Origin of the sequence: Paraburkholderia sp. Ac-20340, assembly GCF_017104965.1 — a bacterium.
Lineage (GTDB): Bacteria > Pseudomonadota > Gammaproteobacteria > Burkholderiales > Burkholderiaceae > Paraburkholderia.
Map to the genome: position 1 here is coordinate 1 of NZ_JAAGPR010000043.1, position 57,045 is coordinate 57,045.

The 57,045-nt window shown below is 66.2% G+C and carries 53 protein-coding genes, 1 pseudogene and 1 riboswitch (1 of these 55 only partly in view); of the genes and pseudogenes, 35 read left to right on the forward strand and 19 right to left on the reverse strand.

Annotated features, from left to right (window positions below):
• The 10 genes and pseudogenes from G3N59_RS32970 to G3N59_RS33015 all read left to right on the forward strand — a co-directional run.
• On the forward strand, positions 1 to 694 hold a 694-nt coding region (locus G3N59_RS32970; RefSeq protein WP_277397962.1), incomplete at its 5' end, for a chemotaxis protein CheB.
• A gap of 164 nt (positions 695 to 858) precedes the next feature.
• Complete coding sequence (gene cheY / locus G3N59_RS32975; RefSeq protein ID WP_205987025.1) at positions 859 to 1,254, forward strand: chemotaxis response regulator CheY; 396 nt, start codon at positions 859 to 861, stop codon at positions 1,252 to 1,254.
• 1 nt (position 1,255) lies between these two features.
• Positions 1,256 to 1,981 carry a protein phosphatase CheZ gene (cheZ, locus tag G3N59_RS32980; protein ID WP_205987026.1) on the forward strand — a complete coding sequence of 242 codons (726 nt, stop codon included), beginning with the start codon at positions 1,256 to 1,258 and terminating at the stop codon, positions 1,979 to 1,981.
• Positions 1,982 to 2,481: 500 nt separating this feature from the next.
• On the forward strand, positions 2,482 to 3,000 hold the full coding sequence (locus tag G3N59_RS32985) for a DUF2844 domain-containing protein (protein WP_241024664.1): 519 nt from the start codon (positions 2,482 to 2,484) through the stop codon (positions 2,998 to 3,000).
• 92 nt (positions 3,001 to 3,092) lie between these two features.
• Complete coding sequence (locus G3N59_RS32990) at positions 3,093 to 4,331, forward strand: DUF3443 domain-containing protein (protein WP_205987073.1); 1,239 nt, start codon at positions 3,093 to 3,095, stop codon at positions 4,329 to 4,331.
• Positions 4,332 to 4,581: 250 nt separating this feature from the next.
• Positions 4,582 to 5,865, forward strand: a complete 1,284-nt coding sequence (flhB, locus tag G3N59_RS32995) for a flagellar biosynthesis protein FlhB (RefSeq protein ID WP_205987028.1) — start codon at positions 4,582 to 4,584, stop codon at positions 5,863 to 5,865.
• Positions 5,865 to 7,964: a flagellar biosynthesis protein FlhA gene (flhA, locus tag G3N59_RS33000; RefSeq protein ID WP_205987029.1), complete on the forward strand. Its 2,100-nt coding sequence runs from the start codon at positions 5,865 to 5,867 to the stop codon at positions 7,962 to 7,964. The genes flhB and flhA overlap by 1 nt, the downstream gene beginning before the upstream one ends.
• 288 nt (positions 7,965 to 8,252) lie before the next feature.
• Entirely contained in the window at positions 8,253 to 10,328 is a 2,076-nt protein-coding gene (flhF, locus tag G3N59_RS33005; protein WP_205987030.1) for a flagellar biosynthesis protein FlhF, read from the forward strand.
• Positions 10,321 to 11,103 (forward strand): annotated as a pseudogene (locus G3N59_RS33010) (MinD/ParA family protein); the annotation flags it as partial. The gene flhF and the pseudogene G3N59_RS33010, both read left to right, overlap by 8 nt.
• A 389-nt stretch (positions 11,104 to 11,492) precedes the next feature.
• Complete coding sequence (locus G3N59_RS33015; RefSeq protein ID WP_205987031.1) at positions 11,493 to 12,224, forward strand: RNA polymerase sigma factor FliA; 732 nt, start codon at positions 11,493 to 11,495, stop codon at positions 12,222 to 12,224.
• 202 nt (positions 12,225 to 12,426) lie between these two features.
• Here the strand turns inward: G3N59_RS33015 and G3N59_RS33020 are convergent, their stop codons facing one another.
• From G3N59_RS33020 to flgA, 3 genes are all read right to left on the reverse strand, one after another.
• Positions 12,427 to 12,873, reverse strand: coding sequence for a flagellar protein FlgN (locus tag G3N59_RS33020; protein ID WP_205987032.1), 447 nt, complete (start codon positions 12,871 to 12,873; stop codon positions 12,427 to 12,429).
• Positions 12,874 to 12,932: 59 nt separating this feature from the next.
• Entirely contained in the window at positions 12,933 to 13,280 is a 348-nt protein-coding gene (flgM, locus tag G3N59_RS33025; RefSeq protein WP_205987033.1) for a flagellar biosynthesis anti-sigma factor FlgM, read from the reverse strand.
• Positions 13,281 to 13,463: 183 nt separating this feature from the next.
• The gene (flgA, locus tag G3N59_RS33030; protein WP_205987034.1) at positions 13,464 to 14,804 is read right to left on the reverse strand and encodes a flagellar basal body P-ring formation chaperone FlgA; all 1,341 of its coding nucleotides are present in this window, start codon (positions 14,802 to 14,804) and stop codon (positions 13,464 to 13,466) included.
• A 227-nt stretch (positions 14,805 to 15,031) separates the two neighbouring features.
• On the opposite strand from flgA, the gene G3N59_RS33035 reads away from it, so the two are divergent.
• The 12 genes from G3N59_RS33035 (at position 15,032) to flgL (ending at position 27,394) form a co-directional block, all read left to right on the forward strand.
• A complete protein-coding gene (locus G3N59_RS33035) occupies positions 15,032 to 15,550 on the forward strand; it encodes a flagellar basal body protein (protein ID WP_205987035.1) in 519 nt (172 codons plus the stop codon).
• A 72-nt stretch (positions 15,551 to 15,622) separates the two neighbouring features.
• Positions 15,623 to 16,048, forward strand: coding sequence for a flagellar basal body rod protein FlgC (gene flgC, locus G3N59_RS33040; protein ID WP_205987036.1), 426 nt, complete (start codon positions 15,623 to 15,625; stop codon positions 16,046 to 16,048).
• A gap of 139 nt (positions 16,049 to 16,187) precedes the next feature.
• Positions 16,188 to 16,841: a flagellar hook assembly protein FlgD gene (locus G3N59_RS33045; RefSeq protein WP_205987074.1), complete on the forward strand. Its 654-nt coding sequence runs from the start codon at positions 16,188 to 16,190 to the stop codon at positions 16,839 to 16,841.
• Positions 16,842 to 16,873: 32 nt separating this feature from the next.
• Complete coding sequence (gene flgE, locus G3N59_RS33050) at positions 16,874 to 18,115, forward strand: flagellar hook protein FlgE (protein ID WP_205987037.1); 1,242 nt, start codon at positions 16,874 to 16,876, stop codon at positions 18,113 to 18,115.
• A 32-nt stretch (positions 18,116 to 18,147) separates the two neighbouring features.
• Entirely contained in the window at positions 18,148 to 18,906 is a 759-nt protein-coding gene (gene flgF, locus G3N59_RS33055) for a flagellar basal-body rod protein FlgF (protein WP_205987038.1), read from the forward strand.
• A 64-nt stretch (positions 18,907 to 18,970) separates the two neighbouring features.
• Positions 18,971 to 19,759: a flagellar basal-body rod protein FlgG gene (gene flgG / locus G3N59_RS33060; protein ID WP_205987039.1), complete on the forward strand. Its 789-nt coding sequence runs from the start codon at positions 18,971 to 18,973 to the stop codon at positions 19,757 to 19,759.
• Positions 19,760 to 19,890: 131 nt separating this feature from the next.
• Positions 19,891 to 20,562, forward strand: a complete 672-nt coding sequence (gene flgH / locus G3N59_RS33065) for a flagellar basal body L-ring protein FlgH (RefSeq protein ID WP_241024689.1) — start codon at positions 19,891 to 19,893, stop codon at positions 20,560 to 20,562.
• Positions 20,556 to 21,755 (forward strand): flagellar basal body P-ring protein FlgI, encoded by a 1,200-nt coding sequence (locus G3N59_RS33070; protein ID WP_205987041.1) that lies wholly within the window; start codon positions 20,556 to 20,558, stop codon positions 21,753 to 21,755. The genes flgH and G3N59_RS33070 overlap by 7 nt, the downstream gene beginning before the upstream one ends.
• Positions 21,756 to 21,766: 11 nt before the next feature.
• Positions 21,767 to 22,765 (forward strand): flagellar assembly peptidoglycan hydrolase FlgJ, encoded by a 999-nt coding sequence (gene flgJ, locus G3N59_RS33075; protein WP_205987042.1) that lies wholly within the window; start codon positions 21,767 to 21,769, stop codon positions 22,763 to 22,765.
• A gap of 326 nt (positions 22,766 to 23,091) precedes the next feature.
• Positions 23,092 to 23,847: a flagellar brake protein gene (locus tag G3N59_RS33080; protein WP_205987043.1), complete on the forward strand. Its 756-nt coding sequence runs from the start codon at positions 23,092 to 23,094 to the stop codon at positions 23,845 to 23,847.
• Positions 23,848 to 24,119: 272 nt separating this feature from the next.
• The gene (gene flgK / locus G3N59_RS33085; RefSeq protein ID WP_205987044.1) at positions 24,120 to 26,138 is read left to right on the forward strand and encodes a flagellar hook-associated protein FlgK; all 2,019 of its coding nucleotides are present in this window, start codon (positions 24,120 to 24,122) and stop codon (positions 26,136 to 26,138) included.
• Between the two features lie 14 nt (positions 26,139 to 26,152).
• Positions 26,153 to 27,394, forward strand: a complete 1,242-nt coding sequence (gene flgL / locus G3N59_RS33090; protein WP_205987045.1) for a flagellar hook-associated protein FlgL — start codon at positions 26,153 to 26,155, stop codon at positions 27,392 to 27,394.
• Between the two features lie 190 nt (positions 27,395 to 27,584).
• Here flgL and fliR read toward each other — a convergent pair whose 3' ends face one another.
• The 13 genes from fliR to fliF form a co-directional block, all read right to left on the reverse strand.
• Positions 27,585 to 28,376 carry a flagellar biosynthetic protein FliR gene (fliR, locus tag G3N59_RS33095; RefSeq protein ID WP_205987046.1) on the reverse strand — a complete coding sequence of 264 codons (792 nt, stop codon included), beginning with the start codon at positions 28,374 to 28,376 and terminating at the stop codon, positions 27,585 to 27,587.
• 37 nt (positions 28,377 to 28,413) lie between these two features.
• Positions 28,414 to 28,683: a flagellar biosynthesis protein FliQ gene (gene fliQ, locus G3N59_RS33100; protein ID WP_205987047.1), complete on the reverse strand. Its 270-nt coding sequence runs from the start codon at positions 28,681 to 28,683 to the stop codon at positions 28,414 to 28,416.
• 11 nt (positions 28,684 to 28,694) lie between these two features.
• The gene (fliP, locus tag G3N59_RS33105; RefSeq protein ID WP_277397963.1) at positions 28,695 to 29,582 is read right to left on the reverse strand and encodes a flagellar type III secretion system pore protein FliP; all 888 of its coding nucleotides are present in this window, start codon (positions 29,580 to 29,582) and stop codon (positions 28,695 to 28,697) included.
• Positions 29,583 to 30,182 (reverse strand): flagellar biosynthetic protein FliO, encoded by a 600-nt coding sequence (gene fliO / locus G3N59_RS33110; protein ID WP_205987048.1) that lies wholly within the window; start codon positions 30,180 to 30,182, stop codon positions 29,583 to 29,585. It lies immediately after the preceding gene.
• On the reverse strand, positions 30,179 to 30,601 hold the full coding sequence (fliN, locus tag G3N59_RS33115) for a flagellar motor switch protein FliN (protein ID WP_241024699.1): 423 nt from the start codon (positions 30,599 to 30,601) through the stop codon (positions 30,179 to 30,181). Before fliN ends, fliO begins: the two co-directional genes overlap by 4 nt.
• A gap of 73 nt (positions 30,602 to 30,674) precedes the next feature.
• Positions 30,675 to 31,673, reverse strand: coding sequence for a flagellar motor switch protein FliM (gene fliM / locus G3N59_RS33120; protein WP_205987076.1), 999 nt, complete (start codon positions 31,671 to 31,673; stop codon positions 30,675 to 30,677).
• A gap of 45 nt (positions 31,674 to 31,718) precedes the next feature.
• Entirely contained in the window at positions 31,719 to 32,222 is a 504-nt protein-coding gene (fliL, locus tag G3N59_RS33125) for a flagellar basal body-associated protein FliL (protein WP_205987050.1), read from the reverse strand.
• Between the two features lie 422 nt (positions 32,223 to 32,644).
• Complete coding sequence (locus G3N59_RS33130; RefSeq protein WP_205987051.1) at positions 32,645 to 34,156, reverse strand: flagellar hook-length control protein FliK; 1,512 nt, start codon at positions 34,154 to 34,156, stop codon at positions 32,645 to 32,647.
• Positions 34,157 to 34,245: 89 nt separating this feature from the next.
• On the reverse strand, positions 34,246 to 34,695 hold the full coding sequence (gene fliJ / locus G3N59_RS33135; RefSeq protein WP_205987052.1) for a flagellar export protein FliJ: 450 nt from the start codon (positions 34,693 to 34,695) through the stop codon (positions 34,246 to 34,248).
• Between the two features lie 33 nt (positions 34,696 to 34,728).
• Positions 34,729 to 36,360, reverse strand: a complete 1,632-nt coding sequence (gene fliI / locus G3N59_RS33140) for a flagellar protein export ATPase FliI (RefSeq protein ID WP_205987053.1) — start codon at positions 36,358 to 36,360, stop codon at positions 34,729 to 34,731.
• The gene (gene fliH / locus G3N59_RS33145; RefSeq protein WP_205987054.1) at positions 36,354 to 37,037 is read right to left on the reverse strand and encodes a flagellar assembly protein FliH; all 684 of its coding nucleotides are present in this window, start codon (positions 37,035 to 37,037) and stop codon (positions 36,354 to 36,356) included. Before fliH ends, fliI begins: the two co-directional genes overlap by 7 nt.
• A complete protein-coding gene (gene fliG, locus G3N59_RS33150) occupies positions 37,030 to 38,025 on the reverse strand; it encodes a flagellar motor switch protein FliG (RefSeq protein ID WP_205987055.1) in 996 nt (331 codons plus the stop codon). Before fliG ends, fliH begins: the two co-directional genes overlap by 8 nt.
• Positions 38,015 to 39,811, reverse strand: a complete 1,797-nt coding sequence (fliF, locus tag G3N59_RS33155) for a flagellar basal-body MS-ring/collar protein FliF (RefSeq protein ID WP_205987056.1) — start codon at positions 39,809 to 39,811, stop codon at positions 38,015 to 38,017. The genes fliG and fliF overlap by 11 nt, the downstream gene beginning before the upstream one ends.
• A gap of 322 nt (positions 39,812 to 40,133) precedes the next feature.
• On the opposite strand from fliF, the gene fliE reads away from it, so the two are divergent.
• The 5 genes from fliE (at position 40,134) to G3N59_RS33180 (ending at position 43,379) form a co-directional block, all read left to right on the forward strand.
• Positions 40,134 to 40,475, forward strand: a complete 342-nt coding sequence (fliE, locus tag G3N59_RS33160; protein WP_205987057.1) for a flagellar hook-basal body complex protein FliE — start codon at positions 40,134 to 40,136, stop codon at positions 40,473 to 40,475.
• A gap of 147 nt (positions 40,476 to 40,622) precedes the next feature.
• Positions 40,623 to 41,069, forward strand: coding sequence for a flagellar export chaperone FliS (fliS, locus tag G3N59_RS33165; protein WP_205987058.1), 447 nt, complete (start codon positions 40,623 to 40,625; stop codon positions 41,067 to 41,069).
• Positions 41,066 to 41,398: a flagellar protein FliT gene (locus tag G3N59_RS33170; protein ID WP_205987059.1), complete on the forward strand. Its 333-nt coding sequence runs from the start codon at positions 41,066 to 41,068 to the stop codon at positions 41,396 to 41,398. Before fliS ends, G3N59_RS33170 begins: the two co-directional genes overlap by 4 nt.
• Before the next feature lie 107 nt (positions 41,399 to 41,505).
• Complete coding sequence (locus tag G3N59_RS33175; RefSeq protein WP_205987060.1) at positions 41,506 to 42,993, forward strand: flagellar hook-length control protein FliK; 1,488 nt, start codon at positions 41,506 to 41,508, stop codon at positions 42,991 to 42,993.
• The gene (locus G3N59_RS33180; RefSeq protein ID WP_205987061.1) at positions 42,990 to 43,379 is read left to right on the forward strand and encodes an EscU/YscU/HrcU family type III secretion system export apparatus switch protein; all 390 of its coding nucleotides are present in this window, start codon (positions 42,990 to 42,992) and stop codon (positions 43,377 to 43,379) included. The genes G3N59_RS33175 and G3N59_RS33180 overlap by 4 nt, the downstream gene beginning before the upstream one ends.
• Before the next feature lie 21 nt (positions 43,380 to 43,400).
• Here G3N59_RS33180 and G3N59_RS33185 read toward each other — a convergent pair whose 3' ends face one another.
• Together G3N59_RS33185 and G3N59_RS33190 are read right to left on the reverse strand one after the other, a co-directional pair.
• Complete coding sequence (locus G3N59_RS33185) at positions 43,401 to 44,849, reverse strand: coniferyl aldehyde dehydrogenase (RefSeq protein ID WP_205987062.1); 1,449 nt, start codon at positions 44,847 to 44,849, stop codon at positions 43,401 to 43,403.
• Between the two features lie 33 nt (positions 44,850 to 44,882).
• Positions 44,883 to 46,643, reverse strand: a complete 1,761-nt coding sequence (locus tag G3N59_RS33190; RefSeq protein WP_241024678.1) for an isovaleryl-CoA dehydrogenase — start codon at positions 46,641 to 46,643, stop codon at positions 44,883 to 44,885.
• A 419-nt stretch (positions 46,644 to 47,062) separates the two neighbouring features.
• On the opposite strand from G3N59_RS33190, the gene G3N59_RS33195 reads away from it, so the two are divergent.
• Positions 47,063 to 48,694, forward strand: coding sequence for a GMC family oxidoreductase N-terminal domain-containing protein (locus G3N59_RS33195; RefSeq protein ID WP_205987063.1), 1,632 nt, complete (start codon positions 47,063 to 47,065; stop codon positions 48,692 to 48,694).
• A gap of 252 nt (positions 48,695 to 48,946) precedes the next feature.
• Positions 48,947 to 50,731, forward strand: coding sequence for an OmpA family protein (locus G3N59_RS33200; RefSeq protein WP_205987064.1), 1,785 nt, complete (start codon positions 48,947 to 48,949; stop codon positions 50,729 to 50,731).
• Positions 50,732 to 50,800: 69 nt separating this feature from the next.
• Here G3N59_RS33200 and G3N59_RS33205 read toward each other — a convergent pair whose 3' ends face one another.
• Positions 50,801 to 51,742 carry a LysR family transcriptional regulator gene (locus tag G3N59_RS33205; RefSeq protein ID WP_205987065.1) on the reverse strand — a complete coding sequence of 314 codons (942 nt, stop codon included), beginning with the start codon at positions 51,740 to 51,742 and terminating at the stop codon, positions 50,801 to 50,803.
• A gap of 153 nt (positions 51,743 to 51,895) precedes the next feature.
• Between G3N59_RS33205 and G3N59_RS33210 the strand changes: the two genes are divergently transcribed.
• From G3N59_RS33210 to metF, 6 genes are all read left to right on the forward strand, one after another.
• Complete coding sequence (locus tag G3N59_RS33210; protein ID WP_205987066.1) at positions 51,896 to 52,357, forward strand: CidA/LrgA family protein; 462 nt, start codon at positions 51,896 to 51,898, stop codon at positions 52,355 to 52,357.
• A 67-nt stretch (positions 52,358 to 52,424) separates the two neighbouring features.
• Positions 52,425 to 53,147 carry an LrgB family protein gene (locus tag G3N59_RS33215; RefSeq protein ID WP_205987067.1) on the forward strand — a complete coding sequence of 241 codons (723 nt, stop codon included), beginning with the start codon at positions 52,425 to 52,427 and terminating at the stop codon, positions 53,145 to 53,147.
• Positions 53,148 to 53,332: 185 nt separating this feature from the next.
• Positions 53,333 to 54,097 (forward strand): glycosyltransferase family A protein, encoded by a 765-nt coding sequence (locus tag G3N59_RS33220; RefSeq protein ID WP_205987068.1) that lies wholly within the window; start codon positions 53,333 to 53,335, stop codon positions 54,095 to 54,097.
• A gap of 100 nt (positions 54,098 to 54,197) precedes the next feature.
• Positions 54,198 to 54,317, forward strand: a riboswitch (S-adenosyl-L-homocysteine riboswitch).
• 33 nt (positions 54,318 to 54,350) lie between these two features.
• A complete protein-coding gene (gene ahcY, locus G3N59_RS33225) occupies positions 54,351 to 55,769 on the forward strand; it encodes an adenosylhomocysteinase (protein ID WP_205987069.1) in 1,419 nt (472 codons plus the stop codon).
• Between the two features lie 165 nt (positions 55,770 to 55,934).
• A complete protein-coding gene (locus G3N59_RS33230) occupies positions 55,935 to 56,288 on the forward strand; it encodes a phage holin family protein (RefSeq protein WP_205987070.1) in 354 nt (117 codons plus the stop codon).
• A gap of 51 nt (positions 56,289 to 56,339) precedes the next feature.
• Positions 56,340 to 57,045 carry the 5' portion of a methylenetetrahydrofolate reductase [NAD(P)H] gene (metF, locus tag G3N59_RS33235; protein WP_205987071.1) on the forward strand. It continues 125 nt past the right edge of the window, so only the first 706 of its 831 coding nucleotides appear in the window; it begins with the start codon at positions 56,340 to 56,342; its stop codon lies beyond the right edge, outside the window.

The following is a 57,045-nucleotide window of genomic DNA, read 5'->3' on the forward strand; positions in this document are numbered from 1 at the left end:
TGCTGCCGGTGCCTCGGCGCATGCGCCTGCGCACGCCGCGCATGCCCACGCGCACGCACCGGTCGCCGCCGCGCCGATGATCAACAACCCGCTGCTGTCGACCGAAAAGCTGATCATCGTCGGCGCCTCGACGGGCGGCACCGAAGCGATCCGCGAAGTGCTGCAGCCGCTGCCGCCCGACGCGCCCGCGGTGCTGATCGCGCAGCATATGCCGCCCGGTTTCACGAAGTCGTTCGCGCAGCGCCTGAACGGCCTGTGCCGCATTACCGTGAAGGAAGCGGAGCACGGCGAACGCGTGCTGCCCGGCCATGCCTACATCGCGCCGGGTCACGCTCACCTGTTGCTCGCGCGTAGCGGCGCGAACTACATCGCCCATTTGTCCGACGACCCGCCGGTGAACCGGCATCGTCCGTCGGTGGACGTGCTGTTCCGCTCGGCGGCGCAGCACGCGGGCAAGAACGCCATCGGCGTGATTCTGACGGGCATGGGCCGCGACGGTGCGGCTGGCCTGCTGGAAATGCGCAAGGCCGGTGCGTTTACGCTCGCGCAGGACGAAGCAAGCTGCATCGTGTTCGGCATGCCGCGCGAAGCGATTGCGCTCGGCGCCGCCGACGAGATCGCCTCGCTGTCGGACATGAGCCGCCGCGTGATGACGCGTCTGGCTTCGATGGGCGACCGCGTCCAGCGCGTCTGACGGAGCTGGCGCGCGCATTGCTCGTCAAGGCGCTGGCAGTCAATATTTCGAGAGATCGCACGATTCTGTAAGGACTGTGCGATCGATCACGATTAATTTATCTGGATAGGCATGGCGCTTGTCTGGATAATTGCCCGGGTTTTAGCCTGGAGAATGGAACCGAGATGGATAAGGGAATGAAGATTCTGGTGGTGGACGATTTTCCGACGATGCGCCGGATTGTCCGCAACCTGCTCAAGGAACTGGGCTACTCGAACGTCGACGAAGCCGAAGACGGCGCTGCGGGCCTCGCACGCCTGCGCGGCGGCAACTACGACTTCGTGATTTCGGACTGGAACATGCCGAACCTCGACGGCCTCGCGATGCTCAAGGAAATTCGCGCCGACGCCACGCTCACGCACCTGCCGGTGCTGATGGTGACCGCCGAGTCGAAGAAGGAAAACATCATCGCCGCCGCTCAGGCGGGCGCGAGCGGCTACGTCGTGAAGCCTTTCACGGCGGCCACGCTCGACGAGAAGCTCAACAAGATTCTCGAAAAGATGGCGAAGACCGGGAGCTGACGTGAACGAGCCCATTGATGCGTCCGCGGCGTTGCCCGCCGGGCAGCATGACGACGCCGATTCGGGCGAGTTCGCGACGGACCGTATCCTCGCGCGCATCGGCCAGTTGACGCGCACGCTGCGCGATTCGATGCGCGAGCTGGGTCTGGACAAGCACGTCGAGCGCGCCGCCGAAGCGGTGCCCGACGCGCGCGACCGCCTGCGCTACGTCGCCGACATGACGGAGCAGGCCGCCGTGCGCGTGCTGACCGCCATCGAACTCGCCAAGCCGATGCAGGAAAAGCTCGAAGCCGACGCCAAGGTGCTGTCGGCGCGCTGGGAGACCTGGTACGACGCACCGATCGGGCGCGAGGAAGTGCGCTCGCTGATGGACGACACGCGCCAGTTCCTCGACGTGGTGCCGCAAACCACCGCGGCGACGAACCAGCATCTGCTCGAAATCATGCTCGCGCAGGATTTCCAGGATCTGACCGGCCAGGTGATCAAGAAGATCATGGACGTGGTCTATCTGATCGAGCAGCAATTGCTGACCGTGCTGGTCGAGAACATCGCACCGGAGCGGCGCGAACAGTTCGCGGCCACGGCGGCAGCGCTCGCGGAAGTCCACGCGAGCACGGGCAGCCCCGAAGGTCTGCTCAACGGGCCGCAGATCAACCCGGAAGGCAAGGCCGACGTGGTGCAGGATCAGGCACAGGTCGACGACCTGCTGGCCAGCCTCGGTTTCTGAGGCGGCGGGAACGGCCGGGCGGGCTGTCTGGCGTTGCGCGATGCGCGGCGCCCGGCGACCTTCCTGGCGACCCGCGCGGGGTGCCGGTTTGGGCCCGACGGCGTGCTGTCGCATGTCATGCGGGACAGGCATACTAGTGGGCGTTCGCTCACTGCTGCAGGGCACACGCAATCGCGCGTGCAGCTGCTGCGGCGCAACGAAGCGAAGCCAGCCGTTCCCCGTCGAGCCGACGTCCGCTTTCTGCTGTCGCCCAAGGCGTTACGAGCCGTGCGGTGGAGCGCGCCACCGAGAGAGGGAGGGCCGCCTTGAATCCGCACGTTTCGACCTTTGGGTCTGCTGCTGGGTCTGCCGTTTTTTCCAGCTCAGCTTTTAGCTCAGTTTCCCCCGCAGTATCTTCCGCATCCTGCAGCGCCGTTTCACCTGGCGCGATGGACTGCGCGTCGGTTGTCTCCACTTCGTTTTTCCGTCGTAGCGCGCCTGTGATGTCGCGCGGCGCCGCCATGCGTCTCGCTGCAGCGTTGTTATGCGCGATGGGTATGCTGGGCGTCGTGCAGCCGGCCAGCGCTGCGCTCGGCGGCGCGCCCATGACCACGCCGTCCGGCGCCAGCGTCAATACCACCTCCGGGAGCGCCGCGTCGACAGTCGCGCGTCAGGCGGCCCAGAGCACCAGTTCCAGCACGTCCTCGACCAGCAGCACCAGCAGCGCCACCTACACGGTGCGCGAGACCACGCTCGTCAACGGCACCGCCGTGCGCGAATACCTCAGCTCGGCGGGCACGGTGTTCGCCGTGGCGTGGAGCGGGCCGCAGATGCCTGATCTATCCGCGCTGCTCGGCACGTATTTCCCGCAGTACGTGGCGGGCGTGCAGGCCAGCCGGGCCAACGGCGTGCGCGGTCCCGGCGCGGTCGAGAGCAGCGCGCTCGTGGTGCATTCGGGCGGCCATATGGGCGCGTTCTCGGGGCAGGCGTGGTTGCCCTCGGCGCTGCCGTCGGGCTTCAGTACGTCCGACATCCAATAACGAACGGGAGGCGACGCGTGTTCAACTACGGAATTCTCAACGCCTTCACTCGCCAGCCGCGCGAGTCCCGTCAATCTGCCCGCGCTGTCGCGCTGGGCGCCCTTTTCGCGCTCGCCACCGTTCTGGCGGCCTGCGGCGGCGGTGGCGGCTCCTCGGGGTCGAGCAGCGCCAGCAGCGCGAGCGGCGATACATCCGGGCTGCCCGCCGGCCCGACCCAGCAGCCGATCGCCGCCACCTCCGCGAATACCGTCGCCGTCACGGTCAACAGCGGCGTCACCAACACGATGCCGAATATCCCCACCGTCAGCGTGACGGTGTGCGCGGCGGGCAGCAGCACCTGTCAGACCGTCGACAATATTCAGGTAGATACCGGCTCGTACGGCCTGCGCGTGCTGAATTCGGCGTTCACCAGCACGATGCGCAGCGCGCTTTCCACGATCGCGACCAGCAGCGGCACGCTGGCCGAATGCACGGCGTTCGCGGACGGCTACACCTGGGGCACCGTGCGTAGCGCCGACGTCAAGATCGGCGGCGAGACGGCCAGCGCCATCCCGATCCAGGTGATCGGCGACCTGGCGACCTCTTCGGTGCCGACCATCTGCTCGAACATCGGCGCCGCGCAGAACACGACCTCGGCGCTGGGCGCGAACGGTATCCTGGGCATTGGCGTCGCGCCCTGGGATTGCGGCTCGACCTGCGTGACGGCCACCTCGAGCAACTACTTCGCCTGTCCGAACGGCACCAGTTGCACCCAGACGGGCGTGGCGCTCACGCAGCAGGTGGCCAACCCGGTGGCGCACTTCACCACCGACAACAACGGCGTGATCCTGCAGATGCCGCCCGTTTCCAACAACGGCCAGGCTTCGGCCACGGGCACGCTGGTGTTCGGCATCGGCACGCAGTCGAACAACACCATGGCGGCCTCGCAGCGCTTCACCACGACCGCCTGGGGCGACCTGACGACGACCTTCAACAGCCGCTCGCTGACCGCCTTCCTCGACTCGGGTTCGAACGGCATTTTCTTCGCCGATAGCGCCATCACGCAATGCGGCGGCAGTCTGGGCGCGTTCTACTGCCCGTCCACGGCGCTCACCTTCACCACCACGCTGGTCGACCAGAACAAGGACTCCGGCACGATCAGCTTCAACGTGGTGAATGCGTCGGCGCTGCTCGGCAACAGCAGCTATTTCGCGTTCAACGACCTCGCGGGGCAGTTCGGTTCCAATTCGAGCCTCGATCTCGGCCTGCCGTTCTTCTACGGCCGCTACGTCTATTACGGCATCGACAAGACCGCGACCGGCGGCACACAGACGCCTTACGTGGCGTTCTGATCGCATCCGGGCAGACCCGCGCGCCCGCCGCCGCATCGCGGGCGGCGGGCCGCTTTCCCCGCACTGTTCGATCCCCGATTCCCGCCCGCCGGCGCCGCACGCGCGCCCATCCGGTGAAATACCCGGGTTTCCCTGCCTTACTCCGCCGATCGTCGCTTGCCCCGCAAGGCAATAATCGCTCTCACTGAAAAAGGGCGTGCGCCGTCACCACCAGGGTGGCGGGCAGCGTGCGCCGCCGACCGGAGCATCTGTGGCAGAGGACAGCGACCTCGAAAAAACCGAATCAGCCACTCCCAAGCGCCTTGAGAAGGCGCGCGAGGAGGGGCAGATTGCGCGTTCGCGGGAGCTTTCCACGTTCGCCTTGCTGTCGGCGGGTTGCTTCGGCACATGGCTGCTGTCGGACACCATCGGCCTGCATCTGCAGGCGATGCTGCGCGGCGCGCTGACCTTCAATCACGCGGGCGCGTTCGAGACCAAACGCATGCTGATTGGCGCCGGCACGGCCGCCCGCGAAGGCCTGCTCGCCGTGCTGCCGGTGCTGGCGCTGACCGGCGCGGCCGCGCTGCTCGCGCCGATGGCGCTGGGCGGCTGGCTGTTTTCATCGAAATCGATCGGCGTGAAGTTCGATCGCCTGAACCCGATGACGGGCCTCGGCCGTATCTTCTCGATGAACGGGCCGGTCCAGCTCGGCATGTCGACGGTGAAGACGATCGTGGTGGGCGCGATCGGCGGCTCGGCGCTCTGGAACCATCGCGAAGAGATTCTGGGTCTGGGCATGCAGCCCGCGCCGCGCGCGTTCGCCGATGCCTTCCATCTGATCGTGGTGTGCTGCGGCATGACGGTGGGCGGCATGTTCCTGCTGGCCGCCATCGACGTGCCGTATCAGCTCTGGTCGTATCACCGCAAGCTGCGCATGACCAAGGAAGAAGTGAAGCGCGAGCACCGCGAAAGCGAAGGCGATCCGCACGTGAAGGGCCGGATTCGCCAGCAGCAGCGTGCGATGGCGCGCCGCCGCATGATGACGCAGGTGCCCAAGGCCGACGTGGTCGTGACCAACCCGACGCACTTCGCCGTGGCCCTGCAGTACACCGACGGCGACATGCGCGCACCGAAGGTGGTCGCCAAGGGCGTGAACCTGGTGGCCGCGCGCATCCGCGAAATCGCCACCGAGAACAACGTGCCGCTGCTCGAAGCGCCGCCGCTCGCGCGGGCGCTGTATCACAACGTCGACCTGAATCGCGAAATTCCCGGCCAGCTTTACGGCGCGGTCGCGCAGGTGCTGGCGTGGGTCTATCAGCTCAAGCGTTTTCGCGAACATGGCGGCGATGTGCCGATGGCGCCGACCGATCTCGACGTGCCGCCCGAATTCGACAAGGGCGGCGTGAGCGACGAAGACGCCGCCGAAGAAGCCGACGACACGCTGTCACCCGAGGCGGGCGCAGCAAGCAACGCCGCGAAAGCCGCACCGAATCAAGCATCAAGCACCGCAGGTCGCGCCGATACCGCGCGCGACGGCAATGAAGGAGCAACGTAATGAACGCCCGCACCGGTTTCCTCGCGCGGCGCCCAGAAGTGCTGCAAAGCACGAATCTGCGCGCACTCGCCGGGCCGATCCTGATCTGCATGATCCTCGGCATGATGATCCTGCCGTTGCCGCCGTTCCTGCTGGATCTGCTGTTCACCTTCAACATCGCGCTTTCGGTGATGGTGCTGCTCGTCAGCATGTACACCATGAAGCCGCTCGACTTCGCGGCGTTCCCGAGCGTGCTGCTGTTCTCCACGCTGCTGCGCCTGTCGCTGAACGTGGCGTCCACGCGTATCGTGCTGCTCGAAGGCCACACCGGCCCCGACGCTGCGGGCAAGGTGATCGAATCGTTCGGCCACTTCCTCGTGGGCGGCAACTTCGCCGTGGGTATCGTGGTGTTCGTGATCCTGATGGTCATCAACTTCATGGTGATCACCAAGGGCGCGGGGCGTATCGCGGAAGTGTCCGCGCGCTTCACGCTCGACGCGATGCCCGGCAAGCAGATGGCGATCGACGCCGACCTCAACGCGGGCCTCATCAACGAAGAAGCCGCCCGCAAGCGCCGCACGGAAATCGCCCAGGAAGCCGAGTTCTACGGTTCGATGGACGGTGCCAGCAAGTTCGTGCGCGGCGATGCGATCGCCGGTCTGCTGATCATGGCGATCAACATCATCGGCGGGCTGATCGTGGGCGTGGTGCAGCACGGCATGGCCTTTGGCGCGGCGGGCGAGACCTACACGCTGCTGACCATCGGTGACGGCCTGGTTGCGCAGATTCCTTCGCTGGTGATCTCGACGGCGGCCGGTGTGATCGTGTCGCGCGTGGCGACCAACGAAGACATCGGCACGCAGCTGACGGGCCAGTTGTTCACCAACCCGCGCGTGCTGATGATCACGGGTTCGATCATCCTCATGATGGGGCTGATTCCGGGCATGCCGCACTTCGCGTTTCTGCTGCTGGGCGGCGGGGCGATCCAGCTTGGCCGCGTCATGAAGAAGAGCGCCGAGGCGAAGAAGGCGAGCGCCGTGCTGGCGGACGTCCTGCCGGCCGCGGCCGCGCCGGTCGAGAACACCGAAGCGAGCTGGGACGACGTGGCGCTGATCGACACGCTCGGCCTCGAAGTGGGCTACCGCATCATCCCGCTGGTCGACAAGAACACCGACGGCGAACTGCTCAAGCGCATCAAGAGCATCCGCAAGAAGTTCGCGCAGGAAATCGGCTTCCTGCCGCCGGTGATTCATATCCGCGACAACCTCGAACTGCGCCCCAACGCTTACCGCATCACGCTCAAGGGCGTGGAAGTGGGCACGGGCGAGGCGTATCCGGGCCAGTGGCTCGCCATCAATCCGGGTCAGGTGAGCGCGGCGCTGCCGGGCACGCCGACCACCGATCCCGCGTTCGGCCTGCCGGCCATCTGGATCGATTCGAACATGCGCGAACAGGCGCAGGTGTTCGGCTACACCGTGGTCGATTCGAGCACGGTGGTGGCGACGCACCTGAATCACCTCGTCGTCACGCACGCCGCCGAACTGCTGGGCCGCCGCGAAGTGCAGGCGCTGCTCGAGCGCGTGCAGAAAGACACGCCGTCGCTGGTCGACGATCTGGTGCCGAAGATCATGCAGGTCACGACGCTGCAGAAGGTGCTGCAGAACCTGCTGGAAGAAGGCGTGCCGATCCGCGATATGCGCACGATCATGGAATCGCTCGCCGAACATGCGCCGCGCATGGCGGACGCGCACGATCTCACGGCGGCGGTGCGCATTTCGCTGGGCCGCGCGATCACGCAGCAGTGGTTCCCGGGCAGCGGCGATATGCAGGTGATGGGGCTGGACGCGAATCTGGAGCGCGTGCTGTCGCAGACGCTGACGTCCGGGGCGAATCCGGGCCTGGAGCCGGGTCTCGCGCACACGCTGCTCACGCAGACGGAAATGGCGATGGGCCGTCAGCAGGTGCTGGGTCTGGCGCCCGTGCTGCTGGTGCAACACGCGCTGCGCCCGATGCTCTCGCGCTTCCTGCGCCGCAGCCTGCCGCAGCTCAAGGTGCTGTCGTATGCCGAAGTGCCCGATACGCGCAATGTGAAGGTGGTGAATGTGGTGGGGGTGGGTTAATCCACCGGCACTGGAAGCTCAGAGACACAACGCCCGCGCATAGCCGCGGGCGTTTTGTTTTCCGGCCCGGAGATCGTCGAGTTCGACGCGCCCGCTTCCCCCTCGCCATCTCATTGGCCGAATTACCCGCATTTCCCCGTCCTGATCCACCGATCGTGAAGGGCTCACCTTCGAAATAATTCCAACATCGGAAAAGGGTTCGCGCAGTGCGTGAGCCGCAGTGATCCAGACGCAATTCATCGGCATACGACAGGCGGCGCAGGCCGCTTACCTCATCAGGGGCATAGCTTGAACATTCGCAAATTCATCGGTGGCACCAGCCGCGACGCTCTGCGCCTCGTGCGCGAAGCGCTGGGTGCGGACGCCGTCGTGCTGTCGAACCGCGCACTCGACGACGGTACGGTCGAGATCGTTGCGCTCGCGGACAGCGACCTCGCGGCGATCACGCCGGCGGATGCAGCGAAGCTCGGCAGCTCGCAACTGCAGGCGCTGGCGCCGCGCACGCAGCGCCCGGCCCTGCCTTCGATGAGCAACCCCGCCGCAGGCGCGGCGTCGAACGCTCCGGCAGCGCCTGCCAGCTTCGGCAATCCCTACGCGAGCGGCGGCATGCCCGATGTGTTTTCGTCGGTGTTCGGCGCGAGCCCGGAAGTGGGCGCGGAAGAAGGCGCGCTGAGCGCCGACGCGCAGAACGACCACGACGATGCCGATCACGCCGACGATATCGCCGTCTCGCTCGCCCAGACCACGCCGCCGAAGCCCGCGAAGCCGATCGCCGAAGCCATGGAAGCCGCCCTGGGCAGCGCCTCCGCGCAGCCGTTCGCGGCCTCGCGCGCCGCGGCTGGCCAGGCCGCGCAGCAATCGACCATGCCGCCGACCGCGCAGACGATGGCCGGCCATGCCGCCTCGCCGTTCGGCACGTTCCCCTCGAACGGCGCGAACCGTCCCGCTTCGAACCAGGCCGCCGCGCGCGAAGCCGCCGCCATGCTCGAACAGGCCGTCGCGAATCCGTTCGGCGAACCCGCGAGCGCACCGCGCACGATGGCCGAAACGAATCCCTGGCTGCTCGACCACGCGCGCCGTATCGCGAGTCAACAGAATCAGCCGGATAACGGCCGCCTGCCTGGCATGTCGCCGTCCGCGGCGATGGCCAAGGGCCTCGGCATGACCGCCGACCCCGTGCATCCCGCCGATGTCGAAGCGAGCCAGCCGCAGTGGGCGCTCGAAGCCGCTCACGCCGCCGCCCGCCGCGCCGCGCGCAGCATCGGCCAGGGCCCCGAAGCCGCCGGTCCCGCACCGGGCCCGCAAGCCGCCGCGGCCGCCGCTGCCGCTGCATCGAACACGGCGCAGACGGTCAGCGAAGCGATCCGCTCGCGCATCGAGCAGGTGGTCAACGAGACCGTGATGAACGAACTCGCGTCGATGCGCGGCATGATGGAAGAACAGTTCGCCGGTCTGCTGTGGGGCGAGCGCCAACGCCGCAGCCCGGTGCAGGGCGCGCTGACCAAGCAGCTTTTCGCGGCCGGTTTCTCGGCGCAGCTCGTCAAGATGATGATCGAGCGTCTGCCGGCGGTCGAAACCGAAGAAGCCGGCATGGAGTGGCTGCAGTCGGTGCTCGAATCGAATCTGCCGGTGCTCGAAGACGAAGAAGCGCTGATGGAGCGCGGCGGTGTATTCGCGCTGATGGGCCCGACCGGCGTGGGCAAGACCACGACCACGGCGAAGCTCGCGGCGCGCTGCGTGATGCGCTTCGGCGCGAGCAAGGTCGCGCTGCTGACGACCGACAGCTACCGTATCGGCGGTCACGAGCAACTGCGTATTTTCGGCAAGATCCTCGGCGTGTCGGTGCATGCGGTGCGCGACGGCGCGGATCTGCAACTCGCGCTCACCGAACTCAAGAACAAGCACATCGTCCTGATCGACACGATCGGCATGAGCCAGCGCGACCGCGCCGTGGCCGACCAGATCGCCATGCTGTGCGGCACGGGCCGCCCGGTGCAGCGTCTGTTGCTGCTCTCGGCGACCAATCACGGCGACACGCTCAACGAAGTCGTGCAGGCCTACCAGAGCGGCCCGGACGAATCGCCGCTGACCGGCTGCATTCTCACCAAGCTCGACGAGGCGACCAACCTCGGCAGCACGCTCGACACGGTCCTGCGCTACAAGCTGCCGGTGCACTACGTCTCGACGGGCCAGAAGGTGCCCGAGAACCTGTATGTGGCCACGCGCCGCTTCCTGATTCGCAGCGCCTTCTGCGTGCCGCGCGACCGCTCGCCGTTCGTGCCGCACGAAGACGACATCCCCGCGCTGCTGTCCGCGCTGTCGAACCGTTCGAATTCGCAAGCCCCCGAGGTCCGGTTTGGATAAGTTTGTAATCGATCAGGCAGAAGGTCTGCGGCGCCTGCTGGCGCGCGAAGGCTCGCGCGTGATCGCGGTGACGGGTGGTCCCGGCGCGCCGGGACGCACGACCGCCGTGATCAACCTCGCGGCCGCGCTCACGGCGCATGGCAAGGACGTGCTCATCATCGACGAGTGCCTTGGGCCGCGTTCGGTGAGCGGGCTGCTCGGCGGCGTGCGCGGCGCGGGCAACTTCGCGGCGGTGATGCGCGGCGAGATGCCGCTCGACGAAGCCGTGGGGCGTCATGCGCTCGGCTTCGGCGTGCTGGCCGCCTCGCGCGAACACCGCGCGCAGTACAGCAGCGCGCAATTGAACAAGGTGCTGACCGGTCCGGCCGATTTCGTCCTGATCGACGCCCAGCTCGACGCCGAAGGCGCGCTTTCGCCGCTCGCGATGCATGCGCACGATCTGCTGATCGTGATGCGCGTGTCCGCGCAGGCGATCACCGACGCCTACGCCTGCATGAAACGGCTGCACTTCGCGCATGCGATCGGCCAGTTCCGCGTGCTGGCGAACCACGTCGAGCATGCCCACGACGCGCAGGCCGCGCTCGAGAACCTCGCGGGAGTGGCCAGCCGCTACCTCACCGTGTCGCTCGAAAGCGCGGGCTGCGTGGCCGCCGATCCGCACATGCCGCGCGCCGTGCAACTGTCGCGCTGCATCGTCGATGCGTTTCCGTCGACGGCGGCCGCGCGCGACTTCCGTCACGTGGCCGCCGAACTGCCGCACTGGCCGATGCGCCCGGCGCTGTCGGCGCGCTCGACGGGTGCCGCGCGCTCGCCGAGTTTCGCCGAAGCCGTGGCGGCGGATAACCGCGCGGCGGCCGCTTCGGCAGACGCCTCGAACGGCGGCGCGACCAGCCCGACGGTGGCCACTGCGCCGGCCGGCGTGGCGGCGGCTGCGGTCTCGGCACTGGCTTCATCCGCGGAATCGTTTGTTTCGACCGTCACTGGCGTTCCATCCGCGCCTGCGTCGGCCCATGCAGGATGGCGGGCGGACCCGCCCGTGCCGCGCCCGACGCCCCAACACGCCTGACGTGGGGCTTCGAGAGCGCAGCAAGGGAAACAGGCTACTTATTTGCATGGGATCGCAGCGGGCGCATCAGCGTCGGCTGCGGTCGAGAGGAGAGCACGATGTATAACGCTCAAGGAAAGATTTCGCAGGCCGATGTGCTGGCGAAATACGCGCCGCTTGTGCGGCGCCTGGGTCTGCAACTCGTGGCGAAGATGCCCGCGAGCGTGGATCTGGATGACTTGATCCAGGCCGGCATGATCGGCCTGATGGACGCCGCGAACCGGTACAAGGAAGACCAGGGCGCGCAGTTCGAAACCTACGCAAGCCAGCGGATTCGCGGCGCGATGCTCGACGAGCTGCGCAGCAACGACTGGCTGCCGCGCAGCCTGCGCCGCACCTCGCGCGAAGTCGAAAGCGCGGTGCACAAGGTCGAACAGCGCCTCGGTCGCGCGGCCAGCGAAACCGAGATCGCCGATCATCTGGAAATGCCGCTCGACGAGTATCAGTCGATGCTGCAGGACCTGCATGGCAGCCAGCTGATCTACTACGAAGATTTCGACCGTTCCGCCGAGGACGAGCCGTTCCTCGACCGTTATTGCGTCGATCATTCGGACCCGCTCTCGGCGCTGCTGGACGACAGCCTGCGCGGCGCGCTGGTCGAAGCGATCGATCGCCTGCCCGAACGCGAGAAGCTGCTGATGTCGCTCTACTACGAGCGCGGCATGAACCTGCGCGAAATCGGCGCGGTGATGGAAGTCAGCGAATCGCGCGTGTGCCAGTTGCACAGCCAGGCCGTGGCGCGTCTGCGTGCGCGCCTGCGCGAAATGGCGTGGGCCGGGACGGAAAACTGAACAAAAACGGCGCGGCTACGGCGGCGCCGACGGGGAGGGGAAGCCGGAGCGTGCGAGCGCTTCGGCTTTTTTATTGGTGATGCGGTGATGACGGGGAGCGGGAAAGGGAATTCTGCTGCCCAAAAACAAAAAGCCGAAGCACTCACGCTCCGGCTTTCCCGTCTCGCGCGGTGTTCAACCGCGCGGCAAACCTCAAGACCCGTTACAGCCCGAACTGCGGCAAACGCCCATCCGGTCCATACAGCATCGACGTTGCGCTATTCGTTTCGCCGCGCAGGATCGCCAGCGCGCGGCGGTTATGTTCCATGCGCGTGCGGATCATCATGCCGATGGTCAGGTTCTGGCGGCGTGCGCGCTCGGTCGAAACCTTGAGCAGTTCCCACGTGCCAGCCAGCCGCGTATCGCTGCCGCAGGCCATTTCGATACCCTTGCGTCCGCCCGGCAGGCCGAGGCCGGCGAGCTGCGCGTCGCGTACCTTCTCGAGGCCCGCCATGCGCTGCGTGAGCGTCGTCTTCTGCTCGACGATCTGCGGCAACGCGTCGATGCCTTCGGCCGACGTGAGCGCCTTCTCCTCGAAGGCGAGCAGCGAGGCGAACGCTTCCACTGCGGCGTGTTCGTCGATCAATGTAGCGAGAAGAGCGTCTTTCATCGGGTACCACCATTAAAGCAGGTTGTGCGGGACGGCCCGCAGCGTCGCTGCCTGGCCGCTTAATTGCCCGAAGCGGGCTTCACCAGGCCGCGCGCCGTCTCCAGAATGCCATCGGCGATCTTGCCGGTGTCGATCTGCAGCGTGCCGTTCTTGATGGCGTCCTTGATCGACTGGACATGCGCCGTGTCGATGTCGGCTGAGCCACTCGCTGGGAGCGATCGCAGCGAGGAAGAAAGCGAGGAAAGGCTCACGTTGGCGTCTCCGCTAGTGCTCGCGGCGCTCGCGGTAGCGGCGCCGGACGCCGTGCCACCGGTCGTCGCGGTGCTTGCGGTTTCGCCTTGCTGCGTACGCGCGAGGCCATCCTGCAGCGGGAGCGCGTCATTGCGGGTGGAGGTGTCGATTTTCACGATGGGGCTTCCTGATCCGTATGGCCTTGATAACGGCAAGGAACCGCGCGAACTTTAGCGCGAATCTCCAGCCGTTACACGATGTTACGTGTGCTTTCACACATAGCCATCCTGAGCGTTTTCGGGCCCGATCGCGAACGTCCGGACGGCGAATCGGCCAGCGAATCCCCCACTGAATCGACCCTAAATCTGCACCTGCACTGTCGAGGCGTCTTTCACCACGCCGCTGATGATCTGCCCGTTCGGCGTGCGCACGCGCACGAGCTGTCCGGGCGCGGCGTTGTTGAGCACGCTGCCTTCCGACGAAATCGTGAAATTCGGTCCTTCGGCGACCACCTTGACGGTCTGGCCGATCACCACCGAGGCGGCGCTGCGCAGCATGTCGGAGCGCAGCGGCAGGCCCGAGGTGATGCGCATGAGCGCGATCGCACCGTTGGCCTGCGAGGGATCGGTGATGACGGTCTGCGGCAGCGTGGCGAGGTCGCCATCGCGCGGCACGTAGTCGACAGCCGACAGCGCTTCGCCGGGATTGATCTGGCGCGACGCGACGTAATAGGTGATCTGGACGGCCACGCGCGCCTGCACGTAGAGCGTCCACGGTTTCGCGCCCACACAGCGCACGCCGATGGTGGTGCGGCCGAAGCTGCGCGCGCCAGGCGGCATGAACGGTTCGAGCGACGCGCAGGCCGCGAGGCCGCGCGGAAACACCGGCGACACGCTGACTTCGACCTTGCCGGGCAGACCGGCCGATTGCTGCTGCAGGAAGGTGAGGGCGGTGGCGCGGATGCGCTCGCCGTCTTCCTGTCCCGGCGGCACGGGTTGCTGCTGGGCTTGCACGGCCTGCGCAGCCTGTCCATAAGCCGCCGCGCTCTGCACGACGACGGGCGCCACGGCACGCGAGGGCGCCGCGACATTTACGCGCTGGATCGATCCGGCCGCATTGGCGTTGCCATTCACGGCCACGTTGGCGAGGCGCGCCACACCGGCGCGCGCCATCGCGGGGCGTTGCACGGCAGGCGCGACCGGCGTAACCGTTGCGCCCGTTGCACCCGGCGCAGGAATCGTGACAATCTGCGGAGCGTTATTCGCTGCGTTCTGCGCGGCGGCCGTGCCGCGCTCGCCCGCACCGGGAATCGCGATCATGCCGCTCTGGGCTGCCTGATTGTTCTGGCCAGCCTGCGCCTGCTGCATCGTCTTGACGTTCGCGCTATACGCGAGCGTCTTCGCAATTTCCGCGTAAGCCGCCGCGTTGGCTGCGGCTTTGCCCTTCGACGGTTCGGCGAGCATTGCGCTCATGCGCTGCGAATCTTCGCCCGCGCGGTCGCCGGGACCGGCGATATAAATCTGCTGGCCCGCCGCGTCGCTTTGCGCATGGGCAGCGCCGCTGGCAAACACGCCCGTGGCGGCAAGCAGCGCGGCGAGCGCGCTACGCAGCGCCGTCACGCGCGAGAAATTGACCGAACGAACGGGCGCGAGCCGGTGCGCTGCCGCGCGTCGGGCGCGGAGGTGGGCTGTCTGCGGCATCGTCGTTCTCCCTCTATTGCATTGACACGCCTCGCATTCTAGGCGGCCGACCCCGCTTCCTTGCCTCGAATAGAGGGGCGAGTTCCCGGCTATTCGTCCGATTGGTTCTTGCTTCTCACGCCTAACATTCCTCTCCATGCGAAAAGGCCTTTGCGCTCGGTCCGTCAAACGGATGCGCGACGACTATGCCGACGCAGCCTTTCATTTCGTGTAACGGAGAACGCCCGATGCTGGACAAACTCGACGCCGAATTCGCCTTTGGCCGTGAAGCGCTCGATGTGCGCGCAACGCGCCAGGCACTGCTGTCCTCGAATATCGCGAACGCCGATACGCCGGGTTACCAGGCGCGCGACGTCGATTTTTCGTCGTCGCTGGCCGGCGCGCTCAAGCAGGCCGGCGCGGCGACGCCGAACGGCATGGCGCCGTCCACGGGCGGCAACGCCCAGCCGCTGGCGCTCGCGCAGCCCGCCGGCGTGACGAGCGGCATGTCGATGGCCACCACCGAAGCCGGTCACCTCGCGGGCAATGTGAAGCTGGCCGCGACCGGCGGCCCGGCGGACACCTATTCGAGCCCGGTGATGTATCGCATCCCGACGCAGCCCGCGCTCGACGGCAACACGGTCGATCTCGACACCGAACGCGTGCAGTTCGCGGATAACGCGCTGCACTTCGAATCGGGCATGACCGTGGTGTCGCAGCAGATCAAGACGATGCTCTCGGCGATCCAGTCGGGCTCGAACGGTTAAGCCGCGCGGCACGTCGATTAAGTAATACAGCAAACGTTTCAGGCAAGCAGCCGATCAGAGGTCAACGACACCATGCCATCCCTGATGAATATCTTCAGCGTTGCAGGCTCCGCCATGTCGGCGGAATCGCAGCGCCTGAACGTGACGGCGTCCAATCTCGCCAACGCCGACAGTACGACCGGCCCCGACGGCCAGCCTTACAAGGCCAAGCAGGTCGTGTTCGCGGTCAACCCGCTCGGCGGCGCGCGCAGCGCGTCCGGTCAGCAGGTGGGCGGCGTGAAGGTGACGGGCGTGATCGACGATCCGACGCCGATGAAACAAACCTACGACCCGGACAATCCCGCCGCCAACTCCGACGGCTACGTGACGATGCCGAACGTGGACCCGGTGCAGGAAATGGTGAACATGATTTCGGCGTCGCGCTCGTATCAGGCCAACATCGAAACCCTGAATACGGCCAAGACCTTGATGCTCAAGACCCTGACGATCGGCAGCTAATACAAGCCGGCGCAGGAACGGGAAACACACCACACGCTACCCAGCAACAGACAGCGTATCCGAGGAGAACGCGTTGACCTCCAGCAACACCACCATCGGCGGCAGTTCCGCCACCGTTTCGCAGACGCTGCTCGACACCATGAACGGCACGTCGGCGAGCTCGTCGACGTCGTCCTCGTCGACCAGCGGCACGAGCGGCACCGATCTGCAGCAGACCTTCCTGCAACTGCTCGTGACGCAGCTGCAGAACCAGGACCCGACCAGCCCGATGGACAGCTCGCAGATGACCTCGCAGCTCGCCCAGATCAATACGGTGTCGGGCATCGCGAACCTCAACACGTCGCTTTCGTCGCTGTCGACGCAGCTCTCCGCTGGCCAGAACGCCCAGTCGGCGCTGCTGATCGGCTCGACGGTGCTGGCTTCGGGCACCACGGCGGCCGTGTCGAGCGGTACGTCGCCGCAGCTCGGCGTGCAGCTCAGCACCGCGGCTTCGGACGTCAAGCTGACGATCACGAACTCGGCGGGCAAGGTCGTCAACACGCTCGATCTGGGCGCGCAGTCGGCCGGCACGGTTCCGGTGACCTGGAACGGCACGGACTCGTCGGGCGCAGTGGTCGCAGACGGCAACTACACGATCAGCGCGACGGCAACGGTCAACGGTCAGGCTACCTCCGCGACGGCACTCGTCGCGAGCAAGGTCGACGCGGTGATCCAGCAGTCCGACGGCACGGCGGGCCTTTCGCTCGCCAATGGCAAGACGGTCCCGCTCTCGAGCGTGGCCGGCATTCTCTGAACCCGATAAACGACAGCGCGGAGTAAATACTCATGGGCTACCAGCAAGGATTGAGCGGCCTCGCCGCCTCGTCGAACGACCTCGACGTCATTGGCAACAACATCGCCAATGCGAATACGGTCGGCTTCAAGCAAAGCGCGGCGCAGTTCGCCGACGTCTACGCGAACACCATCGCCAGCTCGGTCAATACGCAGATCGGTCTGGGCGCGGCACTCTCGGAAGTGCAGCAGAACTTCTCGCAAGGCACGATCACGACGACCGGCCAGGCGCTCGACATGGCCATCAACGGCAACGGTTTCTACCAGATGTCGAACAACGGCACCGTCACGTATTCGCGTAACGGCGTGTTCCAGCTCGACAAGAACGGCTACATCACCGATGCGGCCGGCAACGACCTGATGGGTTACGCCGCCGGCACGAACGGCGTGGTGAACTCGGCGCAAACCGTGCCGCTGCAGGTGCCGACGACCAACATCGCACCGGTCACCACCTCGACCATCACGGCACAGCTGAACCTGAACGCGCAGTCGACCGCCCCGAGCGCCACGCCGTTCGACGCGACCAACTCGGACACCTACAACTACTCGACTTCGATCACGGCATACGACTCGCTGGGCGGCACGCAGCAGGTCAACATGTACTTCGTGAAGAACTCGACGTCGGGTAACTGGGACGTCTACGCGGGCACCGCGGGCAACGTCTCCAGCACGCCGGTCGGTTCGATGAAGTTCGACTCGTCGGGCACGCTGACCAACACGTACGACTCGACCGGCGCCTCGACGACGCTGGGTTCGATCGGCATCACGATCAACCCGACCGACGGCTCGGCCACGAACCAGGCGATCAACCTGAACTTCGCGGGCACGACGCAGTACGGCAGCACCAACGGCGTGAACAACCTCGCGCAGGACGGTTACGCGAGCGGCACGCTGTCGAACTTCACGGTCGGCTCGGACGGCACCATCACCGGCAACTACTCGAACGGCCAGACCAAGACGCTCGGCCAGGTCGTGCTCGCCAACTTCAACAACCCGAACGGCCTGCAGAACCTGGGCGGCAACCAGTTCCAGGAAACCGCGGCTTCGGGCGTGGCGCAGGTCTCGACGCCGGGCAGCACGAACCACGGCACGATCACGGGCGGCGCGGTGGAATCGTCGAACGTCGACCTGACCAACCAGCTCGTCGACCTGATCACGGCGCAGCGCAACTATCAGGCCAACGCACAGACCATCAAGACGCAGCAGACTGTCGACCAGACGCTGCTGCAGATGTAAGTACGTTTGTCCTTTAACGCACCGGGCACATCATGGACCGACTGATTTATACCGCGATGACGGGCACGAGCCAGGCGCTCGAGCAGCAGGCCGTCGTCGCGAACAACCTGGCCAACGTCTCGACCACGGGCTTTCGCGCGCAGCTGGCGAATTTCCGCTCCGTGCCGATGTCGTTCGGCGACGGCTCGACCGTCAACGATTCGACCACGCGCACCTTCGTGCTCTCGGCGACGCCAGGCTCCGACATGACGCCCGGTGCGATTTCCAGGACCGGTAATCCGCTCGATATCGCGATCCAGGGCAACGGCTTCATGGCCGTGCAGACCGCCGACGGCAACGAGGCGTACACGCGCGCGGGCAACCTGCACGTGGACGAAAACGGCCAGCTCGTGACGGCCAGCAACCAGCAGGTGCTGGGCGGCGGCGGCCCGATCGCGGTGCCGCCGGGCTCGGCGGTGACGATCGGCTCGGACGGCACGGTCTCGGCGATTGCGCCGGGCAGCCCCGCGAGCGCGATCGCCATGATCGACCAGATCAAGTTCGTGAACCCGCCCGCCGGCACGCTGCAACGCGGCGACGACGGCCTGTTCCGTACCGCCGATGGCAATCCCGCCGATGCGGACCAGACGGTCCACATCGCCACGGAATCGCTCGAAGGCAGCAACGTGAACCCGGTCGCCGCGATGGTCTCGATGATCACCAACGCGCGCCAGTTCCAGATGCAGACCAAGCTGTTACAGACGGCCGACCAGAACGAACAGAGCGCCAACCAGCTGCTCAACTTCAGCTAAGCATTTTTAAATTGGCCGCCGGTCTCGCCTACGACAGCAGACTACGCGCCGGGAGAAAGACACCGTGAACCGATCGCTCTACATCGCCGCTACCGGCATGAACGCCCAGCAGGCGCAGATGGACGTGATCTCGAACAACCTCGCGAACGTGAGCACCAATGGCTTCAAGGGTTCGCGCGCCGTGTTCGAGGACCTCATGTACCAGACGCTGCGTCAGCCGGGCGCGAATTCCACGCAGACCACCGAGATGTCCTCGGGCAGCCAGGTCGGTACCGGCGTGCAGCAGGTCGCGACCGAGCGCCTCTACACGCAGGGCAACCTGCAGCAGACCGGCAACTCGAAGGACGTGGCGGTCAACGGCGCGGGCTTCTTCCAGGTGCAGATGCCCGACGGCACGACGCAGTACACGCGTGACGGCTCGTTCCAGACCAACTCGCAGGGCCAGCTCGTGACCGCGAGCGGCTATCCGGTGATGCCCGCGATCACGGTGCCGGCCAACGCGACGTCGCTGACCATCGGCAGCGACGGCGTGGTGACGGTGACGACGCCGGGCTCGACCGGCAACACGACGATCGGCTCGCTGCAGGTGGCGATGTTCATCAACCCGGCCGGTCTGCAGAGCAACGGCGAGAACCTGGTGTCGGAAACGGCTTCGTCGGGCGCACCGACGGTGACGACGCCGGGCCTGAACGGTTCGGGCACGCTCAATCAGGGCTACGTCGAATCGTCGAACGTGAACGTGGTGCAGGAACTCGTGAACATGATCGAGACGCAGCGCGCCTACGAAATCAACAGCAAGGCGCTGACGACGTCCGACCAGATGTTGCAGACCCTGAGCCAGATGCAGGTTTAAACTCCGCGTCGCGCTACACAGGCAAGCTGAAGCAACCGCAATAGCAGTACGGCATAGAAGTGGTGAGGAATATGGGCCAGTCCGTTCAAGTCAACTTTCGCTCGCGGCAGCAGCAGACGCTGCGCCGGGCGATGCCGCGCGCCGCGATGGCGTCGGCGTCCCTCGTGCTCGCCGTGCTGGCGGGCTGCGCCTATATCCCGAACCGGCAGCCGATCGTGCAGCAGCCGATGACGGCCGTGCCGCCGCAGCCGCCCACGAATACTTCGCCGGGTTCGATCTACAACCCCGGCTACGTGGGCCGGCCGCTGTTCGAGGATCAACGTCCGCGCAACACCGGCGACATCCTCACGATCGTGATTTCCGAAAACATCAACGCGACGAAGTCCTCGGGCGCCAACACCAAGCGTGGCGGCAGCACGAGCTTCAACGTGCCGACCGCAGGCTTCGCGCCGGGCTTCTTCTCGCGCGCCAATCTGTCGGCCACGGGCGCCAACCAGTTCGACGCCACCGGTGGCGCGAACGCTTCGAACACTTTCACGGGCGTGATCACCGTAACGGTCACGAACGTGCTGCCTAACGGCAACCTGGTGGTATCGGGCGAAAAGCAGATGCTGATCAACCAGGGCAATGAGTACGTGCGCTTTTCCGGCGTCGTGAATCCGAACACTGTTGCCGGAGACAACTCCGTGCTCTCGACCGATGTCGCCGACGCGAAGATCGAATACTCCGCGAAAGGCGTGATCGACGAAGCCGAGACAATGGGCTGGCTGCAACGCTTTTTCCTGAATGTCTCGCCATGGTAAAGATCCGTTTCCAGCGCTCGCGCCGCTCGCGCGTAAAAGACCTGCTGACCGCCTTCGGCGTGGTGGCGGGCTTCGTGTTCGCGTGCGGAGCGCTGCTCGCCTACGCCACGCCGGCGCGTGCAGAACGCGTGAAGGACCTCGTGACCTTCGCCGGCGTGCGCGACAACCCGCTGATCGGCTATGGCCTCGTGGTGGGTCTGGACGGCACGGGCGACCAGACCACCCAGGCGCCGTTCACGACGCAGACGCTCGCCAACATGCTCGCGAACCTGGGCATCTCGATCAACAACACGTCGAGCTCGAGCGGTTCCTCGCAGACGCTCAACAACATGCAGCTCAAGAACGTCGCGGCCGTGATCGTCACGGCGACGCTGCCGCCGTTCGCGCGTCCGGGCGAGACGATCGACATCACGGTGTCGTCGCTCGCGAACGCCAAGAGCATTCGCGGCGGCACGCTGCTGCTCACGCCGCTCAAGGGCGCGGACGGTCAGGTCTACGCGCTGGCGCAAGGTAACGTGGCCGTGGGCGGCGCGGGCGCGTCGGCCAACGGCAGCCGGGTGCAGGTGAACCAGCTCGCAGCGGGCCGCATCGCGGCAGGCGCGACGGTCGAGCGTGCGGTGCCTTCGCCGGTGTCGCAGCCTGGCGGCATGCTGCAGATGGAAGTCAACGATATGGACTACGACACGACGCAGCGCATTGTGTCGGCGGTCAACAATATGTTCGGCGCGGGCACGGCGCAGGCGGTCGACGGCCGCACGATCCAGGTGCACGGTCCGGCCGATCCGCCTTCGCAGGTGGGCTTCATCGCGCAGATCCAGAATCTGGACGTGCGCCCGGCCCAGCCGGCGGCGAAGGTGATCCTGAACGCGCGTACCGGCTCGATCGTGATGAACCAGATGGTCACGCTAGAATCCTGCGCGGTGGCGCACGGCAATCTTTCGGTGGTCGTGAACACGCAGACGGCGGTTAGCCAGCCTGGCGCGTTCTCGAACGGACAAACGGTCGCGGCTCGCCAGTCGCAGATCCAGTTGAAGCAGGACAACGGTGCGCTCAAGCTCGTGACGGCGGGCGCCAATCTCGCGGAAGTCGTCAAGGCGCTCAACGCGCTCGGCGCGACGCCCGCAGATCTGATGTCGATCCTGCAGGCGATGAAGGCAGCAGGCGCTCTGCGCGCTGACCTCGAAATTATCTAAGGACGTGAAAAATGGATAACTCGAATATCGGCAATGGCAATCTCGACCTCACGAACCGCTTCGCGCTGGACGTGCAGGGTTTCGACGCGATGCGCGCGGCGGCCAACGCCTCGCCGCAGCAGGGCGTCAAGGCGGCCGCCAAGCAGTTCGACGCCGTGTTCACGCAGATGATGCTCAAGAGCATGCGCGACGCGACGCCCGCGGACGGCCCGCTCGATTCCAACGACGGCGCGCAGTTCCAGTCGATGATGGATCAGCAGCTCGCGCAGCAGATGTCGAACAAGGGCATCGGCGTGGCCAACGCCATGATCAAGCAGCTCACGCGTGCGATGGGCGGCGACCCCAACAGCCTGAGCGGCAGCAACGGCGCAGGCGGCATCGCCAGCGCCATGCAGGGTCTGTCGGGTTCGGGCGGCAGCGGCAACGCCGGCAATATGGCGATGCTCAACGCGCTCGGCCGTGCCTACGGCAATGCCGCGGCGAACGGCTCGCTCGGCAAGAGCCAGGGCTGGGACGCCAATAGCGCGCTCACGCCGGCCGTGCGCGGCAACGGCGACGACAAGGTCGACGCCTTCGTCAACAAGCTCGCCAACGGCGCGCAGCAGGCCAGCGCCACCACCGGCATTCCGGCCCGCTTCATCGTCGGCCAGGCCGCGCTCGAATCGGGCTGGGGCAAGCGCGAGATCATGAAGGCGGACGGCTCGACCAGCTACAACGTGTTCGGCATCAAGGCGACCAAGGACTGGACCGGCAAGACGGTCTCGACCATGACGACCGAGTACATCCACGGCACGCCGCACCGCGTGGTGGAGAAGTTCCGCGCCTACGACTCGTACGAAGATGCGATGACCGACTACGCCACCATGCTCAAGAACAACCCGCGCTACGCGTCGGTGATCAACGGCTCGCGTACCGCCGAGAGCTTCGCGCAGGGCATGCAGCGCGCGGGCTACGCAACCGATCCGCATTACGCCAAAAAGCTCATGTCGATCATGCAGCAGATGGCCTGATCCGCAGCGGATCGAACGACGTTTTTATCGACGCATCGCGCATAACATGCAGCGCGCCACGCCGAAACATGGCAAACGTTGCCTGATCGGCGATGGGCGCGTTTTGCGCACCGATCGCGTGCAGATCGCGAAAGAAGCGCGCCCGGCGCTCGCCGGCTCATTTCGCCGGACACACATTTTTTACGCCAAACCCCTAAATTTCCTCGCTCGTATGCCGCTAATGCAGGCGAGATCGAAAAGAATCAGGGGCGGCGACGACCGCCCGGACGGCGCGCTACGGCAGCTTGTCGGGCGCGCCGGCATGTCCACGAAATTCCGGCAGGCCGATGAATACCGTTCAGTCGAATCAACAGGAAGCAGTCGATGGCGAAAGCCCCGACTATGGCCGTCGCAACCCGCTCGAAGTCGGGGTGCAGTTGCGCAATCTCGCCAATCGCGGCGATTTCCTGACCTTGCAGTTTCGCGGAGGCCAACTGGTCACGCGCATCCTCGACGTGAACTCGCGCGAGCGAACCTTCACGTTCGACTGGGGCGCGCTGTCCGAGCAGAACCGCGAAGTGCTGGCCACCCAGGAATGCCAGTTCCATGCGTCGCCCGAAGGCGTGCGCGTGGAGTTCACCACTGGCCAGCCGCGCGAGACGACCTTCGAAGGGCGTCCCGCCTTCGAAGTGACCTTCCCCGAAGTGCTCTACTACGTGCAGCGCCGCGAGTATTTCCGCGTCGATACACCGGTGATGGAGCCGTGCATCGTGCGCGGCGCGCTGCCGATGGATGGCCAGCGCTTCCAGTTCGAGGTGCACGACATCTCGCTGGGCGGTCTGGGTCTGCGCACCACGGACGAACGCGCGGCGGCGCTCGACATGGGTCTGAAGCTGGTGGACGTGGAGCTGGAGCTGCGCGGTCACGGCACGCTGCGCGTCGATCTGGCGCTGGTGGTGCTGCGCTTCATCGATCTGCCCAATGGCGACCGGCGCTATCACCTCGGCCTGCGTTTCGACACGCTGCCGGGCGCGGCGGAAAACAGCCTGCAGCGCTATATCACGCAGCTCGAAATGAAGCGCCGCGCGTTCCAGCGCGCTTAAGCGCACAACCCGGCGAGCAAGGCAGCGGGGCCGCTTGCGCGGCTTGCTGCCGACTTCAGCGCGGCGCGCCATTCGCGTGCGCCGGGCCGGTTTCCGATGTGCTGCACAGGCACACCGGCGAGGCCGCGACACGTCTGTCGCGCCAAACGTTTTCCCCGCGAAATTCTCCCTTACCGCCGCTTAATTTCAGCGGCGCGCTGCCGTTATTACATAAGTTCACCCACGCGGCCCTCCGACTGGAATGTCGGGCAGGCCGTCCATGAGGATTACGCATGTCCAACATTTTCTCGATCGGTCTCTCTGGTTTGCAGGCCGCGCAGATCGGCATCGCCACCGCCGGCGAGAACATCAGCAATTCGTCGACCACGGGCTACAACGTGGAAAGCGCGGTGTACTCCGAAGCAAACGGTCAGGCGAGCAGTTCGGGCTATCTGGGTGGCGGCGTCAACACGGCAACCGTGCAGCGCGCCTATAGCCAGTACATCACGACGGCGCTCAACAACGCGCAGTCGAGCAGCAGCTCGCTGACCGCTTCGTACACGCTCGCCACGCAGCTTTCGAACCTCGTGGGCAGCCCGACTTCGGGCATCGCTTCGTCGATCACGTCGTTCTTCTCGGGCCTGCAGGACGTCTCGAATTCGCCGGACAGCAGCTCGGTGCGTCAAACCGCGCTCTCCGATGCGCAGACGCTCGCCGACCAGATCAACTCGGCTGGCGAACAATACGATTCGCTGCGCCAGAGCACGAACACGCAGCTGAGCAACGCCGTTTCGCAGATCAACACGTACACGCAGCAGATCGCCAGCCTGAACACGCAGATCGCCACGGCGAGCGCGTCGGGCCAGCAGCCGAACCAGCTGCTCGATCAGCGCGATCTGGCCGTGTCGAACCTCTCGCAGCTGGTGGGCGTGCAGGTCGTGCAGAACAGCACCGGCTACAGCGTGTTCCTCGGCAATGGCCAGCCGCTCGTGGTGAGCGGCCAGAACTACAACCTCACGACCCAGGCATCCGATACCAATCCGTCGGAGCTGACCGTGGCATGGCAAGGCCTGCCCGGTTCGACCACCGCCGCGCAGCCGCTGTCCAGCGCCGCGCTGACGGGCGGCACGGTGGGCGGCCTCGTGTCGTTCATGCAGAACACGCTCGATCCGGCCGAATCGCAACTGGGCGCGATCGCGACCAGCTTCGCCGCGCAGGTGAACGGCCAGAACTCGCTGGGCCTGACGCTCAGCGGCGGCACGGGCGGCAACCTCTTCACGGTGAGCGCGCCGACCGTCACGGGCAACCGCAACAACACCGGTTCGGCGACGGTGTCGGCCTCGCTCACGAACGCCGTGAGCCCGCCGACCGATAACTACACGCTGTCGTATTCGAGCACCGCGGGCGGCACCTGGACGCTGACCGATTCGAGCACCAACACGGTGGTCGGCACGACCACGACGCAGCCGAGCACGAGCAGCCCGTTCACCGCAGCCGGCCTGTCGATCACCTCGTCGGGCACGATGAACAACGGCGACTCGTACGTGATCCAGCCGACCGCCGGCGCGCTCGACAGCTTCGCCGTCGCCACCAGCGATCCTTCGGCGATCGCGGCATCGGCGCCGGTGCTGGTTTCGGCGACCACCGGCAACACGGGCACGGCCACGGTCACGCAAGGCGCGGTCACCTCGGGCTACACGGTTTCGTCGACGGACACGACGCTCACGTACACGGCGGCTTCGTCGGGCACGGGCGGCACGCTGTCGGGCTTCCCGCCGAACTCCACGGTGTCCGTCACGGTGCCGGGTTCGAGCACGCCCACGACCTACGCGATCGACGCGACCGGCACCACGGCCGTGAACTACGACCCGAGCACGGGCGCGACGCTGACGATCACGTCGAGCACGGCGGGCGACACCAACAACGTGAGCTTCACGATGACGGGCACGCCTTCGACGGGCGACACCTTCACCATCAGCAAGAACACGAGCGGCACGCAGGACGGCCGCAACGCACTGGCGCTGGCGAACCTGACTTCCGGCACGTCGTTTACCAATTCGCAGACGCTCACCAACGCGTACTCGAACTACGTGAACGCGATCGGCAATACGGCGAGCCAGCTCAAGGCATCGAGCACGTCGCAGACTTCGCTCGTCACGCAGCTGACCTCGCAGCAACAGTCGGTGCAGGGCGTGAACCTCGACGAAGAAGCGGCCAACCTGCTCAAGTACCAGCAGCTCTATCAGGCCAACAGCAAGGTGATCCAGACGGCGGCGTCGCTGTTCCAGACCCTGATCGGCATTTTCCAGTGAGGCGCTGACCAACCATGCGTATCGCGACTTCCCAGATTTACTCGTCGAGCCTTTCGACGATGGAAAACCAGCAGTCCAGCCTGCTGTCGGTTCAGCAGCAGATTTCGACGGGCGTGGCCATTTCGAATCCGGCCGACAACCCGCTCGGCGCTGCGCAGGCCGTGCAGCTTTCGGCCACCAGCGCCAACCTCACGCAGTACGCGGCGAACCAGAGCACGGCGCTGTCGTCGCTGCAACTCGAAGATTCGACGCTGTCGAGCGTGACGACGACGCTGCAGGCGATGAGCCAGCAGATCCAGTCGGCCATCAACGGCTCGCTCAACGACAACGACCGTCAGGCGCTCGCCAAGCAGTTGCAGGGCGAACGCAGCCAGTTGCTCACGCTCGCCAACACCACGGACGGCACCGGCAACTACCTGTTCTCGGGCTTCCAGAGCACTTCGCAGGTGTTCACGAACCAGGCGGGCGGCGGCGTGACGTACAACGGCGACCTGGGCCAGCGCACCGTGCAGGTGGCCGGTTCGCGCTCGATCTCGATCAGCGACACGGGCGCGGCGGTGTTCCAGAGCGTGTCGTCGGTGGGCACCCTGGCGGTGGCCTCGGGCAGCTCGTCCAACCAGGGCACGGGCACGATCAGCGGCGTGACGGTCACCGACCCGACCCAGGCGACCAACGGCCACAACCTGACGATCCAGTTCGGCGGCACGAGCGGCGCGCTCACCTACACGGTGACCGACAACACGACTTCGCCCGCGACCACGCTCGCATCGAACCAGGCTTACACGGACGGCTCGACGATCGACCTCGGCAGCGGCATGAACGTGACGATCTCGGGCACGCCGGAGACGGGCGACAGCTTCTCGGTGACGCCGGCCACGGCGGCGCAGAACAGCAGCGTGTTTTCGAGCATCGATGCGGTGATTTCGGCGCTGCAGACCTCGGCGACCGGCAACCCGACCGCCACGGCGACGCTGCAAAACGCGCTGCAGACGGGGCTCACGCAGATCGGCAACTCGACGTCCAATGTCATTACGATGCAGGCTTCGGTGGGCGGCCGCGAGCAGGAAATCAAGGCGCTGCAGACCGTGACGTCGACCAATTCGCTGCAGGTCAGCTCGAATCTCGACGATCTGGTGAGCACGAACACGGTGGCCGCGATCACGCAATACGAGCAGATCTCGAACGCGCTGACGGCGTCGCAGAAGAGCTTCGCGACCACGCAGCAGCTTTCGCTGTTCCAGTACATCAATCCTTGATGGCGCGGGCCCGGGCTTCGGCTCGGGCGCGGCGGCATGAAAAAACGGCGGCAGGCTTTCGGGCCTGCCGCCGTTTTTGCTGGTGTCGCGCAACCCTACATCGAACCCTACAGCGCTTTCGGGAAACGGCCGTAGATTCAATGGTTTGCGTAGCCATTCAACCCTACATCGAACCCTACTGGCCCGTCGCTCAGCCTGGCGGCTTCAACGCCGCCGCAACCCGCCCCATCTCCTCGATCCCGCTATCGAACAGCCGCGAAAAGTAGGGAATCAGACTCGGCATCATCAACTGGATCAACAGCAGACCCACGAGCATGGTGACCGCAAAGCCGATCTGGAACACGCCGATCTGCGGCGCCGCGCGGTTCAGAATGCCCAGCGAGATATTGGTGATGAGCAGCGCCACCACCACCGGCAGCGAAAGCAGCAGCCCGGAGTTGAACACCATCGCGCCCCAGCCCACCAGGATGCGAAAGCCATTGCCGCCGAGCACGCTGGCCGACACCGGCACGCTGCGAAAGGTTTCGATGAGCGCGGCGATCATCTGCAGATGGCCGTCGAAGGCGAGAAACGCCAGCATCGCCATCATGTTGAACCACGATGACAGCGCGGGCGAACTGCTATTGGATTGCGGATCGAAGAAGGATGCGAACGACAGGCCCATGCCGGCGCCCATCAGATCGGCGGCGGCCGTCACCACGGCGAACACCATCTGCATCGTGAAGCCCAGCGCCACGCCGATCAGAAACTGGTTGACCAGAATCCACACGCCCTCGGCCGAAAACACCGTGACCTGCGGCATGGCGCCGAGCGTCGGCGCCACGATCAGCGTGATGAAGGCCGCGAGGCCGATCTTCACGCGCGTCGTGATCGAGCGGTTGCCCACCACGGGCGCGGTGGCGATCAGCGCGAGGATGCGCGTGAACGGCCACAGGAACGCGGTGAGCCAGAGATTGAGCTGCGCGTAGGTGACGGTGAACATCGCGTGGAAAAGCGGGCCGGTGCGGGCGCGGCGCGCTTCAGGCCGCGAGCGCCGGAATGCTCGTGAACATGCGATGCATGTAGTCGAGGATCGTGGTGAGCATCCACGGACCGGCGATCACGAGCGTCACCGCAATCGCGACGAGCTTGGGAATGAAGGACAGCGTGCTTTCGTTGATCTGCGTGGCGGCCTGAAAGAGGCTCACCACCAGACCGACCACCAGCGACACGAGCAGCAGCGGCGCAGCCAGCAGCAGCGCGACATACATGGCCTCGTGCGAGAGCGTCATGACCATTTCGGGCGTCATCGCGGCTGTCCTTAAGTGAAGCTCTGCGCGAGCGAGCCGATCAGCAATTGCCAGCCGTCCACCAGCACGAACAGCATCAGCTTGAACGGCAGCGAGATCGTCGCGGGCGAGACCATCATCATACCCATCGACATCAGCACGCTCGCCACCACCATGTCGATGATGAGGAACGGAATGAAGATCGTGAAGCCGATCTGGAAGCCGGTCTTCAGCTCGCTCGTCACGAACGAGGGCACCAGCAGCGTGAGCGGCACGTCTTCCGGGCCTTGCATCGGCGCGGCGTGCGAGATGCGCGCGAAGAGCGCGAGGTCGGACTCGCGGGTCTGGCGCAGCATGAAGGTCTTGAACGGCGCGACGCCGCGCGTCACGGCTTCGTCCATCGGCAGGGTGCCGGCCGCGAACGGCTTGTAGCCGTCGTTATAGGCCTTGTCGAGCACCGGCGACATGATGAACAGCGTGAGAAACAGCGCGAGCCCGACGATCACCTGATTGGGCGGCGTGGTGGTCGTGCCGAGCGCCTGGCGCAGCAGCGACAACACGATGATGATGCGCGTGAAGCTCGTCATCATCAGCACCATCGCGGGCAGGAACGACAGCATCGTGAGCAGCAGCATCGTCTGCACGCTCAGCGAATAGGTCGTACCGCCGCCGGGGCCGGGGCTCGTGTTGAAAGCGGGCAGGCCTTGCGGCTGGGCCGCCTGGGCATGCGCGAGATGCGGCAGCATCAGCACCACGGCGGTCAGCGCGAACAGCAGCGCGAGCGGCAGGGCCGAGCGCGAAAGGCGCGCCTTGAGTGCCGCCTTGAAGCGGCCGAAACGGGTATTCGACGTCACGATCGAAGAAGATTGCATGCGGGCGCTGGCGCCCGTTACTGCGTCGGAAAGGGGACTGCCGTGCATTTACTGCGCTCCGCCGTCGTGACGGTTGGATTGCGCGCCGGATTGTGCGTCGGGTCGCGCGCTGGATCGCGGATTGAACCGTTTGCCGGCTTCGTGCTTCAGCGCGTCACGAAAGCGCTGGCCGAAGCTGCCTTGCAGGGCGGGGCCGCCGGCGGCGCTCGCGACGCCTGCCGCGACATGACCGGCAGGCAACTCGCCCGCGGGCATCGTGTGCAGCAGCGTCACGCTGCCGGGCGAGGCGCCCAGCACCAGCCAGGTATCGCCGATCTCGACCACGGCCACGCGCTCCTTGCCGCCGAGCGATGCGCCGCCGACGGTTTTGATCAGCGCGTTTTTCGGCCCATGCTGCAGCCCGAGACGCCGCGCGAGCCAGCCGCAGGCGAACACCACGGCGATCACCAGCACGAGGCCGAGCACCGTTTGCAGCACCGCGCCGAAGCCGAGCGACGGCACCGCGCTGCCCGTCACCACGGCGGAAGCGCCCGAGGCCGAGCGCGCCGCCTGGTTGACCGCCTGCAGGTCGGCGGCGCGAGCCGCGACACTGGCAAGCGAAACCGCAGCAACAGCGAAAGTACGGCGCAGCACGGCCAGCGATTTCATCGGTTGAGTTTCCGGATCCGCTCGGACGGCGTGATGATGTCGGTCAGACGGATACCGAACTTGTCGTTCACCACCACCACTTCGCCCTGGGCGATCAGGCAGCCGTTCACGAGCACGTCCATCGGTTCGCCGGCGAGGCCGTCGAGTTCCACCACCGATCCCTGCGCGAGTTGCAGCAGGTTGCGGATGGCGATCTTGGTGCGGCCGAGTTCGACGGTCATCTGGACGGGAATGTCCAGAATCATGTCGATGTCGTTACGCGTCGAATTCTGATCGACCTTCGAAAGCGGCTGGAACACGGCCGCCGGTTGTGCGGCGGGTGCGTCGTTGCTGTTCTGCTCGGCCAGTGCGGCGGCCCAATCGTCCATCGCCATCTCGTCTTCCGTGCTTGTTGTATTGGCTGCGCCCGTTACTTCCATTGCTTCAGCTTGCGCTGCGGCCTCCGGGCCGTCTGGATCGAGCACCGGTTCGTCAGCGCTCGTGCCGTTGATGTCACTCATATCCACCTTCCTTCATCGTGTCGGCTGCGCTGATCATCTTCTGGACCCGCAACGCGTATTGACCATTGAAAATTCCGTAGCCGCACTCCATTACCGGCACGCCGTCCACCTTGGCGACGATGTGCTCGGGAACGTTCATCGGCAGCACATCGCCCTTCTTCATGTTCAGGATCTGCTCGAAGGTGATGGGCACCTGCGCCAGATCGGCGGTCAGTTCCACTTCGGCGGCCTGCACCTGCTGCGACAGCACGCGCACCCAGCGGCGGTCCACGTCGAGCACTTCGCCTTGCAGCGGCGAGCTCAGCACGTCGCGGATCGGCTCGATCATCGAATACGGCATGCAGATGTGCAGCGTGCCGCCGGTCGAACCGAACTCGATCGAGAACTGCGTGACGATCACGATCTCGTTGGGCGTGGCAACGTTTGCGAACTGCGTGTGCATTTCCGAGCGTACGTACTCGAAATTGAGCGGCCGCACGCTTTTCCACGCGCTCGTGTAATGCTCGAACACCAGGTTCAGCAGCTTGCTGATGATGCGCTGTTCGGTCTGCGTGAAATCGCGGCCTTCGACGCGCGTATGGAAACGCCCGTCGCCGCCGAACAGGTTGTCGACCACGAAAAACACCAGATTCGGATCGAACACGAACAGCGACGTGCCGCGCAGCGGCTTCACGTGCACCAGGTTCAGGTTCGTCGGAATCGGCAGGTTGCGCGTGAACTCGCTGTATTTCTGCACGCGCACCGGCCCGACCGAAATTTCGGCGGTACGGCGCATGAAGTTGAAGATGCCCACGCGCAACAGGCGCGCGAAACGCTCGTTAATAATTTCGAGACCGGGCATCCGGCCGCGCACGATGCGTTCCTGCGTCGCGATGTTGTACGGACGCACGCCCTGCTTTTCAGCCTGGCTCGAATCGGTATCGACTTCGCCGGTGACGCCCTTGAGGAGGGCATCGACCTCCTCCTGCGACATGAACTCGTCGTGACCCATGCTCATGATGCGAAGTCCTCGAATGTCTGCGCGCTGTCCATGCTCTTATTGCACGACGAATTCGGTGAAGAGGACGTCCTCGACCTTGGCGGGCTCGGCGCGCGGGTCCGACGGCTGGGCGATCAGCTTGGCCAGTTCGGCCGCGAGCGTGCGCTTGCCGTCGAGCGGGGCGAGATCGGACGGGTTCTTGTTCGACAGCGCCAGCAGCACGCGGCTGCGGATTTCCGGCATGCGCGCGACCAGCGCGTCCTGGGTGGCCTGGCTGTCGAGCTTGAGCGTGAGGCCGATACGCAGGTAATGCGTTTCGCCGTCATCGGATTGCAGGTTCACCGTCATCGGCTCGAGGGCGTAGTAGACGGGCACGGCGGGCGGCGGCGGCGCGCTTGCGCTCGGTGCGCTCGCGGCATGGCGCGACATGAAGAACCATACGCCCGCGCCGGCCGCGCCCGCGGCGACGATCGCGATGATGACGATGAGGAGGATGCGCTTCAGCGGTCCGGGTTTTGCGCCTTGCGGGGCGGCTTGCTGGTTTGCGGTCGTGGTCGCCATGTCGGTGTGCGAATCTGGTGCGTTCGGGTACGGGTTCGGAGTACGGGCCGCGCCTTGCTGGCGTGGCGCTCGCATTCATTCCGGCAGCCTGCATTGTTGCGGCTTTTGCCTTACAGCGATGGGAGGAATAGACGGGGGATTTCCGGCTATCTCGTGGCTTTGTGCCGGTGCGGGGCGGGCGTTTCGCCGGGAATGGGGGAAAGAGCGTAGCAGGAAGGCGGGGAGCGGGCGAGCCCCCCTTTGTGCATTGCAATGCGCGGCGCCTCGCGCGAGCGGCGCCGGACTGCGTTGCTGTGGTCCGGCGGCGTCGCACTTTGCCCCGTTTGTTGCTGCTTCTTGCTGCTTCTTCCTTCTTCTTGCCCTTCGTTGCTGCGTTTTGTTGCTTTATTGCTTCGGGGCGCTTCAGGGCGCTTCGGGTCGCTTCAGGCGAAGGTGTCGACCAAACCGACCGTGCGCTTCGTAGCCGTGGTGGCGGCGCTGCTCGCCACGTCGTCCACGCCGCCCGTCGAGGCGAGGCCGGAAGATCCCGAGCGCGACGAACGCGAGCCGCCGCCCGAGCCGCTACCGCTGCTGTCCTGCTGCGCCTGCTGGTTCATCTGACGCGAAAAACCGTCGCTCACGCTCGCGCTGCCCAGGCCAATGCCGTTTTCCTGCATCTGCTCGCGCAGCTTCGGCAACGCGGCTTCGACGGCTTCGCGCACCTGCTGGTGCTGCGAGACGAAGAGCGCGTGCGCGTGGTTGTCCGCGACCTGCAGGACGACCTGGAGCGGGCCGAGATCCTTCGGGTTGAGCGTGAGTTCCGCCGAGGTCTGATGCGCGTTCGACAGGAACACGACCTTCTGGCTGAGCGCGTCCTCCCAGTCCGAGGTGCCGACCTGCGGCGAAATCGTGCTCGACGCCGCCGCCGATGCCGCCGCCGGGTTGTTGGCCGCGCTGGCCGCCTGGGTGGCTTGCGCCTGCGCGGCGGCCGCAGCCGCCTGGCTGGCCGCGAGCGCGTCGGTCACGGTGTTCGATGCGCTCGATGCGTCGGTCTGCGAGCTGGCTTGCGCGGCGGCCGCGAGCAGCGCGTTGGCGTTCTGCGCGGTGGCGTCGTTGGTTGCGCCCGCCACGGTTTTCGCTGAGCCGGTCGTGGCCGTGCTTTTATCGTCGATGGCCGTGTCCAGTGCCTTCGATTTCGCCTGCGTGCCCAGATGGGTCGCGAAGCTGCTGGCGATGCTCGCGCCGCCCGACGCCGCGCTGGCGTCGGTGGTGGTCGCGGCGCCGCGCGTGTTGAGCGTGGCCGCGCCGCTGCGCAGCGTGTTCAGTGCTGCCGCCAGAGCGTCGCTGACCGATTTCGGCGCGCTGCTCGTGCTGTCGCTGGCGTCCGTGGCCGTGCCGGTGCCGTTCGCCGCGGCGGCGGCCGCTTGAGCGACGCTCGCGAGCGTGGCGTCGCTGCCGTCCTGCGAGGCGTCGCTGCCGTCCTGGCCTTGCTGCGCGGCCTGCTGGGCCGCTTGCGCCTGCTGCGCCTGGGCGGCGGCGGCCGCACCGGCGGCATCGGTCTGCTGCTGGGAGCTTGCATCGCTCGCGCGGCGATCGGTCTTGGACGCGTGCTTCGAGCCCTGCGTCGACGAACTGCCGCTCGACGATTGGCTCGACTGCGTGGATTGCGAGCTCGACGCTTGCGACGAGTGCGACGACTGCGCGCTTTGCGAATTCTGCGAAGCCTGGGCGCTGGCACTCGCGCTGTTCCAGTTCTGCGCGGCCGCAGCGTTCGACTGCTGCTGGATGGCCTGCTGGTTGCTGCTGGCCTGGCTGGCGGCTTGCGCGGCCATGCTCTGCTGCAGCGTCTGCGCAAAGCCCTGGCTGGCGTTCGCCTGGCTGGAAGAGGTGGCGTTGCCGCTAGCGGTGGGGTCCACGGCTCCGAAGAGCGAACTGACTGCAGAAAGAAGCGACATGAGGTCTGCCCCGAAAATCCTGAACGGTGTATTAGACGATGACTGTCATTGCGCCCGCAAATAGAGGCGATGCGGGCGCCGCAGTCAATTTATGAATGCTGGGCGCGCATGCGCATGGCGCGGGCGGCAAATTCGTCGGAATCGCGCTGGTCGCGTTTGGCTTCCACGCGGGCCTGCACGGCGTCCTGACGCGATTGCAGCACTTCGTACGAACCCAGTTTCTGCTTGGTGCGCGCCCATTCCGGCTTGGCCGCTTCCACGCGCTGGGTCGCCTGATCGAGCATGCGGCGCTGCTGATCGATGGCGGCGTCGAGCGTGTCGATAAACGCCTGAAAATTGCGCACATTGCCCGCGGCCATGCCCGCACGCGCGGATTCGGTGAAACGCACGTGGTACTCCTCGCGGTAGTCGATCAGCGCCTTCAGTTGCTTTTCGACTTCGCTGCGCTCGCGCTGCACGCGCCCGAGGCGCTGCGTCGCGGCATCCACGTCGTCCTGCGCGAGACCGATCAGGGTCTGCAACGCGGTCTGTTTCGTCATGTCGTCGTTCCTCGCTCAGTGGACGGGGCGGCTTTACGCGCGGCCCGGTCCGCCATTGCCAAGCAGCGCGCCAAGCATGCCGACGCTCTGGTCATAATCCGCCGTTTCGCGGAAACCCTGCTGCAAAAATGCCTCGATACGCGGATACAACTGGATCGCCCGGTCGAGCACGGCGTCGCGTCCGCTTACATAAGCGCCTACGTTGATCAGGTCGCGGTTGCGCTGATAGCGCGACAGCATCTGCTTGAACGCACGCGTCTGGTTCAGATGCTGGTCGTCGATCAGCGCGGTCATCGCCCGGCTGATCGACGCTTCGATGTCGATGGCCGGATAGTGCCCCGCTTCCGCAAGCGAGCGCGAGAGCACGATATGGCCGTCCAGAATCGCGCGCGCGGAGTCCGCAATCGGGTCCTGCTGGTCGTCGCCTTCGGTCAGCACAGTATAGAAAGCCGTGATCGATCCGCCGCCTTCCGGGCCATTGCCGGTGCGCTCGACGAGCGCGGGCAGCTTGGCGAACACCGAAGGCGGATAACCCTTGGTCGCGGGCGGCTCGCCGATCGCCAGCGCGATCTCGCGCTGCGCCATCGCGTAACGCGTGAGCGAATCCATCAGCAGCAGCACGTGCTTGCCCTGATCGCGGAAGTATTCGGCCAGCGACGTCGTATAAGCGGCCGCCTGCATGCGCAGCAGCGGCGAAACGTCGGCCGGAGCGGCCACCACGACCGAGCGCGCGCGCCCTTCCTCGCCGAGGATCTGCTCGATGAATTCCTTGACTTCGCGGCCCCGCTCGCCGATCAGGCCGATCACGATGACTTCCGCGCTGGTCGCGCGCGCCATGGTGCCGAGCAGCACCGATTTACCGACGCCCGAGCCCGCGAACAGGCCCATGCGCTGGCCGCGCCCGACGGTCAGCAGCGCGTTGATGGCGCGCACGCCCACGTCGAGCACCTTGTGAATCGGCTCGCGGTTCAGCGGATTGATGACGGGCGCGGTGAGCGGCGCGTCGGCTTCGGTATTGAGCGGGCCGAGGCCGTCGAGCGGCTTGCCCGACGCGTCGACCACGCGGCCGAGCATGCCCCAGCCGACCGGCAGACGCTTGGCGCCCGCCATCGGATCGGCGATCGGCGCGCTTTCCAGCGGCCACACGCGTGCGCCGGGCAACAGGCCGGAGACTTCGGTGGTCGGCATCAGGAACAGCTTGTCGCCGCCAAAGCCCACGACTTCGGCTTCGGCCATCGGCAGCGAACTGCCCGGCGGCAATTCGATCATCACTTCGGCGCCGACGGCGAGGCGCAGGCCCACGGCTTCGAGCACGAGGCCGGCCGCGCGCGTCAGACGTCCGCAGCCGCGCAGCGGCAGCGCCAGTTCATTGCGCGCGCGCACGCGGTTCAGGTGAGCGTTCCAGACCGCGTGATGCGGATTGTTCGGGTCGTAATTCGCGGGCGGCACGTAGGGCGCGGGCTCGGCGGCTGCGCCTTCGCCTTCTGCGCTGGCGGTATCGCTCGCCTGCGCTTCTTCTTCGTCGTTCACCAGCACGGCAGCGGTTTGCGCCGGGTCATGGGCCGCGGGCCCGAACGACGCCAGCGCCAGTTCCTGTTCGAGCGGCGTCAGGCCGCCCGTGTGGATCGCCTGCTGCACGGTCTGATGAAGCGTCGGATTTACCATGGCCGCGCCTTGCCGAGCGCCGCCGACACGCGTTCCCAGCGTGTTGCGATGCCCGCATCGGTTTCGCCCGTCGCCGCCTGGGCGCGGCAGCCGCCGCGTTCGAGCGTGGCGTCGGTGCGCACGGTCCAGCCGCGCGCCTGCAGATCTTCCATCAGATACGCCTCCACCACCGGCAGATCGGCGGGGCTCACCACGAGTTGCGGCGAGCCGATCAATTGCGGCTCATGGGCGAGCACTTCGCGTGCCGCGGCCAGCAGCGCCGTCGGGTCGTGCTGCACGTGCTGGCGCACCACCTGCTGCGCAATATCCATCGCCAGATCGACGAGCGTTTCCGCCACGCCGGCTTCGACGGTCTGCAGCGCGTCCGAAAAACGCTGCGCCAGTTGCGCGAGCTGGTTCGCCTGGGCGCGCGCGAGTTCGAGCCCTTGCTCGAAACCCTGCTTCTGGCCCTGGTCGTAACCGGCCTGATAGCCGAGCGCCTGGCCCGCCACATGGCCGGACGCGAGGCCCTGCTGATGGGCGTCGTCGCGCAGACGCTGCAACTGGGCCGCGAACAGGGCTTCCTCGTCGGGCGTGGGCGGCGGCGGCGGCGGGGGAGGCGGGTCGAACGACGCCATCTCCCAGCGCTGATACGCCGAGCGCGCGCGCGCCGACTCGCGGGTGGCTTCGTCAGACATACGCGTCTTCCGCCTTGCCGCCTAGCACGATCTGACCGCTCTCGGCGAGATTGCGCACGATCTGCAGGATACGGCGCTGCTGCGTCTCGACTTCCGAAACGCGCACCGGACCGCGGGCGTCCAGATCTTCGGCGAGCAGTTCCGCGGCACGCTGCGACATGTTCGCGAGGAACTTCTGGCGCAGCGCGGGCGGGGCGCCCTTGAGCGAAATGATGAGCGATTCCGACTCCACTTCCTTGAGCAGGAGCTGGATCGCGCGATCTTCGAGGTCGAGCAGGTTTTCGAACACGAACATCTGGTCGATGATCTTCTGCGCGAGTTCGGCGTCGTACTGCTTGACGTTCTCGATCACGCCTTCTTCATGCTGGCTCGTCATGAAGTTGAGAATTTCAGCGGCCGTGCGGATGCCGCCCATCGGGCTGCGCTTGAGGTTGTCGCTGCCCGAGAGCAGGCCGGTCAGCACATCGTCGAGTTCGCGCAGCGCCTGCGGCTGGATGCCGTCGAGCGTGGCGATACGCAGCAGCACGTCGTTACGCAGACGCTCGGTGAAGCACGAAGCGATCTCCGACGCCTGGTCGCGGTCGAGGTGCACGAGAATCGTCGCGATGATCTGCGGGTGCTCGTTCTTGATCAGTTCCGCGACCGAGCCCGAATCCATCCACTTCAGGCCTTCGATACCGCTCGTATCGCCGCCCTGCAGGATGCGGTCGATCACGGCGCCGGCCTTGTCCTCGCCCAGCGCCTTGGTCAGCACGTTGCGGATGTAGTCGTTCGAGTCGAGCGAGAGCGCCGTGTGCTGCTCCGCTTCCTTGACGAACTCCTGCAGCACGACGTCGATTTCCTCGCGCTTGACGTTCTTCAGCGCGGCCATGGCGGCGCCGATCTTCTGCACTTCGCGCGGCCCGAGGAACTTGAAGACCTGAGAGGCCTCTTCCTCGCCGATCGACATGAGCAGCAGTGCGCTCTTGACGGCTCCTTCAGCGCTCATCGTTCACCCAGCTCTTGACAACGGTTGCGACAATTTTCGGATCCTGGCGCGCGATACTGCGGGCGAATTCCAGGTTGCGTTCAAACTTGTGTTTCTCGTTTTCGAGGGCCAGCAGGCCCGGATCGCCTTCGACCTCGCCGCCCGTGCCTTCGATCTTCTCGACCTGCGGCAGACCGTCGAGCAGCATCGGCTCGCCAGCGTCGACACCGAGCGCCGAAACGGCAGCCGGCGGCGCCGGCGGCGGGAATGCGCGGCGCAGCGCCGGCTTCACCATCACGAAATACAGGAACAGGGCCACCGCACCGATGCCGAGCCACGTCGCGACCTGCTTGGCGAGCGCGAGAATGTCCGGCTGGCGCCACCACGGCAGATTGGCGTTCGGATCGACGTCCTGCTGGAAGGCGGCGTTGACGACGTTCACCGAGTCGCCGCGCTTCTGGTCGTAGCCCATCGCGTCCTTCACCAGCTGCTCCACCTGGGCGAGCTTTTGCGCGTCGAGCGGCTGCATCGTCGCGTGGCCCTTGGCGTCGACCTTCGGCTGATAGTTCACGATCACGGCCACCGACAGGCGCTTGATATCGCCCGCCGCCTGCTGGTAGTGGCGCACGGTCTTGTCGAGCTCGTAGTTCGTCGTGGTGTCGCGGTGATCCGAGATCGGCGTCGAGGCGGCTGCGCCGCTGGCGCCCGCCGGGGCGACGATCGGCGCCGAAGCCGGCTGCGGCGGCTGGTTCGACAGCGCGCCCGGCACGCCGCCCGCGTTCGCCTGCGACGAATCGGTGGCGATGCTCTGCTGCTGGCTGCGCACCGAAGCCTGTTGCGGGTTGCCGTTCGGGCCGTAGTTCTCGGAGGTCTGCTCCAGATGCGAGAAGTCGAGGTCGGCGCTCACCTGCGAGCGCGCGTTGCCCGAGCCGAACAGCGGCGCGAGGATCTGGTCGATGCGCGACTGCGTGTCGTGTTCGACCTGACGCACGTACTTGAGCTGCGAAGCGTCCAGACCCGCGCTGGTGGCGCTTTGCGTGAGCAGATTGCCGTCCTGGTCGACCACGGTGACGTTGCGCACCGGCAGATCGGGCACGGCCGAGGCCACCATATGGGTGATCGCGGCCACCTGGCCGTCGTCGAGCACGCGGCCCGGATACATGTTCACGAGCACCGACGCCGACGGCGCTTCGCGCTCGCGCACGAACACCGAAGGCTTCGGAATGGCCAGATGCACGCGCGAGGACTTCACGCTCTGGATCGACTGAATCGTTTGCTCTAGCTCGCCTTCGAGGGCGCGCTGGTAGTTCACCTGCTCGGCGAACTGGCTGATGCCGAACTTCTGGTTGTCCATCAGCTCGAAGCCGACCGAACCGCTCTTGGGCAGACCTTGCTGGGCCAGACGCAGACGCATTTCGCCGACCTGGTCGGACGGCACCAGGATCGCGCTGCCGTTTTCCGACAGCTTGTAGGGAATGTTCGCGGCCTGCAGCGCGGTGATGATCGAGCCGCCGTCACGGTCCGACAGGTTGCTGTAGAGCACCTTGTAGTCGGGCGCGCGCGACCAGAGGATCAGACCGGCGACCACGGCGACCAGCACGGCCACGGCGATGATGAGCGGGGCGCGCGGGTTGCCGCGCACGCTGCGCAGCGACGACAGCGAGCCAAGGCGCTGCGCGAAGCCGCCGCCCAGGTCGTCCGCGCCGCCAGGCATGGCGCCGCCCGCGGCTGCGCCTGTGGCAGCGCCGCTGGTAGCGAGGCCCATGCGGGCGTCGGGGTTGATCAAAGAGTTGGCAGACGAATCCATGCGACGGGTATCTCCGGGAGACTTGCATGTCCCGCCGCGGCCCTATATCAGACGCCCACGACGGAGACTTTCACGACAGGGATTATCCGGGGCCGGTGACAACCCGATTGCGCGAATAGAGCCGGGTTTTCCCCCTAGTTTCGGGGCTATCGAAAATACCCCGCTGATATGCTCTCGGCAGGCTCGGAAATGTGTATGCAGACCGGGTCCTGGCGGGCGATCAAAAGCTCACCGTGCGGGCCGGACCGGGGCCGCACGAGTGGCAGGGCCCAGATCGGAGCCGACGCCCGCCAAAGCACACCCTTTTTCTCGTGGAGCAAACATGACTGTGCCAGTCAACCCACTCACGTCGGCCCTCGCGCAGATGCAGGCGATGGCCACGCAGGCGGCAGGGACATCGGCTGCCGCGGCCGCCGACGGCAGCTCGGGAGCGGCGACCGCAGGCGAATTCGCCTCGGCGCTCAAGGCGTCGATCGACAAGATCAGCGGCGACCAGCAAAAGGCCGTCGGCGAGTCGCAGGCGTTCGAGCTGGGGGCCAGCAACATTTCGCTCAACGACGTGATGGTCGACATGCAGAAGGCCAATATCGGCTTCCAGTTCGGGCTGCAGGTGCGCAACAAACTGGTCTCCGCCTACACCGACATCATGCAGATTCAGGTGTAAGGAAAGGAGCTGTTACGCGCTTACCCCGACACGCCCATTAAAGCTTCGCCCTTCTTTTTCCGATAACACGGCTAGAACCGGCTCATGCCTCTTGCAAAGGGCCGGATGCACCGTATCCACAGCCGCACGTTCGAAGGAGAAGCGCTGATGTTTTCCGCTACCCAGTCTGGAGCCAACGCCTATGCACGCGTCGGTGTCGAAACGGGGGTGATGGGCGCGAGTCCGCACAAGCTGATCGCGCTCCTTTATGAAGGTGCGCGCAAGGCGATTGCACAAGCCCGCATGCATATGCAGATGGGCAACGTGGGGCCGCGTGGCGAGGCGATCGGAAAGGCGATCCGGATCGTCGAAAGCGGGCTACAGCTGGCGTTGAATGTCGAAGCAGGGGGCGAAATCGCCCAGCGCCTGAATCGACTTTACAGTTATATGACGCGACGTTTGCTGGAAGCGAACATTCAACAGAGCGAGTCCATGCTGGTCGAAGTCGATGGCCTGCTGGCAACGCTCGAGGAAGCCTGGTTGGGGATTGCGCCGGAAGTGGCAAGGATGGCCGCACAGGCCTCCGGACCATCGTCCGGTTCATTGACGAGATGAGTTCGAAAGCAGACTACTTCGCCCGCTATGAAGCGATCGCGACGGTCTCGGGGCAAATGCTCTGCGCCGCACGCGATTCGCACTGGAACGAGTTGATTGGCCTCCAGGAGGAATACCGGCACCTCGTTGACGCGCTCAAGAACGCCGATTTCGGCGTGCGGCTGACCACCGACGAAAGAGCGCGCAAGTTCGAGTTGATCCGGCAGATCCTGGCCGACGATGCAGCAATCCGCGATCTCGCGAGTCCGTGCATGGCGCGCCTGTCGGCGCTCTTTCACGGCACCGCGCAACCCGCCCGGGTGCTGCAGGAGATGTACGGGGCGCGCTGAACACGCGCTGGGTCAGGTAACCCGATCACCACCCCGCAAACAAAAAATGCCGCGCCGCCACCCGTGATAGCGGGGGCGCGCGGCGCCATACCAGGCCCACGCTCCGCATGAACGGAATCGACACCAGCGCCGCGTCGCTGCTCGCGAGCCGCATAGGCGCGCTGGGGCCGACCGGCGCGCAGAGCAGCGCCGGCACCGCGCAGACGGGCGTATCCGCGCTCGCGGGCGGCGCCATCGCGCTGCCCGACGCGCAGAGCGTCGATACGCCGCAGGCGTCGGCGCAGACCGTGCTGTCGGCGGTGGCGCTGGCGCTCGACGCGATCATCCGCTCCGGCGGCGAGGCCACGCCCGCCGTGGTTGGCCGCGCGCCGGTGTGGAGCGATCCCGATGCAGCCGATGCAGGCGCCGACGCGCAATCCCTGCCGTTGCCGGGGCTGACGAATCCGGCCAGCGCGGCCGCGCAGGCGCTGGAAGCGGCGCTGCTCGCGGAAGTCGAGGCGCAGGCCGGGCTCGTGGGCGCGGCGCAGGACGGCGCGGATGCTGCCGATACCGCCAACGCAACTTACACGACCAACGCCGCGAACGCTGCAAGCGCGCAAAACACCCAGAGCGCCGCGGGCGTCGCGCTCGCGGCGCAGGCCGGGCCGGTAGCGGCGCTGGCGGCTTCGCTCGCGCAGACCGTGGCGCAAAGCGGCCTGTTCTACGAATCGCATCTGGCCCAATGGCTGCGCGGCCAGCGCACGCCGGGCGATCTCGCCGACGAACCCCAGAACCGCCTCACCGGCGGCGGCGCGCAATTGCCGCTCGACTGGGCGTCGTCGCCCGACGACATCGACGACGTTTTCTGGACCGAACTGCCGAACGCCGCCCAGCAGGGCGCGCGCGCAGCGGCGAATGCGGCGCAGCAGGCGCCCGGCACGTCGCGCGGCGCCGAAACCAATGCCGCCTTCGCGCAGGAAGCCGCGCGCGGTCACGCGACGTCTCTGCTCGGCGACACGCTGCTGCCCGCCGTGCATACGCCGGGCGGCGCGGGCGCGAGCGCAGGCGTGCATGAAGCGCTGCTGCCGCTGGTGCGTCAGCAGCTCGATCTGCTCGCCACCGGCGAATTCCGCTGGACCGGCGAAGCCTGGCCGGGCGTGCGCCTCGACTGGACGATTCAACCGGACGAATACGATCCGCGCGACCCCGGCAATGGCGGCCGCGGCACCGACGAAGACGCCACGCCCTGGCACACGCGCCTGACGCTGGCGCTGCCGTCGCTCGGCACGGTGGATGCCGAACTGACGCTCACGGGCAAAACGCTCGCGGTGCGCGTACAGGCGAGCCCCGGCGGCGCGCAGCGTCTCACCGACAACAGCGAAGCGCTGCGTGGACGGCTGGAAGCGCTGGGACTTGCGCTGGCGGGTTTGTCGATCCGCGAAATCGGCGGTGGCACGGTGCACGCGAGCGCAGCCGATGCGGCGCGCGCCGCCGACGCCTACGCGCGCAACGCCGCCGCGCCAGCGCCGGAGCACCACGCCGCCGAAGCCGCAACGGCCACCGCAGCCGCAGCAACCACCGACTCAACCGATCCGAACGACTGGGAGCGCGGATGAGCCGCACGAACCGCAGGAGCGCCGCGGCGCTCGCCTACGACGATCCCGCTTCGCGCGATGGCGCGCCGCGCGTAGTCGCGAAGGGCTATGGCCTTGTCGCCGAGATGATCGTGCAGCGCGCGAAGGAAGCGGGCCTCTATGTGCACGAGGCGCCGGAAATGGTCTCGCTGCTGATGCAGGTGGATCTGGACTCGCAGATTCCGCCGCAGCTCTATCAGGCGGTGGCGGAACTGCTCGCCTGGCTGCACAAGCTCGAAGCCGTCGATAGCGGCGCGAAGGCCGACGCCGCGAAAGCGCCGAAATCCGCGCAATCCACGCAAGGCGATGTGCCCGACGCCAAGGCGCTCGCGATTCACGCCTATCGCTTTCCGGCCCTGCCAGGCTGAAGCCGCGCCGGTAACCCCGCGCTAGAACTTCAGCATCAGGCGAATCAGCGTATTGAACAGCTTGCCGTAGGGCGGCGCGATCAGATGCCGCCCGTTCAGGCGCGCCTGCGTGAACACGGGCTTCATCTTCGAGAACGTGCAGAAGCCTTCGTAGCCGTGATACGAACCCATGCCGCTCGCGCCCACGCCGCCGAACGGCAGGCCTTCGGCGGCGATATGCATCAACGTTTCGTTCACCGACATCCCGCCCGCGATGGTCTCGCGCGTCACGCGATCGACGGTTTGCGCGTCGTCGGCGTAAAGGTAGAGCGCCAGCGGCCGCGCGCGGGCGTTCACGTAGCGCAGCGCTTCGTCGAGCGAGTCGTAAGGCACGATCGGCAGCAGCGGCCCGAAAATTTCCTCCTGCATCAACTGCGTGTGCGCGGGCGCGCCCGTCACCAGCACCGGCGCGAACTGGCGCGTGGCCGCGTCGCGAGGCCCGAGCGCGTGCAGTTGCGCGCCTGCGGCCTGGGCTTCGTCGGCGAGACGCTCCAGCCGTTCGTAGTGTTTCGGCGAAATGATCGAGGTGTAGTCGCGGTTGCGCGCGAAATCGGGATAAAGCTCGTTGAAGCGCTGGTGCGCCCGCACGATAAACGCCTCTTCCTTGCCGCGCGGCAGCAGCACGTAATCGGGCGCGATGCAGGTTTGCCCCGCGTTGAGCGTCTTGCCGAGCAGCAGGCTGTCCACCGCGTACTCGAAACGCGCCTGTTCGCCGATCAGCGCGGGCGACTTGCCGCCCAGTTCCAGCGTGACCGGCGTGAGGTTCGCGGCGGCCGCGCGCATGACTTCGTGGCCGATGCGCGTCGAGCCGGTAAACAGCAGGTGATCGAAGGGCAGCGCGGTGAAGGCCGCGCCCACGGCGGCGTCGCCGTTGACGACCGTGACGTGATCGGCAGCGAAGGTCTGGGCGATCAGATCCGCGAATAGCGCCGAGGTGCGCGGCGTCAGCTCCGACATCTTGATCATCGCCCGGCAGCCCGCCGTGAGCGCGCACACCAGCGGCCCCGCGCCGAGCAGCAGCGGATAGTTCCACGGCACCACGATGCCCGCCACGCCGATCGGCTGCGGCACCACGCGTGCGCGGCCCGGCATCAGCCATTTGCCCGCGCGGCGGCGCTGCGGCCGCATCCAGCGTGCGCCGTGCTTGAGCGCCGAATCGATTTCCTGCTTGAGCACCACGAATTCCGCGAGCGCGACTTCGGCTTTCGAACGCTGGCCGAAGTCGGCGTTCATGGTATCGGCCAGCGCGTCCTGGTTCGCGAACAGCACGTCGCGCAGCGCGCGCAGATGGCGTGCGCGTTCGCTCCACGCGGGAAACGGCGCGCGCAGATACGCTTCGCGTTGCGCCGCGAGGCGCTCGCCGAGCGTGGTGTCCAGGCTGGCGGTGTCACCGCTCGCGCGGGCGACGGCTTCGGGCAGATCGTGCTTCATGGTCGGTCCTTTGAGATTGGCGTCGGGCGCGGTTCAGGCGGCGGTGTGCTGCAGATAGTCGATGGGCAGGGCGCGCGCGATCAGCGCCGCGTGATCGAAGCGCGCGGGCAGGGTGCCGGACACGCGGCCGCAATCGGCGTCGTGCTCGTCCAGACGCGTGGCGATAAAAGCATCGGCGACTTCGGGCGGCCCCGCACGCAGCAGCATGGCCTGCGCGATCAGCACGATCTGCTGGGCGATGCGCCGCGCGCTGGCTTCGCGCGTGCCGGGCGCGCCATTGAGCAGCGCCGACAGACGATCGAGCGCCGCGCCCAGCACCGGATGCCCGGCCGCGTCGCGCCGCCACACCAGAAAGAGCGCCTGCGCGGCGTCGGCTTCGCGCTCCAGCGCGCGCAGCACGTCGAGGCACATCACGTTGCCCGACCCTTCCCAGATCGAGTTGACGGGCGCTTCGCGATAAAAGCGCGCCATCGGCCCTTCTTCCACATAGCCGTTGCCGCCCCAGACTTCCATCGCTTCGCCCGTGAAAGCGAGCGCGCGCTTGCAAACCCAGAACTTCGCGGCGGGCGTGACGATGCGCCGCCACGCGCGCGCGATGCGGGCGGTGTCGTCTTCCGTGTTGCGATCGGGCGTGGCTTGCTCGAACGCCTGCGCCAGATGCATGAAGAGCACGGTGGCGGCTTCGGATTCCAGCGAGAGATCGGCGAGCACGTTCTGCATCAACGGTTGATCGGCGAGCAGGCGGCCGAACGCGCTGCGGTGGCGCGCATGGTGAATCGCCTGCACGAGCGCCGCGCGCATCAGCGCCGCGCTGCCGATCACGCAGTCGAGCCGCGTGAAATTCGCCATTTCGATGATGGTGGGCACGCCGCGTCCTTCGTCGCCGACCATCACGCCGTAGGCGTCGAAAAATTCCACCTCGCTGCTGGCGTTCGAGCGATTGCCGAGCTTGTCTTTCAGGCGCTGCACGACGACGGCGTTTTTCGTGCCGTCGGGGCGAAAGCGCGGCACGAAGAAGCACGAAAGAGCGTCGTGTTCGGTGCTGCGCGCGAGCACCAGATGCGCGTCGCACTGCGGCGCGGAGAAGAACCACTTGTGGCCGGTCAGCAGATAGGGCGCGCCGCGTCCGCTCGCGACACCGGCCGGGCGCGCTTCGGTGCGGTTGCTGCGCACATCCGAGCCGCCCTGTTTCTCGGTCATGCCCATGCCGATCATCATCGAGCGCTTCTGCGCAAGCGGCACGTCGCGCGCGTCGTGCTCGCGTGTGTAGAGCTTGTCGCGCAGCGTTTCGAACAGCGCGGGTTCGTTTTGCAGCACCGGAATGCTTGCAAACGTCATGGTGAGCGGACACAGCGAGCCCGATTCAAGCTGCGCGTGCAGGAAGTAGCCCGCGCAGCGCGCGGCCATTGCGCCCGCCCGCGGCTGCGAAAACGGCAGCGCGTGCAGGCCTTCGGCGCGCAGCAGGGCGAGCAGATCGTGCCAGGCCGGATGGAATTCGAGGGCGTCGATGCGCTCGCCGCGCGGGCTGTGCGTGTGCAGTTCAGGCGCGTGGCGGTTGGCGAGATCGGCGAGTTCGAGCGTGGCCGCTTCGCCGAGCTTCGCGCCGTGTTGCGTCAGCGCATCGCGATGCCACTCGGCGCCTGCGCGCACGAGCGCTTCGCCCAGCGCCGGGTCGCAGGCAAAAAGGTTGTAATCGACGAGCGGCGGAGCCTGATTCGTGACTTCGTGCGTGGTGCCGGCGCGGTGCGTGCCGGGCGCCATCGCTGCGGTCTGCATCGATTCGAGCGGTTCCATCGTGACCTGTCTCCATCGGCGGCGCGCCTGGGCGGGCGCGGCCGGTCATGTTGTCGTGGTTCGCGTGGTTCGTGTGTTTCGCGTGTTTCGTATCGGCGGCGGGAGCGGCGGCGCGGCGGGCCGCCTGGTAAGCGCCCGCGCATGAAGTGTCCGCGATTGCGGCTGGAGAATGCTCCGGCGCTCCCTGTGATGCTTGCCGGAACCTTTCAGCTCTGTTGGCTGAACCGTCCTTCATGGTAGCCGCCTATGAGCCACCGACAGCCCGTCAGAATTAGAGGGTGCGCTCTGACATAAATGCTGACCCAAGCTTCAGACGCTTCCTACAATGCGCGATACAAAGAAATCGAACGAGCGTGCATCTAGCGTGCCTCATCCCGACGCCGGCTGCAACTTCGGTCGGATACAGGGAGGCAAACTAGATGGAATACGACTACATCATCGTAGGCGGCGGCTCGGGCGGCGCATCGCTCGCCGGACGCCTGGCCGAGCGTTGTCCCGAGGCCCAGATCGCGCTGATCGAGGCCGGTCCGCATACCGAACGCAATCTCTTCGTCAACATGCCGATGGGCGTGGCGGCGCTCGTGCCGTTTCGCACGAAGAACAACTACGCCTACCAGACCGAGCCGCAGCCGGGCCTCGCGGGCCGTCGCGGTTACCAGCCGCGCGGGCGCGGCTTCGGCGGTTCGAGCGCCATCAACGCGATGATCTACACGCGCGGCCATCGGCTCGATTACGACGAATGGGCGCAACTGGGCTGTGCGGGCTGGGCGTGGGACGACGTGCTGCCGTATTTCCTGCGCGCCGAGGACAACGCGCGCGGCGCGAATCCCTGGCACGGCGCGGGCGGGCCGCTGGGCGTATCGGATCTGGTCGAGCGCAATCCGGTGGCGCAGCGCTTTGTCGCGGCTGCGCGCGAAGCGGGCTTTCCGGCCAACGACGACTTCAACGGCGCGGAACAGGAAGGCGTGGGCTTCTATCAGGTCACGCAGCGCGGCGGCGAGCGCTGCACCGTGGCGCGCGCCTATCTCTACGGCAAGCCGCGCCCGAATCTCCATCTGATCGCCGATGCCACCGTGCTGCGCGTGAGCTTCGACGGCACGCGCGCAAGCGGCGTCGAAGTCGCGCGCGGCGGGCGCACCGAAACGCTGCTCGCGCGCGCCGAAGTGATTCTCGCGGCGGGCGCGTTCAACACGCCGCAACTGCTGATGTGCTCGGGCATCGGTCCCGCCGATCAACTGCGCGCGCACGGCATCGGCGTGCTGCACGATGCGCCCGAGGTGGGGCGCAACCTGATCGACCATATCGACTTCACCTATAACAAGCGCGTGCATTCGAGCGAGACCGTGGGCTATTCGCTGCGCGGCGCCGCGAAGATGGTGCCCGGCCTGCTGCGTTATCTGCGCACGCGGCGCGGCATGTTCACGACCAACGTCGCCGAGGCGGGCGGTTTCATCAAGAGCCGCCCGGAACTCGACCGGCCCGATCTGCAACTGCACTTCTGCACGGCGCTCGTCGACGATCACAGCCGCCGCCTGCACTGGGGGCACGGTTATTCGCTGCATGTCTGCGTGCTGCGCCCGGCCAGCCGCGGCACGGTCACGCTCGCGAGCGCCGATGCGCGCGTCGCGCCCGTGATCGACCCGCGCTTTTTCTCGGATACGCGCGACCTCGATCTGCTGGTGGCCGGCACGCGCCTCGCGCGGCGCATTCTGGACGCCGCGCCGCTCGCGCAGATGGGCGGCCGCGAGATCTACACGCACGCGGGCCAGAGCGACGCCGAACTGCGCGCGACCATCGCCGCCCACGCCGACACGATCTATCACCCGGTCGCCACCTGCCGCATGGGCGGCGATGCGCGCTCGGTCGTCGATGCGCAACTGCGCGTGCGGGGCGTCACGCATCTGCGTATCGCCGATGCCTCCGTAATGCCGACGTTAATCGGCGGCAATACCAATGCGCCGACCGTGATGATCGGCGAGCGTGCCGCGGATTTCATCGTCGAAACCCGACGCCAGGGTACGCCTGCGCACGACGCGAAAGTGATTGCCTGACAGCGAGGTTCTATTTCTCCCAGCGGTTTTTCCGCTTCACGATGCCTTCCCTGGCGATGACGCAAAAAACGAGGCGCAAGCCGCCTCGTTTTTAACGCTGCGTTGACGAAAAAACCGCTTTTTCATGGGGTTTTCGTCAAAGAGTGTGCGACATGATCGCCACCCTCATTTTCGAGATTTCGGACTCCCTATAATCGCGCGGCACCTTGGGCGTGTCAGTTGGCGCGTCCGCGAACGGGAGGAACCGCCTCGATGAGCATCAATGTCTTTCAACTGCTGGACGCCGTCATGAGCGACGACGTGGTCCGCACCCTGGCCGGTCGTTTCGGCCTCACGCCGGATCTGGCGCGCAAGGTCACGGGCGCGGCCGCGCCGGCCATCGTCGCGGCCATCATGCATCGCGGCAGCACCGCCGAAGGGGCGCGCGGTCTGTTCGACACCATCATGTCGCCGGACGTCAATGCGCTGATCGGCAAGCAATTGCCCGAGCTGCTCGGCAGCACGACGGGCCTGAACCAGCTCGAAACCGTGGGCCGCGAACTGATCCAGCGCGCCGCTGGCGTGAACGTGGGCGCGCTGTCCGATGCCGTCGCGGCGCAAACCGGCGCGGCGCAATCGACGGCGTTTTCGCTGACGGGCGTGGTCGGCGCCGTGCTGATGGGCATTCTGAAGCAGCACTTCACGTCTTCCCAGGGCATCGTCGGGCAACTGCCTACGTTGCTGGGGCATCAACTGTCGTCGGTGAATGCGAGCCTGTCGGACCGGCTGGCGCATGCGGTCGGGCTGGGTTCCGCGGCGGCGTTTGCGGGTTCGATTCTGACGCGTCTGAAGGACGTGTCGGCGCATCTGGAACATCCGAAGCCGGTCGAGCGTCCGGTGCCGGTTGCCGTGCCGCCTCAGACCATCGGCACCAGCACGCCGCCAATCGAGCCGGAAAAGCGCAAGCATTCGTGGCTCTGGTGGCTGCTCGCGGCGATTGCGCTGATTCTCGCGTTCTTCGCGCTGCGCTCGTGCCAGCATGACGACGGCGCGAAGGACAGTGCAAACAGCAGCACAAACAACAGCGCAGCGGCTGCGCCGGCTTCTGAAGCCAGCCTGCCCGCAGTGGTCGCGGCGTCCGATGCCAGCGCGGCGGTGGCGGCTTCGGGCGCGATCGCGCTTGCATCGGAGGCTTCCGGCGCATCGGCAGCGGTCGCCGCGAGCGCCGCATCGTCGGCAAGCGAAGCCGCGCCCGCAGCAGCGCCCACGCAGGATTCGCATCTGTCGTTCACCGTCGACAAGACCGGCGCGCCGACCATCACCGCGACGGTCGGCAGCGAAGCCGAAAAAGCCCAGTTGCTCGACGCGCTCACGAAGAAGTTCGGCGACGGCAAGTTCACCGCCAACGTGACGGTCGATCCCGCCACCAAACCGGCCGACTGGCTCGCCCACCTCGACGGCCTGCTGCCGCTGATGGCGCTGCCCGGCGCGGAAGTGAAGATCGACGGCGCGCACGTCGAACTGAGCGGCGCGGCCGCCGACGCGAAGCTCGGCTGGCTCGACAAGCTCAAGGCGCTGTTCGGCTCGGGCTTCGATATCGGCGTGTTCAACGTGCAGAAGGCCGTGGCCGACGCCACGCAGTCGTTCCGCGACGCCGTGAAGGGCCTGTTCGGCGCGCAAGCGTCGTGCGCGGGCGACGATGTGGCCAAGGTGCTCAACCTGCAGGTCGTGAACTTCAACACCGGCAGCGTGACGATTCCGGCATCGGCGGGCGCGGATCTGCGCGATTCCGCCAAGGTGCTCAAGGCGTGCGCGAAGCAGGGCAAGCCGGTGCGTCTGGAAGTGGCGGGTTATTCCGATAACGTCGGCGACAAGACGGCCAATCTGAACCTGTCGAAGCGCCGCGCGCAGGCCGTGCTGACCTATCTGGTTGCTCAGGGCGTGAGTGCCTCGACGCTGAGCGCCGCCGGTTACGGCGACGCCAATCCGGTCGACAGCAACGACACGGAAGGCGGCCGGTTCCACAACCGCCGTATTGCGTTCTCCGCGAAGCAGTAAGTCCTTGCGCGAGAAGCAAAAAAGCCGTCCGGCGCGAGCCGGGCGGCTTTTTTATTGCGCATCGGCGCGTCACTCGCCAGCGGGTTTCTCCAGTCCGGGCGGGCGCACGAAATCGTCGAGAAACGTCGACGGCTTGCCGTATTCCTCGCGCGCCACCGCAAGCCACGCGCGCGCCGCATGCGAGAGATAGCCGTTGCGTTTCCAGCCGATCGCCATATCCCAGGTGATCTGCGGATCGGCGACCGGCAGGCAGGTGAAGCGCGCCGCGTCGAGCCTGCGCACATACGGCGCGGGCAGCAGCGCGATGCCGACGCCCGCGAGCACGAGCGCCGCCATCAAATCCCAATGACCGCTGCGCCCGACGATCTGCGGCGCGAAACCGGCCGCGCGACAGGCGTTGAGCACCACATCGTTGAGCGCGAGGCTTTCGCCATAGAACACGAACGGTTCGGCCGCGAGATCGGCCAAAGGCACGCTGGCGGCGCCGTCCCAGCGCGAGCCGCGCGGCGCGACCAGCCACAGCACTTCGTGCGAGATCGGCAGCACGTCGATCTGTTCGGGATCGACCGGCAGCAGCACGCCGCCCAGTTCCAGTTCGCCGGCAATCAGCGCCGCCTCGATCGCGCGCGAACCCTGTTCGAACAGCTTGAGTTCGATTTTCGGATAGCGCTGACGGAATGCGGCGATGGCGGGCGTGAACAGCGAACCGCCCATCGGCGGAATGCCGATGGTGATTTCGCCGCGCCCGAGCGTGCCGAGATCGGCGAGTTCGGCCTGCAACTGGGCCTGCGCGGCGAGCACGTCCTGGCCGCGCTGATAGACGATGCGCCCCGCGTCGGTGAGCACCATCTGGCGTGCGTCGCGCAGCAGCAGCGGCGTGCCGGTCTCGTCCTCGAGCGCCTTGACCATCTTGCTGATGGTGGGCTGCGTGACGTGCAGCGCCTCGGCGGCCGCGGTGAAACTCTGCTGGCGTACCACTTCGATGAAATAGCGTAGCGCGCGCAATTCCACGGGTCTGTCTCCTGATTTCGCTGACGTCGCGTGCGGATGGCCCCGCCGCTCACGTATTCCATTATGGAATGAAGTCGATGATTACAAGTCATTATATTTATGCTGCGCTGCACCCTATACTCAGTTCCATTCCACTGTCACTTAGGGTTTGCCATGACTGCCTCGACTTCCTCCGCACCGGCCCCGAAAACGGGCGTGATGTCGCGCGTTGGCCGGATCGCTGCGCAGTCGGCACTCCTCGCAGGCGTCTGGTTTCTCGCCGATACGCTCACGCGCGCCGCGCATCTGCCGGTGCCGGGCGGCGTGGTGGGCCTCGTGCTGCTGCTGGCGCTGCTGTTCTGCGGCGGCGTGACGCCGCGCTGGGTCAAGGCGGGCGCCGACTGGCTGCTCTCCGACATGCTGCTGTTCTTCATCCCGGCCGCCGTGGCGGCGGTGCAGTACGGCGGCCTGTTTCGCGCCGACGGCTGGCGCCTCGCGCTGGTGGTGGTCGGCGGCACGCTGATGGTGATGTTCGCGGTGGCCTTCGCCGTCGAGCAGGCCGCGCGGCTGGAACGCCGCCTCGCGCTGCGCCGCGTGCAGCACGTGCGCCTCGCACGACATCTGGCGCGCGCCTGAGTTTAGGCGCTGCCCGGCGCAAGCAATCTGACACGTAATCTAAGCACTCCCAAAGGATGAAGCCGTCATGAACACGTTCTACGCCTCACTGTTCGCCGACGATGCCTCGCGGCTGATCGCCGCAGGCTGCTTCATTCTGACCGTCGCGCTCTACTTCGCTTCGAAGCTCGCCTACGCGCGCTTTCCCTCACCGTGGCTCACGCCGCTGGTGGCCGTGCCGGCCGTGCTCGGCGCCTTCGTGCTGCTGCTGCATATTCCGTATCCGGTCTATTTTCAGGACACGCGCTGGCTGATGTGGCTGCTCGGCCCGGCCACGGTGGCGTTTGCCGTGCCGATCTACGAATACCGCGATCTGCTCAAGCGCCACTGGATTTCGCTCACCGTTGGCGTGACGGTCGGCATCATCGTGGCGGTGGGCGGTTCGCTCGCGCTCGCCAAGCTGCTGCATCTGTCGCCGGATCTGCAACGCAGCCTCATGACGCGCTCGATCTCGACGCCTTTCGCGCTCGCCGTCTCCGACAAGATCCACGCGCCGCGCGACCTCACTGCGCTGTTCGTGATCGCCACGGGCGTGTGCGGCATGCTGTTCGGCGAGCTGGTGCTGGGCCTCGTGCCGCTGCGCACGCGTCTCGCACGCGGCGCGCTGTTCGGCGCGGCGGCGCACGGCGTGGGCACCGCGAAAGCACGCGAACTCGGCCGCGAAGAGGGCGTGGTCGCCAGCCTGACGATGATGATCGCGGGCGTGGTGATGGTGCTGCTCGCACCCGCGCTGGGCTTTCTGCCGGTCTGAGGCCCATTTAGGACGATGACGATTTGCGGGGCTTCTGACGATTGCGTCATGAAGTCCGCCGTTCAGCGCACGCCAATCCCACAGGACATTTCGCGACGCACCTAAGATTCGGGCTTTTATGGGCCTTTATGGGCTTTGATCGGCTTTCCTAAGCTGCTGCCCTGACTGAATCGGCGTCGCGTTACATGTCCCTCATTTCGATCATCATCCCTTGTTACAACGGCGCTGCCACCATTGCGCGCGCGCTGCAAAGCAGCCTCGCGCAAGCCGAAGCCGCGCAGATTCTGGTCGTCGATGACGGTTCGATCGACGCATCGGCGTCCATCGTGCGCACCTACGGCATGCACGAACCGCGCATCCGCCTGCTGCAAACCGTGTCCAAAGGCGGCGCGGCCCGCGCGCGCAACTGGGGCGCGCTGCACGCGAGCACGCCGCTGATCGCCTTCCTCGACGCCGACGACGAATATCTGCCCGGCGCCCTGGCCGCCGCGTCGGCTCATCTGCAGGCGCATCCGCAGGAAGCCGCGGTGCGTCTGAACGTCGAATTCGCCGATTTTCCGCAGCGCCTGACCCGTCATCCCGATTTCGAGCGTCATGCCGCCGTGCTCAGCAACACCGTGCCCGGCAGTCTGGTGATGCGGCGCAGCGTGTTCCTCTCGCTCGGCGGCTTTCCGATGGACGATGTGTTCCGGCGTCACGGCGGCGAAGACGGCGCGTTGTCCTGGGTGCTCGGCGAGATCTTCGAGCAGCGCCGTCTGACCGATGCAAAACACGTGCGCATGCACTATCGGGGCGGCATCTACCCGGAGCGCTTTCTGAATATCCAGATGGGTTACGCCGAAGCCGATCCGGTCGAGCACGAAGCGACGTTGCGCGCCTCGCGCGCGTTTCTCGACGCCGCTTACACCAACCTGCGCCAGCTGCGCGCGGCCAGCGTGCCGGATCGATAAGCGCTTCACCCCAAGATTCACCTCGATTCACGCCGATTAACCCTGCCGCGCGTCCGTAGCGACGCGCGTCTGTCATCGCGTTTTGCTACAATCACGCCTCGTCTTCGAGGAGCGTTGCGACGGGGCGCGGTAAACACCGCATGACCCGCCAGGCTCGAAGGCGCTCAATCCGGTTGGCTTTCAAAAAGCCGCCGCACTGAAAAAACGGCGCTCACGTCTTTAATTTCTAGTCACTTTTAGAAAGGAGGGCGTGATGAACGCCGCAATTCCGCAAGATCAAGCCAAAGATTTCATCGTCGCCGATATGTCGCTTGCTGCCTGGGGCCGCAAGGAACTCGATATCGCCGAAACCGAAATGCCCGGCCTCGTGCAAACCCGCGAAGAATACAAGGCGCAGCAGCCGCTGAAGGGCGCGCGCATCGCCGGTTCGCTGCACATGACGATCCAGACCGGCGTGCTGATCGAAACGCTGACGGCGCTGGGCGCCGACGTGCGCTGGGCCTCGTGCAACATCTTCTCGACGCAGGATCACGCTGCCGCCGCCATCGCTGCGGGCGGCACGCCGGTGTTCGCATTCAAGGGCGAATCGCTCGACGAATACTGGGAATTCTCGCACCGCATTTTCGAATGGCCGAACGGCGAATTCGCCAACATGATCCTGGACGACGGCGGCGACGCAACGCTGCTGCTGATCCTCGGCTCGAAGGCTGAAAAGGACCGCTCGGTCATCGCCAAGCCCACGAACGAAGAAGAAGTCGCGCTGTACAAGTCGATCGCGGCTCACCTCGACGTCGATCCGACGTGGTACTCGACGCGCCTCGCGCACATCAAGGGCGTGACCGAAGAAACCACCACGGGCGTGCATCGTCTGTACCAGATGGAGAAGGAAGGCCGTCTGCCGTTCCCGGCCATCAACGTCAACGACTCGGTCACGAAGTCGAAGTTCGACAACCTGTACGGCTGCCGCGAGTCGCTCGTCGACGGCATCAAGCGCGCCACCGACGTGATGATCGCGGGCAAGATCGCGGTCGTCGCAGGTTACGGCGACGTGGGCAAGGGCTGCGCGCAATCGCTGCGCGGTCTGGGCGCGACCGTGTGGGTCACGGAAATCGATCCGATCTGCGCACTGCAGGCGGCGATGGAAGGCTACCGCGTCGTGACGATGGAATACGCTGCCGACAAGGCCGACATCTTCGTGACGGCAACCGGCAACTACCACGTGATCGGCCATGACCACATGAAGGCGATGCGCCACAACGCGATCGTCTGCAACATCGGTCACTTCGACTCGGAAATCGACGTTGCGTCCACGCGCCAGTACCAGTGGGACAACATCAAGCCGCAAGTCGACCACATCATTTTCCCGGACGGCAAGCGCGTGATCCTGCTGGCCGAAGGCCGCCTGGTGAACCTGGGCTGCGCCACGGGCCACCCGTCGTTCGTGATGTCGAACTCGTTCACGAACCAGACGCTCGCGCAGATCGAATTGTTCGTCGAAGGCCAGAAGTACGAGAACAAGGTCTACGTGCTGCCCAAGCACCTCGACGAAAAGGTCGCGCGTCTGCATCTGGCGCGCATCGGTGCGAACCTGTCGGTGCTGTCGGACGATCAGGCTTCGTACATCGGCGTCGACAAGAACGGGCCGTTCAAGCCGAACCACTACCGTTACTAAGCCGGTCACCCGGCCGATCGTTACGGTCAGATACAAAAGCGCTACGAGGCGGCCCTTATTTTTAAGCCGCCTTTAAGCGACCGGCCCGATGCTGTGCCTACGCCCGCGCGCTATTTTTAACGTGCGCGGGCGCACCGCATAACCACGACGCAAGAGGACTCCAATATGACCGTGCTGCTCACCTGGCTGATCAATGCGCTCGCGCTGCTGATCATTACCTGGCTCGTTCCGTCGATCCACGTGCGCAGCTTCGGCACCGCGCTGATCGTCGCGCTCGTGCTGGGCCTCATCAACGCCGTGCTGCGCCCGGTGCTCATCGTGCTGACGCTGCCCGTGACGATCGTCACGCTCGGCCTGTTCATCCTCGTGGTGAACGCGCTGTGCTTCTGGCTGGCGGCGTCCTTGCTCAAGGGCTTCGAGGTGTCGGGATTCTGGTCGGCGTTTTTTGGCTCGATCCTCTACAGCATCGTCTCGTGGCTGCTGTCGGCGCTGATCTTCGGCAACCGCAGCCTCGGCTGACGCTCGCCGGCCCGCGCCCTGCGCGCAGGCCGGCTCATCAAGAAAGCGATCATGAAACCGATCGAACTCTCATTCGAATTCTTCCCGCCCAAGACCGCTGAAGGCGTCGAGAAGCTGCGCGCCACGCGTGCGCAACTGCTCATGCACAAGCCGCGCTTCGTGTCGGTGACCTTCGGTGCGGGCGGCTCGACGCAACAGGGCACGCTCGACACCGTCGCGGAAATCGCCAAGGAAGGCGTCGATGCGGCGCCGCACCTGTCGTGCATCGGCGCGACCCGCGACAGTCTGCGTGACATCCTCGGCCAGTACCGCGCGCATGGCATCCGCCATATCGTGGCGCTGCGCGGCGACCTGCCTTCGGGCATGGGCGAAATGGGCGAGCTGCGCTACGCGTCGGATCTCGTCGCCTTTATCCGCGAGGAAACCGGCGACGCGTTCCACATCGAAGTGGCCGCTTATCCCGAATACCATCCGCAGGCGCGCTCGCCGCGTCACGATCTGGAAGCGTTCGCGCAGAAGGTGAAAGCGGGCGCGGATTCGGCGATCACGCAGTACTTCTTCAACGCGGATGCGTATTTCCGCTTTGTCGAAGAAGCGCAGAAGCTGGGCGTCGATATTCCCATCGTGCCGGGCATCATGCCGATCACGAATTACTCGCAGCTGATGCGTTTCTCGGAGATGTGCGGCGCCGAAGTGCCGCGCTGGGTCGCGAAACGTCTGGAAAGCTTCGGCGACGACCGCGAGTCGATTCGCGCGT

Excerpts from the sequence above, each read along its gene's own strand:
- cheY (WP_205987025.1), top strand. The coding sequence starts at position 859 with ATGGATAAGGGAATGAAGATTCTGGTGGTGGACGATTTTCCGACGATG.
- G3N59_RS32985 (WP_241024664.1), top strand. The coding sequence starts at position 2,482 with ATGCGTCTCGCTGCAGCGTTGTTATGCGCGATGGGTATGCTGGGCGTC.
- flhA (WP_205987029.1), top strand. The coding sequence starts at position 5,865 with ATGAACGCCCGCACCGGTTTCCTCGCGCGGCGCCCAGAAGTGCTGCAA.
- G3N59_RS33015 (WP_205987031.1), top strand. The coding sequence starts at position 11,493 with ATGTATAACGCTCAAGGAAAGATTTCGCAGGCCGATGTGCTGGCGAAA.
- G3N59_RS33020 (WP_205987032.1), bottom strand. The coding sequence starts at position 12,873 with ATGAAAGACGCTCTTCTCGCTACATTGATCGACGAACACGCCGCAGTG.
- flgA (WP_205987034.1), bottom strand. The coding sequence starts at position 14,804 with ATGCCGCAGACAGCCCACCTCCGCGCCCGACGCGCGGCAGCGCACCGG.
- G3N59_RS33035 (WP_205987035.1), top strand. The coding sequence starts at position 15,032 with ATGCTGGACAAACTCGACGCCGAATTCGCCTTTGGCCGTGAAGCGCTC.
- flgC (WP_205987036.1), top strand. The coding sequence starts at position 15,623 with ATGCCATCCCTGATGAATATCTTCAGCGTTGCAGGCTCCGCCATGTCG.
- G3N59_RS33045 (WP_205987074.1), top strand. The coding sequence starts at position 16,188 with ATGAACGGCACGTCGGCGAGCTCGTCGACGTCGTCCTCGTCGACCAGC.
- flgE (WP_205987037.1), top strand. The coding sequence starts at position 16,874 with ATGGGCTACCAGCAAGGATTGAGCGGCCTCGCCGCCTCGTCGAACGAC.
- flgF (WP_205987038.1), top strand. The coding sequence starts at position 18,148 with ATGGACCGACTGATTTATACCGCGATGACGGGCACGAGCCAGGCGCTC.
- flgH (WP_241024689.1), top strand. The coding sequence starts at position 19,891 with ATGCCGCGCGCCGCGATGGCGTCGGCGTCCCTCGTGCTCGCCGTGCTG.
- G3N59_RS33070 (WP_205987041.1), top strand. The coding sequence starts at position 20,556 with ATGGTAAAGATCCGTTTCCAGCGCTCGCGCCGCTCGCGCGTAAAAGAC.
- flgJ (WP_205987042.1), top strand. The coding sequence starts at position 21,767 with ATGGATAACTCGAATATCGGCAATGGCAATCTCGACCTCACGAACCGC.
- G3N59_RS33080 (WP_205987043.1), top strand. The coding sequence starts at position 23,092 with ATGAATACCGTTCAGTCGAATCAACAGGAAGCAGTCGATGGCGAAAGC.
- flgK (WP_205987044.1), top strand. The coding sequence starts at position 24,120 with ATGTCCAACATTTTCTCGATCGGTCTCTCTGGTTTGCAGGCCGCGCAG.
- flgL (WP_205987045.1), top strand. The coding sequence starts at position 26,153 with ATGCGTATCGCGACTTCCCAGATTTACTCGTCGAGCCTTTCGACGATG.
- fliR (WP_205987046.1), bottom strand. The coding sequence starts at position 28,376 with ATGTTCACCGTCACCTACGCGCAGCTCAATCTCTGGCTCACCGCGTTC.
- fliQ (WP_205987047.1), bottom strand. The coding sequence starts at position 28,683 with ATGACGCCCGAAATGGTCATGACGCTCTCGCACGAGGCCATGTATGTC.
- fliP (WP_277397963.1), bottom strand. The coding sequence starts at position 29,582 with ATGCACGGCAGTCCCCTTTCCGACGCAGTAACGGGCGCCAGCGCCCGC.
- fliO (WP_205987048.1), bottom strand. The coding sequence starts at position 30,182 with ATGAAATCGCTGGCCGTGCTGCGCCGTACTTTCGCTGTTGCTGCGGTT.
- fliN (WP_241024699.1), bottom strand. The coding sequence starts at position 30,601 with ATGGAAGTAACGGGCGCAGCCAATACAACAAGCACGGAAGACGAGATG.
- fliM (WP_205987076.1), bottom strand. The coding sequence starts at position 31,673 with ATGGGTCACGACGAGTTCATGTCGCAGGAGGAGGTCGATGCCCTCCTC.
- fliL (WP_205987050.1), bottom strand. The coding sequence starts at position 32,222 with ATGGCGACCACGACCGCAAACCAGCAAGCCGCCCCGCAAGGCGCAAAA.
- G3N59_RS33130 (WP_205987051.1), bottom strand. The coding sequence starts at position 34,156 with ATGTCGCTTCTTTCTGCAGTCAGTTCGCTCTTCGGAGCCGTGGACCCC.
- fliJ (WP_205987052.1), bottom strand. The coding sequence starts at position 34,695 with ATGACGAAACAGACCGCGTTGCAGACCCTGATCGGTCTCGCGCAGGAC.
- fliI (WP_205987053.1), bottom strand. The coding sequence starts at position 36,360 with ATGGTAAATCCGACGCTTCATCAGACCGTGCAGCAGGCGATCCACACG.
- fliH (WP_205987054.1), bottom strand. The coding sequence starts at position 37,037 with ATGTCTGACGAAGCCACCCGCGAGTCGGCGCGCGCGCGCTCGGCGTAT.
- fliG (WP_205987055.1), bottom strand. The coding sequence starts at position 38,025 with ATGAGCGCTGAAGGAGCCGTCAAGAGCGCACTGCTGCTCATGTCGATC.
- fliF (WP_205987056.1), bottom strand. The coding sequence starts at position 39,811 with ATGGATTCGTCTGCCAACTCTTTGATCAACCCCGACGCCCGCATGGGC.
- fliE (WP_205987057.1), top strand. The coding sequence starts at position 40,134 with ATGACTGTGCCAGTCAACCCACTCACGTCGGCCCTCGCGCAGATGCAG.
- fliS (WP_205987058.1), top strand. The coding sequence starts at position 40,623 with ATGTTTTCCGCTACCCAGTCTGGAGCCAACGCCTATGCACGCGTCGGT.
- G3N59_RS33170 (WP_205987059.1), top strand. The coding sequence starts at position 41,066 with ATGAGTTCGAAAGCAGACTACTTCGCCCGCTATGAAGCGATCGCGACG.
- G3N59_RS33175 (WP_205987060.1), top strand. The coding sequence starts at position 41,506 with ATGAACGGAATCGACACCAGCGCCGCGTCGCTGCTCGCGAGCCGCATA.
- G3N59_RS33180 (WP_205987061.1), top strand. The coding sequence starts at position 42,990 with ATGAGCCGCACGAACCGCAGGAGCGCCGCGGCGCTCGCCTACGACGAT.
- G3N59_RS33185 (WP_205987062.1), bottom strand. The coding sequence starts at position 44,849 with ATGAAGCACGATCTGCCCGAAGCCGTCGCCCGCGCGAGCGGTGACACC.
- G3N59_RS33190 (WP_241024678.1), bottom strand. The coding sequence starts at position 46,643 with ATGGAACCGCTCGAATCGATGCAGACCGCAGCGATGGCGCCCGGCACG.
- G3N59_RS33195 (WP_205987063.1), top strand. The coding sequence starts at position 47,063 with ATGGAATACGACTACATCATCGTAGGCGGCGGCTCGGGCGGCGCATCG.
- G3N59_RS33200 (WP_205987064.1), top strand. The coding sequence starts at position 48,947 with ATGAGCATCAATGTCTTTCAACTGCTGGACGCCGTCATGAGCGACGAC.
- G3N59_RS33210 (WP_205987066.1), top strand. The coding sequence starts at position 51,896 with ATGACTGCCTCGACTTCCTCCGCACCGGCCCCGAAAACGGGCGTGATG.
- G3N59_RS33215 (WP_205987067.1), top strand. The coding sequence starts at position 52,425 with ATGAACACGTTCTACGCCTCACTGTTCGCCGACGATGCCTCGCGGCTG.
- G3N59_RS33220 (WP_205987068.1), top strand. The coding sequence starts at position 53,333 with ATGTCCCTCATTTCGATCATCATCCCTTGTTACAACGGCGCTGCCACC.
- ahcY (WP_205987069.1), top strand. The coding sequence starts at position 54,351 with ATGAACGCCGCAATTCCGCAAGATCAAGCCAAAGATTTCATCGTCGCC.
- G3N59_RS33230 (WP_205987070.1), top strand. The coding sequence starts at position 55,935 with ATGACCGTGCTGCTCACCTGGCTGATCAATGCGCTCGCGCTGCTGATC.